This is a genomic window from Streptomyces sp. NPDC045021, assembly GCF_056432645.1.
Window position 1 is genome coordinate 56807 of record NZ_JBWKIQ010000004.1, and the last position, 55580, is coordinate 112386.

The 55580-nt window shown below is 69.7% G+C and carries 57 protein-coding genes (2 of these 57 running past the window's edge); 17 read left to right on the forward strand and 40 right to left on the reverse strand.

The genetic code is table 11. From position 1 onward, the window contains the following. On the reverse strand, positions 1–255 hold the 5' portion of the coding sequence (locus tag AC07DC_RS14380) for a response regulator (RefSeq protein WP_478914695.1). Its footprint begins 135 nt before the window's first position; 255 of the gene's 390 nt are visible here — the first part of the coding sequence; the start codon lies at positions 253–255; its stop codon lies off the left edge, out of view. Positions 256–398: 143 nt separating this feature from the next. Beyond that, complete coding sequence (gene lpdA / locus AC07DC_RS14385) at positions 399–1805, reverse strand: dihydrolipoyl dehydrogenase (RefSeq protein WP_478914696.1); 1407 nt, start codon at positions 1803–1805, stop codon at positions 399–401. 337 nt (positions 1806–2142) lie between these two features. On the opposite strand from lpdA, the gene AC07DC_RS14390 reads away from it, so the two are divergent. Next, positions 2143–3636, forward strand: coding sequence for a hypothetical protein (locus AC07DC_RS14390; protein ID WP_478914697.1), 1494 nt, complete (start codon positions 2143–2145; stop codon positions 3634–3636). A gap of 29 nt (positions 3637–3665) precedes the next feature. On the opposite strand, the gene AC07DC_RS14395 is transcribed toward AC07DC_RS14390, so the two are convergent. Genes AC07DC_RS14395 through AC07DC_RS14405 form a run of 3 tightly spaced genes read right to left on the reverse strand, consistent with a single transcriptional unit; the run spans position 3666 to position 6337 of the window. Next, positions 3666–4679 (reverse strand): NAD(P)/FAD-dependent oxidoreductase, encoded by a 1014-nt coding sequence (locus AC07DC_RS14395; RefSeq protein WP_478914698.1) that lies wholly within the window; start codon positions 4677–4679, stop codon positions 3666–3668. Beyond that, on the reverse strand, positions 4676–5245 hold the full coding sequence (locus AC07DC_RS14400; RefSeq protein ID WP_478914699.1) for an isoprenylcysteine carboxyl methyltransferase family protein: 570 nt from the start codon (positions 5243–5245) through the stop codon (positions 4676–4678). Before AC07DC_RS14400 ends, AC07DC_RS14395 begins: the two co-directional genes overlap by 4 nt. A 12-nt stretch (positions 5246–5257) precedes the next feature. Next, positions 5258–6337 carry a type III polyketide synthase gene (locus AC07DC_RS14405; protein WP_478914700.1) on the reverse strand — a complete coding sequence of 360 codons (1080 nt, stop codon included), beginning with the start codon at positions 6335–6337 and terminating at the stop codon, positions 5258–5260. Positions 6338–6453: 116 nt separating this feature from the next. Here AC07DC_RS14405 and AC07DC_RS14410 point away from each other — a divergent pair, with 116 nt between their 5' ends. Beyond that, positions 6454–7347, forward strand: coding sequence for a UbiA family prenyltransferase (locus AC07DC_RS14410; protein WP_478914701.1), 894 nt, complete (start codon positions 6454–6456; stop codon positions 7345–7347). 7 nt (positions 7348–7354) lie between these two features. On the opposite strand, the gene AC07DC_RS14415 is transcribed toward AC07DC_RS14410, so the two are convergent. Then, the gene (locus AC07DC_RS14415) at positions 7355–8872 is read right to left on the reverse strand and encodes an MFS transporter (protein ID WP_478914702.1); all 1518 of its coding nucleotides are present in this window, start codon (positions 8870–8872) and stop codon (positions 7355–7357) included. A gap of 39 nt (positions 8873–8911) precedes the next feature. Continuing rightward, entirely contained in the window at positions 8912–9826 is a 915-nt protein-coding gene (locus AC07DC_RS14420) for a class I SAM-dependent methyltransferase (RefSeq protein ID WP_478914703.1), read from the reverse strand. A gap of 78 nt (positions 9827–9904) precedes the next feature. Between AC07DC_RS14420 and AC07DC_RS14425 the strand changes: the two genes are divergently transcribed. Both AC07DC_RS14425 and AC07DC_RS14430 read left to right on the forward strand, forming a co-directional pair. Then, a complete protein-coding gene (locus AC07DC_RS14425) occupies positions 9905–10489 on the forward strand; it encodes a helix-turn-helix domain-containing protein (protein WP_478914704.1) in 585 nt (194 codons plus the stop codon). A 161-nt stretch (positions 10490–10650) separates the two neighbouring features. Beyond that, positions 10651–11208, forward strand: coding sequence for a DoxX family protein (locus AC07DC_RS14430; RefSeq protein ID WP_478914705.1), 558 nt, complete (start codon positions 10651–10653; stop codon positions 11206–11208). A 9-nt stretch (positions 11209–11217) separates the two neighbouring features. Here the strand turns inward: AC07DC_RS14430 and AC07DC_RS14435 are convergent, their stop codons facing one another. Beyond that, complete coding sequence (locus AC07DC_RS14435; RefSeq protein ID WP_478914706.1) at positions 11218–12051, reverse strand: hypothetical protein; 834 nt, start codon at positions 12049–12051, stop codon at positions 11218–11220. Between AC07DC_RS14435 and AC07DC_RS14440 the strand changes: the two genes are divergently transcribed. After that, positions 12050–12520, forward strand: a complete 471-nt coding sequence (locus AC07DC_RS14440; protein ID WP_478914707.1) for a hypothetical protein — start codon at positions 12050–12052, stop codon at positions 12518–12520. The two genes, AC07DC_RS14435 and AC07DC_RS14440, sit on opposite strands and share 2 nt — an antisense overlap. 7 nt (positions 12521–12527) lie before the next feature. Here the strand turns inward: AC07DC_RS14440 and AC07DC_RS14445 are convergent, their stop codons facing one another. The 4 genes from AC07DC_RS14445 to AC07DC_RS14460 form a co-directional block, all read right to left on the reverse strand. Continuing rightward, on the reverse strand, positions 12528–12839 hold the full coding sequence (locus AC07DC_RS14445) for a DUF3817 domain-containing protein (RefSeq protein ID WP_478914708.1): 312 nt from the start codon (positions 12837–12839) through the stop codon (positions 12528–12530). A 2-nt stretch (positions 12840–12841) separates the two neighbouring features. Then, positions 12842–13309: a hypothetical protein gene (locus tag AC07DC_RS14450; protein WP_478914709.1), complete on the reverse strand. Its 468-nt coding sequence runs from the start codon at positions 13307–13309 to the stop codon at positions 12842–12844. Next, a complete protein-coding gene (locus AC07DC_RS14455) occupies positions 13306–13644 on the reverse strand; it encodes a hypothetical protein (protein WP_478914710.1) in 339 nt (112 codons plus the stop codon). Before AC07DC_RS14455 ends, AC07DC_RS14450 begins: the two co-directional genes overlap by 4 nt. A 138-nt stretch (positions 13645–13782) precedes the next feature. Beyond that, positions 13783–14454, reverse strand: a complete 672-nt coding sequence (locus tag AC07DC_RS14460) for a DJ-1/PfpI family protein (RefSeq protein ID WP_478914711.1) — start codon at positions 14452–14454, stop codon at positions 13783–13785. Between the two features lie 191 nt (positions 14455–14645). Here AC07DC_RS14460 and AC07DC_RS14465 point away from each other — a divergent pair, with 191 nt between their 5' ends. Next, positions 14646–15596 carry a GlxA family transcriptional regulator gene (locus tag AC07DC_RS14465; protein ID WP_478914712.1) on the forward strand — a complete coding sequence of 317 codons (951 nt, stop codon included), beginning with the start codon at positions 14646–14648 and terminating at the stop codon, positions 15594–15596. A gap of 14 nt (positions 15597–15610) precedes the next feature. Here AC07DC_RS14465 and AC07DC_RS14470 read toward each other — a convergent pair whose 3' ends face one another. Beyond that, complete coding sequence (locus tag AC07DC_RS14470; protein ID WP_478914713.1) at positions 15611–16090, reverse strand: ATP-binding protein; 480 nt, start codon at positions 16088–16090, stop codon at positions 15611–15613. 233 nt (positions 16091–16323) lie between these two features. Between AC07DC_RS14470 and AC07DC_RS14475 the strand changes: the two genes are divergently transcribed. Further along, the gene (locus AC07DC_RS14475; protein WP_478914714.1) at positions 16324–17262 is read left to right on the forward strand and encodes a helix-turn-helix domain-containing protein; all 939 of its coding nucleotides are present in this window, start codon (positions 16324–16326) and stop codon (positions 17260–17262) included. Between the two features lie 157 nt (positions 17263–17419). On the opposite strand, the gene AC07DC_RS14480 is transcribed toward AC07DC_RS14475, so the two are convergent. The 3 genes from AC07DC_RS14480 to AC07DC_RS14490 form a co-directional block, all read right to left on the reverse strand. Then, the gene (locus tag AC07DC_RS14480; protein WP_478914715.1) at positions 17420–19954 is read right to left on the reverse strand and encodes a discoidin domain-containing protein; all 2535 of its coding nucleotides are present in this window, start codon (positions 19952–19954) and stop codon (positions 17420–17422) included. 240 nt (positions 19955–20194) lie between these two features. Further along, the gene (locus AC07DC_RS14485) at positions 20195–21403 is read right to left on the reverse strand and encodes a cytochrome P450 (protein WP_478914716.1); all 1209 of its coding nucleotides are present in this window, start codon (positions 21401–21403) and stop codon (positions 20195–20197) included. Next, positions 21393–22142, reverse strand: coding sequence for a cyclodityrosine synthase (locus AC07DC_RS14490; RefSeq protein WP_478914717.1), 750 nt, complete (start codon positions 22140–22142; stop codon positions 21393–21395). The genes AC07DC_RS14485 and AC07DC_RS14490 overlap by 11 nt, the downstream gene beginning before the upstream one ends. Before the next feature lie 294 nt (positions 22143–22436). Between AC07DC_RS14490 and AC07DC_RS14495 the strand changes: the two genes are divergently transcribed. Next, a complete protein-coding gene (locus AC07DC_RS14495) occupies positions 22437–23012 on the forward strand; it encodes a TetR/AcrR family transcriptional regulator (protein ID WP_478915126.1) in 576 nt (191 codons plus the stop codon). 136 nt (positions 23013–23148) lie between these two features. On the opposite strand, the gene AC07DC_RS14500 is transcribed toward AC07DC_RS14495, so the two are convergent. Next, the gene (locus tag AC07DC_RS14500; RefSeq protein WP_478914718.1) at positions 23149–23568 is read right to left on the reverse strand and encodes a nuclear transport factor 2 family protein; all 420 of its coding nucleotides are present in this window, start codon (positions 23566–23568) and stop codon (positions 23149–23151) included. A gap of 219 nt (positions 23569–23787) precedes the next feature. Here AC07DC_RS14500 and AC07DC_RS14505 point away from each other — a divergent pair, with 219 nt between their 5' ends. Continuing rightward, the gene (locus tag AC07DC_RS14505) at positions 23788–23994 is read left to right on the forward strand and encodes a hypothetical protein (protein WP_478914719.1); all 207 of its coding nucleotides are present in this window, start codon (positions 23788–23790) and stop codon (positions 23992–23994) included. A 113-nt stretch (positions 23995–24107) separates the two neighbouring features. On the opposite strand, the gene AC07DC_RS14510 is transcribed toward AC07DC_RS14505, so the two are convergent. Next, the gene (locus tag AC07DC_RS14510) at positions 24108–24830 is read right to left on the reverse strand and encodes a polyamine aminopropyltransferase (protein WP_478914720.1); all 723 of its coding nucleotides are present in this window, start codon (positions 24828–24830) and stop codon (positions 24108–24110) included. A gap of 263 nt (positions 24831–25093) precedes the next feature. After that, positions 25094–25768, reverse strand: coding sequence for a class I SAM-dependent methyltransferase (locus AC07DC_RS14515; RefSeq protein WP_478914721.1), 675 nt, complete (start codon positions 25766–25768; stop codon positions 25094–25096). 279 nt (positions 25769–26047) lie between these two features. Between AC07DC_RS14515 and AC07DC_RS14520 the strand changes: the two genes are divergently transcribed. Continuing rightward, complete coding sequence (locus AC07DC_RS14520; RefSeq protein ID WP_478914722.1) at positions 26048–27127, forward strand: alpha/beta hydrolase; 1080 nt, start codon at positions 26048–26050, stop codon at positions 27125–27127. Between the two features lie 70 nt (positions 27128–27197). Here AC07DC_RS14520 and AC07DC_RS14525 read toward each other — a convergent pair whose 3' ends face one another. Then, a complete protein-coding gene (locus tag AC07DC_RS14525; protein WP_478914723.1) occupies positions 27198–28043 on the reverse strand; it encodes a class I SAM-dependent methyltransferase in 846 nt (281 codons plus the stop codon). 129 nt (positions 28044–28172) lie between these two features. Here AC07DC_RS14525 and AC07DC_RS14530 point away from each other — a divergent pair, with 129 nt between their 5' ends. Then, the gene (locus AC07DC_RS14530; RefSeq protein WP_478914724.1) at positions 28173–28775 is read left to right on the forward strand and encodes a TetR family transcriptional regulator; all 603 of its coding nucleotides are present in this window, start codon (positions 28173–28175) and stop codon (positions 28773–28775) included. Between the two features lie 6 nt (positions 28776–28781). Here AC07DC_RS14530 and AC07DC_RS14535 read toward each other — a convergent pair whose 3' ends face one another. The 4 genes from AC07DC_RS14535 to AC07DC_RS14550 form a co-directional block, all read right to left on the reverse strand. Continuing rightward, the gene (locus tag AC07DC_RS14535; protein WP_478914725.1) at positions 28782–29345 is read right to left on the reverse strand and encodes an N-acetyltransferase family protein; all 564 of its coding nucleotides are present in this window, start codon (positions 29343–29345) and stop codon (positions 28782–28784) included. A gap of 189 nt (positions 29346–29534) precedes the next feature. Then, a complete protein-coding gene (locus AC07DC_RS14540; protein WP_478914726.1) occupies positions 29535–30800 on the reverse strand; it encodes a PP2C family protein-serine/threonine phosphatase in 1266 nt (421 codons plus the stop codon). 240 nt (positions 30801–31040) lie between these two features. Next, positions 31041–32051 carry a pyridoxal-phosphate dependent enzyme gene (locus AC07DC_RS14545; protein WP_478914727.1) on the reverse strand — a complete coding sequence of 337 codons (1011 nt, stop codon included), beginning with the start codon at positions 32049–32051 and terminating at the stop codon, positions 31041–31043. Between the two features lie 175 nt (positions 32052–32226). Beyond that, entirely contained in the window at positions 32227–33231 is a 1005-nt protein-coding gene (locus AC07DC_RS14550; protein ID WP_478914728.1) for a trypsin-like serine peptidase, read from the reverse strand. Positions 33232–33465: 234 nt separating this feature from the next. Between AC07DC_RS14550 and AC07DC_RS14555 the strand changes: the two genes are divergently transcribed. Next, on the forward strand, positions 33466–34368 hold the full coding sequence (locus tag AC07DC_RS14555; RefSeq protein ID WP_478914729.1) for a helix-turn-helix domain-containing protein: 903 nt from the start codon (positions 33466–33468) through the stop codon (positions 34366–34368). A 242-nt stretch (positions 34369–34610) separates the two neighbouring features. Here the strand turns inward: AC07DC_RS14555 and AC07DC_RS14560 are convergent, their stop codons facing one another. Continuing rightward, positions 34611–35816, reverse strand: a complete 1206-nt coding sequence (locus tag AC07DC_RS14560) for an ice-binding family protein (protein WP_478914730.1) — start codon at positions 35814–35816, stop codon at positions 34611–34613. A gap of 474 nt (positions 35817–36290) precedes the next feature. On the opposite strand from AC07DC_RS14560, the gene AC07DC_RS14565 reads away from it, so the two are divergent. Continuing rightward, positions 36291–36965, forward strand: coding sequence for a formylglycine-generating enzyme family protein (locus tag AC07DC_RS14565; RefSeq protein ID WP_478914731.1), 675 nt, complete (start codon positions 36291–36293; stop codon positions 36963–36965). A gap of 21 nt (positions 36966–36986) precedes the next feature. Here AC07DC_RS14565 and AC07DC_RS14570 read toward each other — a convergent pair whose 3' ends face one another. Then, on the reverse strand, positions 36987–37229 hold the full coding sequence (locus tag AC07DC_RS14570; protein WP_478914732.1) for a hypothetical protein: 243 nt from the start codon (positions 37227–37229) through the stop codon (positions 36987–36989). Positions 37230–37319: 90 nt separating this feature from the next. Here AC07DC_RS14570 and AC07DC_RS14575 point away from each other — a divergent pair, with 90 nt between their 5' ends. Next, positions 37320–37940: an MBL fold metallo-hydrolase gene (locus tag AC07DC_RS14575; RefSeq protein ID WP_478914733.1), complete on the forward strand. Its 621-nt coding sequence runs from the start codon at positions 37320–37322 to the stop codon at positions 37938–37940. Between the two features lies 1 nt (position 37941). Here AC07DC_RS14575 and AC07DC_RS14580 read toward each other — a convergent pair whose 3' ends face one another. Continuing rightward, positions 37942–38733, reverse strand: a complete 792-nt coding sequence (locus AC07DC_RS14580; protein WP_478914734.1) for a GNAT family N-acetyltransferase — start codon at positions 38731–38733, stop codon at positions 37942–37944. A 139-nt stretch (positions 38734–38872) separates the two neighbouring features. On the opposite strand from AC07DC_RS14580, the gene AC07DC_RS14585 reads away from it, so the two are divergent. Beyond that, positions 38873–39466 (forward strand): TIGR03086 family metal-binding protein, encoded by a 594-nt coding sequence (locus tag AC07DC_RS14585; RefSeq protein WP_478914735.1) that lies wholly within the window; start codon positions 38873–38875, stop codon positions 39464–39466. A gap of 129 nt (positions 39467–39595) precedes the next feature. Then, on the forward strand, positions 39596–41920 hold the full coding sequence (locus AC07DC_RS14590) for a glycoside hydrolase family 3 N-terminal domain-containing protein (RefSeq protein ID WP_478914736.1): 2325 nt from the start codon (positions 39596–39598) through the stop codon (positions 41918–41920). Positions 41921–41959: 39 nt separating this feature from the next. Here AC07DC_RS14590 and AC07DC_RS14595 read toward each other — a convergent pair whose 3' ends face one another. Then, a complete protein-coding gene (locus AC07DC_RS14595; RefSeq protein ID WP_478915127.1) occupies positions 41960–42949 on the reverse strand; it encodes an ArsR/SmtB family transcription factor in 990 nt (329 codons plus the stop codon). Between the two features lie 69 nt (positions 42950–43018). Between AC07DC_RS14595 and AC07DC_RS14600 the strand changes: the two genes are divergently transcribed. Continuing rightward, positions 43019–43933, forward strand: coding sequence for an aldo/keto reductase (locus AC07DC_RS14600; RefSeq protein ID WP_478914737.1), 915 nt, complete (start codon positions 43019–43021; stop codon positions 43931–43933). Positions 43934–43949: 16 nt separating this feature from the next. Here the strand turns inward: AC07DC_RS14600 and AC07DC_RS14605 are convergent, their stop codons facing one another. The 12 genes from AC07DC_RS14605 to AC07DC_RS14660 form a co-directional block, all read right to left on the reverse strand. Further along, the gene (locus AC07DC_RS14605; protein WP_478914738.1) at positions 43950–45641 is read right to left on the reverse strand and encodes a hydrogenase maturation protein; all 1692 of its coding nucleotides are present in this window, start codon (positions 45639–45641) and stop codon (positions 43950–43952) included. Positions 45642–45781: 140 nt separating this feature from the next. Beyond that, a complete protein-coding gene (locus AC07DC_RS14610; RefSeq protein ID WP_478914739.1) occupies positions 45782–46498 on the reverse strand; it encodes a DUF6390 family protein in 717 nt (238 codons plus the stop codon). Beyond that, the gene (gene hypE / locus AC07DC_RS14615; RefSeq protein WP_478914740.1) at positions 46499–47563 is read right to left on the reverse strand and encodes a hydrogenase expression/formation protein HypE; all 1065 of its coding nucleotides are present in this window, start codon (positions 47561–47563) and stop codon (positions 46499–46501) included. A gap of 8 nt (positions 47564–47571) precedes the next feature. Next, on the reverse strand, positions 47572–48675 hold the full coding sequence (gene hypD, locus AC07DC_RS14620; protein ID WP_478914741.1) for a hydrogenase formation protein HypD: 1104 nt from the start codon (positions 48673–48675) through the stop codon (positions 47572–47574). Further along, positions 48672–48968 (reverse strand): HypC/HybG/HupF family hydrogenase formation chaperone, encoded by a 297-nt coding sequence (locus AC07DC_RS14625; RefSeq protein WP_478914742.1) that lies wholly within the window; start codon positions 48966–48968, stop codon positions 48672–48674. Before AC07DC_RS14625 ends, hypD begins: the two co-directional genes overlap by 4 nt. Positions 48969–49025: 57 nt before the next feature. Beyond that, complete coding sequence (gene hypF / locus AC07DC_RS14630) at positions 49026–51578, reverse strand: carbamoyltransferase HypF (RefSeq protein WP_478914743.1); 2553 nt, start codon at positions 51576–51578, stop codon at positions 49026–49028. Positions 51579–51580: 2 nt separating this feature from the next. Continuing rightward, positions 51581–52093: a hydrogenase maturation protease gene (locus AC07DC_RS14635; protein ID WP_478914744.1), complete on the reverse strand. Its 513-nt coding sequence runs from the start codon at positions 52091–52093 to the stop codon at positions 51581–51583. A gap of 87 nt (positions 52094–52180) precedes the next feature. Then, positions 52181–52300: a DUF6893 family small protein gene (locus AC07DC_RS14640; RefSeq protein WP_478914745.1), complete on the reverse strand. Its 120-nt coding sequence runs from the start codon at positions 52298–52300 to the stop codon at positions 52181–52183. Continuing rightward, positions 52297–53730 carry a hypothetical protein gene (locus AC07DC_RS14645; RefSeq protein WP_478914746.1) on the reverse strand — a complete coding sequence of 478 codons (1434 nt, stop codon included), beginning with the start codon at positions 53728–53730 and terminating at the stop codon, positions 52297–52299. The genes AC07DC_RS14640 and AC07DC_RS14645 overlap by 4 nt, the downstream gene beginning before the upstream one ends. Next, a complete protein-coding gene (locus AC07DC_RS14650) occupies positions 53727–54368 on the reverse strand; it encodes a DUF6084 family protein (protein WP_478914747.1) in 642 nt (213 codons plus the stop codon). The genes AC07DC_RS14645 and AC07DC_RS14650 overlap by 4 nt, the downstream gene beginning before the upstream one ends. Continuing rightward, positions 54365–55018 (reverse strand): DUF5947 family protein, encoded by a 654-nt coding sequence (locus AC07DC_RS14655; protein WP_478914748.1) that lies wholly within the window; start codon positions 55016–55018, stop codon positions 54365–54367. Before AC07DC_RS14655 ends, AC07DC_RS14650 begins: the two co-directional genes overlap by 4 nt. Beyond that, positions 55015–55580, reverse strand: the 3' portion of a protein-coding gene (locus AC07DC_RS14660; protein ID WP_478914749.1) for a NifU family protein. The gene runs 430 nt beyond the window's last position; 566 of the gene's 996 nt are visible here — the last part of the coding sequence; its start codon lies beyond the right edge, outside the window — the gene reads right to left on this strand; it ends in the stop codon at positions 55015–55017. The genes AC07DC_RS14655 and AC07DC_RS14660 overlap by 4 nt, the downstream gene beginning before the upstream one ends.

Genomic DNA, 55580 nt, shown 5'->3' on the forward strand with positions numbered 1-55580 from the left:
GACGAGGTCCGCGGCGATGATCACGACCGCCGGTGGCGGACTCAGAGCGCGCAGCTCCCGGCAGAGGGCGAGCGGGTTGATGGTGTCGAGACGGGCGTCGATGATCACAACGTCGGTCAGGAGGGTCCGTGCCAGCGCCACCACGGTAGCGGCGTCCGTCCCGTGCGCGATGACGCGGAAGTGCCGGTTGGCGTGGATCGCCGAGCGCAGGTCGCTCGATGTGTCGCTGTCGTGCTCCATGAGCAGTACCGTCATCACGATCTCATCGTGCGCCACCCGGCGTGGAAGCGCGCGGAGTGGACCGGCCGCCCGCTTCGGGGCCGCCCGGCCGCGAGCGCCGCGCAGGGGTCCGGTGCCGCATGTCCCGGACCCTTGCGCGACGAGTGCGACCAGCGCGATCAGAAGTTGATCATGTGTCCGGCCAGGCCGTGGATGGCCTCCTTGACCGCCTCGCCGAGCGTCGGATGGGCGTGCACGTTGCGCGCCACCTCGTGGACCGTCAGGTCCCACTGCTGGGCCAGGGTCAGCTCCGGCAGCAGTTCGGTGACCTCGGGACCGATCAGGTGCGCGCCGAGCAGCTCACCGTGGGTCCGGTCGCTGATCACCTTGACGAAGCCGACCGGGTCACCCAGGCCGTGGGCCTTGCCGTTCGCGGTGAAGGGGAACTTCACCACATTGACGTCGAAGCCCTTCTCCCGGGCCTGGGCCTCGGTCCAGCCGAAGCTGGCGATCTGCGGCTGGCAGTAGGTGGCCCGCGGAATCATGGTGAAGTCGAGTTCCATGGTCTCCGCGTCCGCCATGGTCTCGACCGCGATCACCGCCATCGACTCGGCCGCATGAGCCAGCATCAGCTTCGCGGTGACGTCGCCGATCGCGAAGATGTGCGGCACGTTCGTGCGGCCGCGAGCGTCCACGTCGATGGCGCCGCGCTCGGTCAGACGCACACCGGTGGCCTCCAGGCCGTAGCCGGTGACGCGCGGCGCGAAGCCGATCGCCTGCAGGACCTTGTCGGCCTCCAGGACCTGCTGCTGTCCGTCTCGCGAGACGGTGACCCGCACCTTGGCCGACGGGTCGCTGTCGTCGATGGACTCGACCCGGGTGGACGTCAGGATCTCGATGCCCAGACGCCGGTAGCGCTTGGCGAGCTCGGCCGAGATCTCGGCGTCCTCCAGCGGCACGACGCGGTCGAGGAACTCGACGATCGTGACCTTCACCCCGTAGTTGTGCAGCACATACGCGAACTCGACGCCGATCGCGCCGGCCCCGGCGATGATCATGCTCTCCGGAAGCGTGTCGGTGAGGATCTGCTCCTCGTAGGTGACGACCCGCTCGCTCAGCGAGGTGCCCGGCAGCAGCCGCGTCGTGGCCCCGGTCGCGACGATGCAGTGATCGAACGTCACCGTCTCGGTCCCGCCCGCCCGCAGCGCCACCTGCAGCGTGTGGTCGTCGACGAAGGTGCCCCGGCCGTCGTACTCGGTGATGCCGTTCTTCTTCATCAGGTAGTGCACGCCGGCGACGCGGCCGTCGGCGACCTTCCGGCTGCGCAGGTACGCCTCCCGGTAGTCGAAGCTGACCTTGCCCTCGACCCGGATTCCGAAGGTCTTCGCCTCGTGGGTGAAGATGTGCGCCAGTTCGGCATTGCGCAGCAGCGCCTTCGACGGGATACAACCGACGTTCAGGCACACCCCGCCCCAGTACTTCTCCTCGATGACCGCCGCGCGCAGTCCGAGCTGGGTCGCGCGGACCGCGGCGGTGTACCCGCCCGGGCCGGCGCCGAGGACCACGACGTCAAAGTGTGTACTCATGATCCACACCATAGACAGGGAGGGCGCCGTCCGAGCGGGCATCCGGGCAAGCGTGCCGTCTCTCACACGGGGCGCCCCCGCTGCTCCGGGTGCGCCTGCCGATCGAAGGCGGCAGACGGCGCGATGTCGCATCGACATGCGCTAACTCCGTATTGGCCATGGTTTTCCCGATTGGCGGTACATCATGCGGTGCTGAACCCTACGCTGACCGCAAGCCCTCCGGCCGGCCTCGCTGACCGCGGATCGCGCCAGGGGGCTCGGTGAGGGGGGCAGGAAATGCAGTGGGGGGCTTACGAGCTTCTGCCGTCGCCGGCACAGGACCGGTAGGGCCGAGGACGTGGGTATTTTCGCGGCTCGGGCCACCAAGCGCCTCATCGAGTCCGACATCGCACCGACAGGCAACTGGCTGGAACTGCCGGCCGACTGGCCCACTCTCGCCCGGGCCGACCTGCTCACCCTGGCGGCACTCCACACCCTGACCCAGGTCGACGTGGAGGACGCCACCTCCACCTGGGCGGCCGCGGGCGGCAAGGTCAACACGGGCGAGATCGCGGGCAAGAGCCTGCGCTCCCTGCTCCGCGTCGAGGGAGGAGTCGAGGGCGGCTGCCGGTTCGTGCTGGGTGCGGTCGACCCGGTCGGCGGGTTCGCCGGCGACTGGTCGCTCCAGGCCACTCCACAGGCAGCGGGTGTGCGGCTCGACGTGCCGTCCTGCCGCACCAGGGAGGACGCCCTGGTCAACGCCGACCTCTTCGCCGGGGTCCGCTCCACCCACGCGCAGACGCTGGCGGAGGGGCCGCCCCTGCGCCTCACGGACGGGCCGCCCCGGCTCGACGGGCTGGTCGAGACACAGGCCCTGCGCGCGCCGTCGGTCTTTCACGACGCCTCGCCTTTCGCCGACGACTACGTGATGCCCCTGCCGAGTGCGTTCAGGGACGGGGTGCGCATCCCCGTGCCGGCCACGGAGCGGGGGCCGCTCATCGGGTTGCTCCACGACTGCGGGCTGCCCGTCCGATCCGGGCAGGGCACGGACCAGGGCCTGTGCGCGGTGGACCTGGACGGTGGCCGTCCCGGACCGGCCGCCCGGCTGCGCCTGGTCGGGGGCATAGCGGGCGCGGGGAGCGACGAACTCGTCATCGAGCTCGCGCAGGAGTCGGAGCTGGGCCGCCAACGCACCTTCCGGGCGATGCTCTGTCTGCTGTGGCGCATCGCGGATCGCGGCCGCGGCGCGTGCCCGCAGACGGTGCAGGTGCTCGCCGGCTTTCTGGAGGAGTGCGGCGTCGACCGCTCCGACCCCGATCGCCAGGCCGTGTTCCGGCCCACCTGGAATCCGGAGCTGCCCCTCGGCGTGGTCCCGCTGCGCCCGGGGATCTCGCTCCCCGTCGCGCTCTGCGTCCGCACGCGGGGCGATTCGCTGATGGAGTGCCTGGTGGCGGCCCAGACCTGGCTGGTGGTCAGGGAACGCACCTGGACCCGTGGGCTGCGCGCGGCCTCCCGCCGGCACAACAGGATCTACTCGATGCGCCGACCGGCGTTCCTCGCCCAGAACGGCAACCGGCTGCCGTATCTGCGGTACGCCCACACCAGCGTCGCCGATGTGGAGACCGCCGTGCTGACCGGCGCGGACACGATGTGGTTCTGGGAGTGCGTCCTCAAGTCCTCCGTGGGTGCGGACGGCGTGCGCGAGAGCGTCCTGTTGGTGGACGGTCTCAGCCAGACCGACAGCCTGCTGGGGTACGGGGCCGAGCTGCTGCGGCTGCTGGGAGCCTTCGCCCGTCTGGTGCGTTCCGTGGAACCCGCGGCCGAGATCCGCACGATCACTCTCGATCTGTAGGCCGTCTCCCGTACCGCCCACCGGCCCGGCTACCGCAGAACGTGCACCGCGCCCGAGAAGACGGCGGGCAGACGGGCGGCGGCCGGGACGATGAGGCGGGCGGTGCGCGGGTGGCGGCCGGCCATCAGGAGCGCCTCGGTCAGGACACGGTGGCGCCGTGTCAGCCGCGCCCACGCCGCCTCGTAGGCTTCCGGGCGACCGCCGACCAGACACCGCACCGCCGCCTCGGCGCTCCGCAGCCCCAGCGCGATGCCCTCACCGGTGAGGGCATCGGTGTATCCCGCCGCGTCACCGACGAGCAGGATCCGGCCGGCGACGCGGCGGCGTACCCGCTGGCGCAGCGGCCCTGCGCCGCGTACGGACGTCGCGGCCGAGCCCCGCAACTGCGCGGACAGTGCCGGAAAGGCGGCGAGATGGTCGTCGTACCCGCGCCGGCTGCGGCTCAGTACGGCGACGCCCACCAGGTCATCGGCGACGGGTGTCACATAGGCCTCGCCGTGGTCGGACCAGTGCACCTCGACGAAATCCGTCCACGGCTCCACCCGGTAGTGCCGGCGCAGCCCGTAACGTCCTTCCGCGCGGTCCGGAAGTCCCAGCCCCAGGCTGCGGCGCACGGGGGAGTGCAGGCCGTCGGCTGCGATCAGCCACCGTGCCGTCATCCCCGCGGCGACCACATGGTCCGCCGACTGGCGCACCGAGGACACCTTGCCGGTCACGATCGACACCCCGAGATCCCGGGCGCGCCGGTGCAGCGCGCTGTGGAGGGTGGTGCGGCGGATTCCGAGCCCGGTGGTGCCACGGAAACCGGCCTCGGCCTGGCGGGTGGCGTCCAGATAGCGGATGCCGCGCAGTTCGCGACCGGCGACGTCGACGCCCAGCGCCCGCAGGGCGGCGACTCCGCCCGGCATGACACCTTCGCCGCACGCCTTGTCCACGGGAGCGGTCCTGGGCTCCATGACGACGGCCTGCATCCCGGCGAGGGCGGCGTGCATGGCGGCGGCCAGTCCCGCGGGACCCCCGCCGGCCACCAGGACATCGATCATGTCGTCGCGTCCAGACCGGCGCCGGGTCCCGGCACCCCTGCCGGTACGGACCGTGGTCCGGCGGCGGTGGCCAGGGTCGCGTTCTCGCAGCGGACGCGCACGGTGAGCAGGGCGGCGTTCAGAACGGTGAAGGAGACGGCGGTGACCCAGGCGGTGTGCACCAGGGGAAGCGCCACGCCTTCGGCGACGACGGCGACGTAGTTCGGATGGCTGAACCACCGGTAGGGGCCTCCGGTCACCAACGGCATCCCGGGAATGACGATCACGCGGGTGTTCCAGCGTGGGCCCAGGGTGCTGATGCACCACCACCGAAGTCCCTGGGCCGCCACCACCACGGCCAGCATCGGCCATCCCAGAGACGGTACGAAGGCGCGGTCGGCGAGCCCGGCTTCGATCACACACCCCGCGAGCAGCGCGGTATGCAGGACGACCATGGCGGGGTAGTGGCCCTGACCGGCCTCGACCGCTCCACGGGCCGTGCTCCAGCGCTCGTTGCGCCGGGCGACGACAAGTTCGGCGACCCGTTCGACGGCGACCGCCGCCACCAACAGTGCGTACCAGATCATGAGTCCTCCGACCTACCAGCGCAGCAGCACCAGTTCGCAGCAGAAACCGGGCCCCATCGCCAGCAGCAGACCCGGGGCGCCCGCCGGTGGGCGGCGTTCGGCCCACGTGTCCCGCAGCACATGGAGTACCGACGACGAGGAGAGGTTCCCGACCTCGGCCAGGTGGCGCCACGTCACGTCCAGCGCCCCGTCCCGCAGGTCGAGGCTTTCCGAGACGGCCTCCAGAACGCGGGGACCGCCCGGATGGCACACCCAGGCGGCCACGTCCTTGGGTTTCAGTCCGTGCTCGCTCAGGAACCCCTTCACGTCGTCGGCGAGATGGCGGCGCACCACATCGGGGACGGCGGGATCCAGGACGACCTTGAAACCGGAGTTCGTGATGCTCCAGCCCATGACCTGTTCGGTGTCGGGGTACAGCCGGCTGCGTGTGGCGACGATCGTCGGTCCGGCCGGTAGGGGCGCCCCGGCGGGCGACCCGCCGGTGCGTGCCGCCCCGCAGGCCACGACCGCGGCGGCGCCGTCGCCGAACAGGGCCGTCGCCACCATGTTGGCCATGGAGTCGTCGTTGCGCTGGAAGGTGAGCGAGCACAGTTCGACCGACAGCAGCACCGCGACATGGTCCGGCCGCCCGAGCAAGTAGTCGTGCACGCGGGCCAGTCCGGCGGCGCCCCCCACGCAGCCGAGGCCGAACAGCGGCATCCGTTTGACGTCCTCGCGCAGTCCGAGCCGGCCGACGAGCCGCGCGTCGATCGACGGGGTGGCGATCCCGGTGACCGAGGTGAACATCAGCAGATCGACGTCGGAAGGCAGCAACCCCGCGGCGCGCAGCGCCCCGCGGACCACTTGGGAGCCCAGGGCGGTGGCCCCCGTGATGAAGGCGTCGTTGGCGGCGCCGAAGCCGTCCAGTTCCGCGTACCGGTCGAGCGGCAGCGTCATATGGCGCGAACGGACCTGGGATCCCTGATGGAGCCGGTCCAACACCTTGCGGTCGGTGCTCGGGGGCAGACAGGTGCGCGCCACTATGTCCGTGATCTCGGCCTGCGCGTGACGGTGGGGCGCCAGTGCGCCGTGAACGGCTGCGATACGGGTCATGGGACTCCCGACGTGGGGGCGGGGCCTGCTCCGGAACTTCACCCGGGACAGGCATTCAACACCCGGTGATCACCGGCACACGCTGCGACACGACCAGAGGTGCCTAGGATCGGCCTGTGGCCCTTCCCGAGCAGCCGACCGCCGGTGCCCCGTCTGTTCCCCCGTCCGTCCGATCGAGTGGCCGGGCAGCCGGCCTGGCGGGATCCCTCGCGGGGTCCTGTCACCCCGGACCGACGGCGGCGGTCACGGTGCTGGTGACCGTTCTGGCCTGGGCCGCGAGCCGCAGTGCCGCGCTCACCACGCTGACCGCTGCGGCCGTACTGACCGGGCAGTTGTCGGTGGGCTGGTGCAATGACGCGTTCGACGCGCGCCGCGACATCGCCGCCGGCCGCCGCGACAAGCCGATCGCCGCCGGTGCGGTCGGGGCGAGAACCGTGTGGACGGCCGCGTGGTGCGCACTGGCGCTGTGCGTGCCGCTGTCGCTGGCCTGCGGTGCGCGGGCGGGGACCGTCCACCTGGCGGGGGTCGCCGCGGCGTGGGCGTACGACCTGCGCCTCAAGGCGACGGCGTGGTCCTGGTTGCCCTACGCGGCAGGCTTCGCGAGCCTGCCCGCCTTCGTGGCGCTGAGCCTGCCGGGGCACCCGTGGCCCGCCTGGTGGGTCGCCTGCGCGGGAGCGCTGCTGGGCATCGGCGCCCACCTGGGTGACGTACTGCCGGACATCCGCGCGGACCTGGCGGCCGGGGTCCGGGGATGGCCGCAGCGGCTGGGCACTCTCGGCACCCGCCGGTTGCTCCCGCTCCCTCTGGTGGCCGCGACCGCCGTCCTGGTCCTCGGTCCGCCGGGCCGACCCGGTGCGGGGAGCGTGGCAGCGCTCGTCGCGGCCGTGTTGGTCGCCGGGGCGGGGAGCGTGGTGGGCCGCCACCGGGAACGGGCGGCCTTCGCCTCCGCCGTTCTGGTGGCGGCGCTCGACGTGGCGCTGCTGGTGGGCCGCGGCGCGGCGATCACCTGACCCGGCCTCAGGAGCTGGTGCTCCGACGTGGCAGGTCAGGTCCGGCTGTCTGCTGTGCACGCGGCCCGGACCGACTCGCAAGGTGTCGCGAGTGTCGCGAGAGAGTCCGGCTTCCCACCGCGATGACGAGCGCGACGACGATCAGAATCGCCGCCACCGCGAATGTGATCCGCATGCCGGTGGCAACCGCCTCGGGACGCGCCGTCGTGACGTCGCTGGTCGCTGTCGCGAGCGCGAACACGGCGCCCATGACGGACGCGCCGGTGATGAGACCGAGATTGCGCGACAGGTTGAGCATGCCGGACATGACGCCTCGCTGATCCGGGCGGATGTCTGCCATGACAGCGGTGTTGTTGGCGGTCTGGAACACCGCATAGCCGGCGGTGACGACGACGAGCGGGACAATGTAGCCGATGATGCCGAGCGTCGCCGACGTCATGGACAGGATGAGGGAACCGGCCGCCATGGCGGTGAGCCCGATGACGGTCATGCGGGATGCGCCGAAGCGGTCCGCGATGCGACCGGCCGGCACCCCCGTCAGCGCGGCGACGAGCGGACCGACCGACAGGACGAGTCCGACCAGCGCCTCATCGAGCCCGAGCGTACGAGCGAGATAGAACGGCCCGACCACCAGCGTGGCCATCATCACCGTCGAGACGAGCGCGCTCATGGCGAGGCTCGCACTCAGCACCGGATCGCGGAACGTCGCCAGTCGGATCAACGGTGACGCCGCCCTCGCCTCGGTGCGTACGAAGAGCCCGACTCCGACCGCGGCAGCCACCAGCAGAGCGAGGTTGAGCGGACCGAGACGGCCGCGCCCCAGGGTCATGGCCAGCGCATAGGCCGCGAGCGTCAGGGCGAGCAGCAGCGTGCCCACATGGTCGAAGCGGGCCCGATCGGTCCTGGGCTCCCGCCGGTCAACGGGCAGGTAGCGGTGGGCGAGAAGGAACGTCAGCACGCCCAGCGGTGCGTTGACGAGGAAGATGGCCCGCCAGCCGAGTCCCGAGATGAGAGCGCCGCCCAGCGACGGACCGAGAGCGGTGCCTATCGCGGACATCGTTCCGAGCAGCCCCATGGCGCTACCCGTCCTTGCCTTCGGAACCGTCTCGCCGACGAACGCCATGGTGAGGGCCATCATGATGGCCGCTCCGAGGCCCTGCGCCGCACGGGCGGTGATCAGCAGCCACAGCGTGGGCGCGGCGCCGCACAGGACCGAGGCCGCCGTGAACAGGAGGATCCCGGCCAGGAGCAACCGCCGGCGGCCGATGATGTCACCGAGCCGCCCGACGCTGACGATCACCGTGGTGATGGCGAGGAGATACGCCAGGACGATCCACTGGACTTGTTGGAAAGAGGCGGCGAACGCGTGCGCCAACGTCGGCAGGGCGACATTGGCGACGCTGGTGCCGAGCGAGGACAGCAACATGGAGAGCGAGAGGCCGGCGAGCGCCCACCGGACCGAAGCCGCCCGATTCGCGCCTCCGGCCGCCGCCGCGTCCTGTCCCGCGCTGATTGTCCTCAACATGAACTCCGTTCTCTGGTGACTCGCAGGTGTCCGGCGGGGTCAACGAGCCGGGCGCACGCCCGTGAAGACCGTGGTGGCGGAGAGCAGGAAGGCGTCGGGCCGCCGCAGGATGCCCTCCGGGGCCCCGGGGTCCAGCAGCACGTCGAGCGTGGTGCGGTCGTCCGCGTCCAGGGAGTGGCTCATCGTCTCCCGCAGCCGGGTCAGATGGGTGTGCAGAAAGGTTCGGGCCGTCTCGCCCGCAGGTGCCGGCAGGTCGAGGAGGGAAGTGAAGCTGCCGGCGCGGGCGAGCCCGGCGCGGCCGAGCATCGCGGGCCAGTCCTCGACCACGGCGGTGCTGCCGGGCAGCTCGGCCCGCATGATCTCGAACCAGTCCTCCTGGGCGGCGTCGAGCCGCGCCTGGAGGCCCGGCCTGCCGATGCCGATGTCGCGCGGGAGAAAGCGCGTCGGCAGGCCGCCCTCCGCCACGGCGAGCACCCCGCCGGGCCTCAGCACTCCGGCGAGCGCGTTCAACGTCTCCTGCTGATCGCCGAGGTGGTGCACGGCCTTGCTGCTCCAGATCAGATCCGCCGTGCCGAGGCCGCCCTCCCCGTGCTCGTCACCGCCGTCCAGACCCTCGGGAAGCTCCGCGTGCCGGGCGGTGATCCGGCCGCCGAGGCCGAGCCGCTCGGCGCGAGCCAGTGCGCGCTCCAGCAGACCGGGGGTGCCGTCCACGGCGACCACCTCGGCTTCCCTGAAGGTCTCCGCGAGCACGCAGGTCATCACGCCGGGCCCACTGCCGATGTCGAGGACGCGCCGGACTTCCCGCTCCGGGCCGAGCAGCTCCTCCAGGCGGGCCGCCGTCCGGCGGAGGACGGGAAGCTGCAGCTCGCCGCTGTTCTCCAGTTGGGCGGCCATGACCTCCCAGTCGAGGTCGGTGTCGTGGTGTCCGTGTCCGGAGGCGCTGTGTGGGCTCATGCCGAGGAGCGTGTACCCCGTGGTTCTACGGTGGCAACTCTTGTTGCCATTTCCGGGACAGCGGGGTGGAATGCCCGCATGGACACATCACCGCCCTACCAAACGGTCCTCGACGAGGTCGCCCCCCGGCTCAGACGGCTGCGCGCCGAGCACGGCCTCACGCTGGCCGCGCTCGCCGAGGCGACCGGCATCTCGAAGAGCACCCTGTCCCGGTTGGAGTCCGGACAGCGCCGCCCCAGCTTGGAACTGCTGTTGCCGCTCGCCGGCGCCTACCACGTGGCCCTGGACGAGCTGGTCGGCGCGCCCGAAGTGGGGGATCCCCGGGTGCGGTTGACACCCCGCACCCTGCCGAACGGCGGCACGTCCGTGGCCCTGACCCGGAGTCCGGGCCGCCTCCAGGCGTACAAGATGGTCATCCCCGACCGGGGTGCCGAGCCGGAACTCCGTACGCACGAGGGCTACGAGTGGCTCTACGTTCTGGACGGCCGGCTGCGGCTCGTCCTCGCCGAGCACGATCTGGTCCTCGGCCCCGGGGAGGCCGCCGAGTGGGACACCCGGCTGCCCCACTGGTTCGGCAGCGCGGACGGACGGCCCGTCGAGATCCTCAGCCTCTTCGGGAGGCAGGGGGAGCGCATGCACGTCCGCGCGAAGCCCCACGCGTGACGGCATGACAACCGCGGTGGCGGGACCGGACGCCGCCCGCGCAGGGGAGCGGGGCTCGTTGCCCGTATGGCCCAGCGCCGGGGCGCGCATGCGGCTCGTGGCACGGAGAGTGGAGACATACGCCCGTAGCCCATCCCCGAAGCCACCTCCTGGAGACAGCGATGACGTGCATCAACCGACGGGACCTCGGTCTGCTCACCCTCCGGGTCGGCGCCGGGGCGGTGCTGATGGCCCACGGGACGCAGAAGCTGTTGGGGTGGTTCGGCGGCGGGGGCCTGACGGCGACTGCGGCCGGGATGGAGCAGATGGGGTTCACACCAGGTCGGCAGAGCGCGATCGCCGCCGGTCTCGGTGAGGCCGGGGGTGGAGCGCTGCTGGCACTGGGTCTGGCCACCCCCGCCGCCGGGGCGGCAGCGGCGGGCGCCATGGCGGGGGCCGTGGCGGTCCATGCGCCGGCCGGATTCTTCGCCCAGGGCGGCGGCTTCGAATATCCCGCCTTCCTCGGGTTCACCGCGGCCTCGGTCGGCCTGTGTGGGCCGGGCCGCTACTCCCTGGACCACGCCACCCGCCACCGGTTCGACCAGCCGTGGATGGTCGCGCTGGCCTTCGTGGGCAGCGCGCTGATGGCTGCCGCTGTCGTCACGAAGCGCGCGACGGTACTGGCGGCCGCCGAGGACGGGGACGACGTGTACGGGGATGAGGACGATGACGAACAGTAGGCCGCCGCGTCAGGACGAGAAGCCGATGTGCACATGGTCGTGGTGGGTGTCGTCGGAGAAGAACTGATTCGACGTCGCACCACCCGACAGCAGCACGGGGCCGCCGACGTTGTACGAGCCCGCGGCCGCGGCGGCCCGCATGAACGCGGTGATCAGCGAGCGTGAGGTCGCCGGATCGACCACCGGGTGGCCGTCGATGCGCCATACGTCGAAGGCTTTTCCGACCGGATGGTCGCTGGGACGGCTGGTGCCGAACACGTCCAGCGGATGGCCGGACCGCACCACGCTCACCGACATGCGGTAGGTATCGGCCAACTGCAACATCGCCCGGAGCACGCTCTCGTGCACCGCGCCGCTGCGGATGTCCGCGGCCGACGCGGGCGGCAGCTCGATGTTCGAGCGGGCCGGCACCGCCCGCGCCGAGGCGGTCGGCGACGGGGCGGCAGGCCCCGGGACCGCCGGATGCAGCGCGGTGACGCTCCAGCCGGAACCCGTCCGGCTCAGCCGCACGTCCACGGTGGTGCCACCTGCAATGACAGCTCCGGTGCCGCTCCTGCCCCATTGGCGGCACACCACGAGAACGCTCGCGGTGTCGGTCAGGAGACCGCCGTACTGCGCGTCGATCACCTGCACGGTCGCTTCGTCCCACGGCGGCAGCAGGGACCCGGCCTGGGAGGCGAGTTGGCCGGCGAGCGCGGTGGGAATGCCGAGCGCGGCGGCCCGCGCCGCGGCCTGACGCTGCCCGCTCTGCCCGTGCCGCCACGATCCGAGCGCCTCGATCAGCGTCACGGCACTCCGTTTCGCCGCGGGCTCGATCTCGCCGGGGCCCGGTTGCCACGGCATGGCTGCGGGCAGCGTCGCGCTGGGCCGTACGGAAGGCGCGGCGGATGACGTGGGCGCGGCGGTCGCGGTGGACGACGGGGACGGGGCGGCCGTGGTGGCCGTCGTGGGTGGTGTCGGGGTACGTGAGCTGCCGGTGGACGACGGCGCCGTCGTACCGTTCGAACAACCCGTCGCCCACATCAGCACGGACGATGCGCCCCACAGCACCGACCGTCGTCCGACCATGCCTGCGCGGACGGTGGCGCCGGTGGGGCGTGCGGGAGGCGTGGCCATTTCCAGTTCCTCGGACGAGGCGGCGTCAGGGCGCGACCAGTATCTGCCCGATGAGGCGCAACAGCGGGTTGCCACGGCGCGCGCCGGCGGATGCCGGGGAGAAGGTGACGGCCGGCTCGCGGCGGCGCTGAGCCGGCCGGTCCGCGCTGACGGCGCCGCGCTCTCGTGGCGCGGCGCCGTCCGGTTCCGGCAATGACGTACCGTCAGTCGCCCGCGAGGGCGGACGAGTGCTCGGCGCCGGTTGCCGTCCCGTTGTCCCTGGACGTCCGTTCCAACCGGCGCAGGGCGAGGATTCCTCCGATGCCGGGGATCAGCGTCAGGGCCGTGGTGCGCGGGGTTCTGCCCGGGTCCCGGGCGCCGGCGACGATGGTGAACAGATAGGCGCAGCCGTGGGCCGGTCCAGCCAGTGACGAGATCGCGGGCAGGTGCGCGGTGAACAGATTCCCCAGCAGGACCACGAGGGATGCCAGTTCGACGGCAGCGGAGATGCGCAGCGGTTGCCGTGTGCGGTTCATGGTCATGCTCCTGTGGTGGATCCGGGTCGGACGATCATCAGGACGGTCACCGCGGCCCACAGCAGGTTGAAGATGCCGGTGAGCATGGCCAGCTGTACCGTCGCGGCGCGCTCGACGGGTGGCGATCCCTGATCGAGTCGGATCAACAGGGCGTCCTGGCGCGGCAGAACCAGCAGCGCCAGGACTCCGGCCGCCACTGCGGTGAGCACGATCGAGACGATGAGCCAGGCATCGCCCAGGACACCGAGGCTGCTGGCCGTGGCGAACCCGAAGACCGGAACCGCCAGAGCGATCGCGGCGTACACCCGGCAGATGCGGTGCAGGAGTCGGACCATGGCGAGGGATGACGCGTCCGGGCCCGCCGACTGAGCGCGCCGGACCGCCGCGGGCACCATGCTGGCCGCGACGGTCACAGGACCGATCGCGACGATGGCGACGAGGACGTGGATGGCCAAGAGGAGTTTGGTCATGACTGAACGCCGGGCTCCCGTTCCGCTTCGACGGCTCGCTCACCGGTCACCGCGGCGGCGGGCAGACGTCCTGCCTTGGCTTTGCCGGTGAGCCGATCGCCGTCGAGGGCGAGGGTGTACAGGAGGTGGAGCCGCAGGGGTTTGGTGATGGAGAGCCTCCATGTCACCTGGCCGCCCTCGACGGAGATGTCGGTCAGCGGCATCTCCTCACCGGATCGCCGGTCGCGGGCTGTGCCGCACCAGGATCCGTCGGGCCGCAGGGTCAGTTCCGCTCTGGCGCGTTGCTTGCCCAGCGGGGTGTCCATCGTCAGATTCCAGATGCCTTCGGCAGTCACGTGGCAGATGCGCTTTCGGTAGTGGAGTGGATTGTCCGGTGGCCGAGGTGGGGCCGTGATCCGGGCGCCGGACAGCGGCCCGTGGTCGGCGGGCAATTGATGGGCGGGGGGCGCCGGTCGGTTCAGAGGACGAGGGCGTCAGAGGACGAGGGCGGGGGTCTGTCCACGGGTGGACCAGACGACGCCGCGTCGCTCGTGGGCGAAGAGCCGTTCCACACTGTGGGCGACGCGCGGGCCGACTTCGCGCTCGATGAGGTACAGGGCGAGATCGAGGCCGGATGTGACGCCGGCCCCGGTGACGAGGTCACCGTCGTCGACGACCCGGGCCTGTACGGGGCGGGCTCCGGTGGCCTCCAGCAGTTCGAGGCCCAAGTGGTGGGTGGTGGCGTGACGGCCTTCGATCAGGCCCGCCATGGCCAGGATCAGCGAACCGCCGCAGACCGTCGCGACGATGGTGTCCTCGCGGTGCAGTGCCTCCTCCGCCAGGCGGGGGAGGTCGGTCTGCAGAGTCCGGCCGAGGATGGCGGGGATGCCGCGCTGCAGCTCCTCCTCGCTGGTCGACGCTTCCGAGGGGAACTCGCCGACGGCGCCCGGCAGGATGATCACGTCGGCGCGCACCGGGTCCAGCGGGGCGGTGGAGCGCAGGGTGAGAGGGCCGGCGCCGCTGAGGACCTCACGGGGTCCTTCCGCGGTCACCAGCTCCACGCGCACCGCCCCTTCGGTGAACATGCCCGCGGCGTGCAGCACCTCGTACGGAGCGATGACATCCAGGGGATCGAATCCATCGAACAGGACGATCTGGGCAAGCATGGGGCAGTCCTTCTTTCGTCGCTCGCAGCGTTACCGCACCACACGCTAGGCGGATCGTCAGAGGCTTCCCATGGGCTGGAACGACAAAGGGCAACGGGTTCCCGCCAACTCCTTGACGTGCACACTTTGCGGTCCAGGGCTCTTGAACACCGCCGTACCTCTGTGGCGGGAACTCACCTATCGTGGACTCCGTGCATACGGTCGCAGTCCTTGTCCTGGATCATGTGGTGGCGTTCGACATGGCGACGCCCATCGAGGTGTTCGGGCGTACCCGCCTTCCCGACGGGCGCCGGCCCTACCGCGTACGGGTCTGCGGCGCTGCGCCGGAGGTGGCCGGCGAGGCCTTCACGCTGCGCGTTCCGTGGGGGCTCGAGGCGCTGGCGGACGCGGACACCATCATCGTGCCGGGCTGCTCGGAAGACGCCCCGCCGCCGGGACCGGACGTTCTCGACGCGCTGCGCGCCGCGGCCGCCTCGGGCACCCGCATCGCGTCGATCTGCAGTGGCGCGTTCATCCTCGCGGCGACGGGCCTGCTGGACGGGCTGCGCGCGACGACCCACTGGGTGGCGGCGGAGCAGCTCGCTGAACGGTTTCCCCTCGTCGAGGTGCAGCCCGATGTCCTGTACGTCGACAACGGCCGGCTCCTCACCTCCGCGGGCGCGGCGGCCGGCCTGGATCTGTGCCTGTACATGATCCGCCGCGACCTGGGTTCCGCCGTGGCGGCCGACGCCGCCCGGATGGCGGTCGTGCCGCTGGAACGGGAGGGCGGTCAGGCCCAGTTCATCGTCCACGCGCAGCCGCCCGTACCGCGCGGATCGCTCCTGGAGCCGGTGCTGTCCTGGATCGAGGACCATCTAGGGCAGGACGTCACTCTGGAGGCCATGGCCGCGCGCAGCGGGATGAGTGAGCGGACCTTCAGCCGGCGCTTCCGGGAGCAGACCGGAACCACACCACTGCAGTGGTTGCTGCGTGCGCGCGTGCGCCGGGCCCAGTTCCTGCTGGAGACGACCGAGTACGCGGTCGAGCGGATCGCGACGCAGGCCGGCTTCGGGTCACCGACCGCGTTTCGCGAGCGCTTCAAACGTGTCGTCGGGGTGACCCCGTACGCCTACCGGTCCTCGTTCCGCCGCACTGCCGCCTGAGCCGTGCCCAGCTCCTACGGGGAGTACGGAAAGCTGTCGCGGGTGCACGGCAGCAGCCGGTCGGGGCGGGGCAGGCGGACCAGGATCGTCTTTCCCTGCTCGTCGGCGTCGGTGTGCGCGTGGGTGCTGCCGTTGGCCTCGGCGGCGAGATCAGCCACCAGGCGCAGGCCCCAGCCGCCGCTTCCGTCGGCGTGCGGGGCATGCGTCGGTCGGGGGCAGTGGGGGTGACGGTCGTGCACGGCGACGATGAGGCTGCGCGGGCCGAGCGCCAGGATGATGTCGGCGGTCGGTGAACGGTGCGCGGTGTGCTGGACGCTGTTGGTGAGGAGTTCGGTCAGGATGAACAGGGCCGACTCCACCACGGGGTGCTCCACATCCAGATCCCACTCCGCGAAGTGCGCCCGTGCCCGCCGTCGGGCGGTGGGAACCGACACCGCGACGGTGGGCACGGTGAAGATGCGTTGGCGGAGCTGGGACTGGATGGAGACCGGCACAGCGCGGATCCTTCCGGTGCGGCGGCATCGACCCCGGGTGAAAAGTGTCCGAAGGCCGAGCGGGGCCGTTGCGGAGTGTTGCCGCTGGGGAGGCCGATCCAGTGATTCGAACGGATTGGCTGAAACCCACCGTAAACCGACCCCCTCTTTTGGGGAATGCCGGATAGTAGACATTGACCATAAGTAGACGCGCCCATTTTGGGGGTCCTGTGTCCGACGGTTTCCTGGCCCCGGTGGGGCTCGGCGAGATCGAAAGCGCCCTCTACCTGCATCTTCTCTCCGCTCCGCGCAGCACCGCCGCGCAGCTGGCCGCACTGGACGGCTCCACCGCGGCACGCATCCGTCCGGCCCTGGGTCGCCTGGTGGACGCCGGCCTCATCACGCGGCTGACGGGGGCACCCGTGCGCTACGTCGCGTCCCCTCCCGAAGCAGCCGTCGGCTCCCTCGCCGCCCGCCGGCAGCAGGAACTGGAGGAGCTCCGCGCCCACGTCCGCTCGCTGGCCCTGCGTTTCCAGGGGGCCGGTGCGGGACACCCGAGCGAGCTCGTCGAGCTGGTGGAAGGGCGCGAGGCACAGCTGAACCGCGTCGAGCGGATGCAGCTCGGCTCGGAGGAGGAGATGCAGGTCATCGACTGTCCGCCGTACTTCAGCAGCCCGACGTTCAACCCGATCGAATTCCAGCTGCTGGGCCGCGGGATCAGTTGCCGGGTGATCTACGACGCGGTGTCGCTCGAAGGGCGCATGCCGTTCGTCCAGGACTGTATCGACGCGGGTGAGCAGGCCCGAAGCCTGCCGAAGGTGCGGATGAAGATGCTCATCGCGGATCGGCGCGCCGCGATGATCCCGTTGAACTTCGAGGCGACCGAGTCGATGGCGGCCCTGTTCGTCCATCCCTCTCCGCTTCTGACGGCTCTGGTCACCTGCTTCGATCTGCTGTGGGAACGGGCGACGCCGCTGGCCGTCAGCAAGAAGGGCGCGGCGGGTTCCCTGGCGACGGCCGACCGTGAGCTGCTGTCCATGCTGGCGGCCGGGATGAAGGACGCCACGATTACCCGCGCGCTCGGCATCACGCAGCGGACGATGACCCGGCGCGTGGCCCACCTGATGGCTTCACTGGATGCGAAAACCCGCTTCCAGGCCGGCCTGCAGGCCGCCAAACGCGGCTGGCTGTAGACGTCGCCCCTCCCCGCTCATCGACAGCCCCCAACCGCCCGATCCGGTCCCGCCGGCATGGCATTCCCAGCGCCTCAGAACGACGGTCCCGGACGGATCCACCGTTCAACCAGGCGCGTGGCAAGCCACGGTCACCCTCCGGGACCGGATTCGCCGGTCAGCCGATGGTGATGGTCTTCGCGATGCTGGGTACTCCAACGGCGTTCAGAGCGAACAGCAGATAGGTGCCGGGCAGTGCCACACCCGGGTCGGTCGGGACGGTCAGTTCGTAGACGCCGGTGGATACCTGGTGGGGCGCGAGCGGTACGCGCCGTTGGTCGTTGTCCACGGAGTGGGTGGCCGCTCCGGTGCGGACGAGGGAGAAGGCGGTGACCGGCGTGCTGGTGGTGACGGTCAGCGTGGCGCCGTACGCGGCGGTCGCGGGCGGGGTGTTGGTGATGGCGGGCCGCGGCCGCTGCGTGCCGTCGGGATTGAGCAGGTAGGGCGGGGTGAAGATCGCCCCGTCGAAGTGGTTGGTGGCGCAGTCGCCGCACAACCCGCCGCCACCGGAGAAGATCCGGCCGTCGGGGAGCAGGTTCGCGACGCTGTGGTAGTTGCGGGGCACGGCCATGGTGGCCATGCGGGTGAAAGCGCCGGTGGCCGGGTTCCAGATCTCCGGTGTCATGACCGAGGTGGCGTCGGAGAACGGGACGGGCAGGGACTGGCCGCCGAAGACGGCGACCTTGCCGTCCGGCATGACGACGCTGTTGCTGAAGGCGCGGGCGAAGGCCATGTCGCCGGTGCGGGCGCTGGCGGGCTGCGGGCCGGCGGTGAGGTCGACGGTGTAGGCGCGGTTGGTGGCGTTGACGTTCTGGTACGCGGTGGCGCCGCCGAGCGTGAGGAGCTTGCCGATGTCGTAGGCGACGGCGTTGCCGTTCATCGCGTCCTGGCTGTCGGCGCGCACGCCGGCCGGGGTGATGGTGCCGTTGCCGGTGGTGTCGATCCAGTTGAGCTGCTTGCTGGGCCCGAACTGGAGCACTCGGCCGTTAGACGCGCCGTAGAGCCACTGGTGGTTGTCGGCCCGGTAGGGCCCGGCGGGATCCGCGGTCATGGTCGTGGTGACCGGCACGCCCGACAGCTTGCGCCAGGTACCGGACGCGGCGGACCACACCTCGCCGTCCTTGCCGCCCTGGCCGCCGCCCCAGGATCCGCCGATGACGAACGCGTCGCCGTTGGAGAGCAGCGTCATGGCCTGGTAGCCGCGGGGGATGTTCATGTCCGCGGCCGCGATCCAGGAATCGGTCCGGGGGTCGTAGACGCTGGCGCGGGCGGCGTTGCTGCCGCCGGTGACCATCACCCGGCCGTCGGCGAGCATCGCTATGCCGGGGCAGAACATGTCGTGACCGGTGTTGTCGACGCGGCGCTGGGTGACCTGGCCGGTGGTGAGATCCATGATGGCCGTCTGGGTGTACCCGTTGCTGCCGCCGAAGCGGTCGGTGGCGTACGCCGACCAGGCGAGCAGTTTGTTGTTCGGCAGCAGCGCGGTGGCCACCGGTACGAGCGGGAAGCCGGTGACCGGGCTCCACAGGCCCGCGACGGCCGGGTCGGCGGGCCCGCTGAGGCGGATCTCGGCCGCGGAGGACCACGGTCCGCGGCCGCCCGCCTCGCTGGTGGCGGTCAGCCGCACGAAGCGGGCCGTGGTCGGGGCCGTGAAGGTGGCGTTCTTGACCGTGTCGTCGTCCTTCCACGTCCCGGCGGCCAGTGGCGCTCCGAAGGTGACGCCGTTCAGGCTGGTGGTGACGGTGTAGGCGCCGATCCGGCCGTTGGCCCCGGAGGTCCGCGGCGTGTAACTGAGCGCGGACACCAGCTGGTTGGCGTGCATGTCCAGGGTGATGGAGTGCGGCAGTGCGGTGGGAGTGCCGGACCACTTGCTGTGCCACAAGGTGGTGGCGTCGCCGTCCAGGACGTTGGCGGCGCGGTTGTTCTGCGCGGCGGTCTCCTCGTCGCTGGCCACGGCTGTCCAGCCCGTGACGGGAAGTTCGACGACGGAGGCGGGCAGACCGGGGTCGCCCAGCAGGTTGATCTCGGAGGCCGAGGTCCACGGGCCACGGTTGCCGGCCTCGGTCGAGGCGGTCAGCCGGACGAACCTCGTTCCCTGGGCCGCGAAGTTCAACGTCTTGGTGGTGCTGTCGTCGGGCAGCGTGCCGGTGGCCACCGGCGGCGTCCACGTCAGCCCGTCCGCGCTGAGCGTGATGGCGTAGACCCCGACCCGGCCGTTGGGACCGTTGGTGCGCGGCCGGTAGACGAGCGCGGACACCACCGCGGTGCGGTGCATGTCGATGGTGAGGCTGTGGGGCAGCGCGGTGGCGGGCGCCGTCCACTTGCTGTGCCACAGGGTGGCGGCATCGCCGTCCAGGACGTTGGCCGCCCGCCCGTTCTCCCCGACCGTCTCCTCGTCGCTGGCGGCCGCCGTCCAGCCGGCCCGGGACAGGACCGGAGCGATCGGTTCCATGGCGGACGCCGGTGCGACACCGTGGTGCGGAGCGGGTGGCGGAGCCGTACCGCCCACCACGGGGACGGCCGGTCGGCCGTCCGCGACGGCAGGCCCGCCCGCCGCCAGGAACGGCACGAACGCGGCCACAACCGCGACGAGCGACGTCAGGACGAGCCACCGCGATCGCCGGCGGAGCAGCCACAACGAACGCGAAGACAAGGACAGCACAACGGTCCCCCCAGACACGTCAGCTATCGCCGTGCCCCCCAATTGAACCCGGCGATGGGCCGACCGTGTCAGCAAGGAGCTGAACTGTAAAGAGGGTCCTCACGCCATCCGGGGGCCGCGCGGTGGTCCGCCAGTTCGGTTGGGGCGCCGGCCGGAGGCTGTCGTCCACCCGGAGGGTCCTCGCCCGTTCCGCGCTGTCACGGAATGGGCGAGGACCCACTTGGCGGGCGGTTACCACATGACGGGGAGCCTCTCGGGCATCCGCTTCATGAACCCGGTCCGCCATACGAGCTGTTCGACGGGGACCGCGAGCTGCAGATCCGGCATCCGCTCCAGCAGGACCTCCAGGGCGATCTCGGTGTGCTTCTTGCCGAGCGCGGTGGCGGGGCAGTAGTGCTGGCCGCCGCCGAACGACAGATGCGCCGCGGTGTTCTCACGGCCGAGGTCCATCCGGTGCGGATCGGCGAACACCTCGGGGTCGAAGTTGGCCCCCTCGACGAGAACCAGGACCAGTTCGCCCTTCCTGACCAGCACGTCCCCGAGCATGACGTCGTCGAGGGCCAGCCGCGGCAGGCCGTCGCCGATCGACAGGTTGATCCGCAGCAGTTCGTCGACGGCTGCGGGGATCTTGCTGGGGTCCTCGCGCAGTTCGGCCCACATCTCGGGATGCTGGATGAGGGAGAAGACGGCCATGGTCAGGAATGCCGAGGTCGAGATCACTCCCGCGCCGAACATGGTCACACCGACCGTGGCGAGCATCTCGTCCGTGAGATGGGCGTACTGCGGGTCCTGGCGCAGAGCCGCGATGTCGGCCATCAGCCCGGTGGTGGACGGGTCGTCCAGACGCTCCACCATGTACGCCATGTCGCGGTCCCAGTTCAGCTTCGCACCGCTGACCGGGCAGGCCGAGTTCATGAACGCGATGTCCAGACTCGCGGCCAGGCGGGGAGCGTCGCCCTGCGGGATGCCGAGGATGCGGCAGTGCATCGCCTCCGAGTACGGGTTGGAGAACTGCGCCCGCAGATCCGCCGGCGCCCCCTGCGCGGTCAGACCGTCGACGAGGCCGGCGGCGTGCGCACGCATCCACTCCATCAGGCCGTCGGCCTTCGGGTTGATGGCCTTGAGCACCGCTTTGCGAAGCCCCGCCCCGGTGATGTTGCCCATGTTGTTGACGACCTCCGGAGGGATCGTCAACGCGTACTGCCTCGGCGCACCCGGCATCGAGGTGTCCTTCAGGCTGAACCGGGTGTCCTCCAGCACCTGCTTGCACAGGGCATGGGAGGAGACCAGCCACGCCTCGTCACCGGCGATCGTCCGGACCCGCTTGACGGGTTCCTTGCGCAAGGCCTCGATCTCGTGCGGCAGTTGGTCGCCGCGCCAGGAGAACGGGAAGTCGAGCAGCGTCCCGGCCTGCGGGTCGAGCAGCGTCTCAACGGACATCGGAGGCTCCTTGTGCGGGTGTGACGATGGCGTGTCCCTGGTTGCGCGAGGCTCGCAGTCCGAACCCGCGCGAGTAGAGGAGTTCGGCCATCGGCAGAAGTTGGTGATAGCAGTTCAGGGAGGACGGGACTTCCAGGATGGCGGGAGTGTCCAGGAACAAAGGGGCCTCCGCGCAGACGTACTTGAGGCACACTTCGCGCTGCCGCTCCGTACTGGCCCTGCCGTCCAGGACTTTGGAGGTGAGGAAGGAGTCCACGAGCGTGTCGCAGGTCCTGCGGAACTCCGCATCGGTGTCCAGAAGGGACCAGAGGTGGTCGTGGATTCTGCGGTAGGCCGGGTTGTCCACGAAATCCGACATGGCGTGGGCCCTGAGCCTGCCCCCGAAGGAGGCGGCTTCCACCGCGTTGGTCACCTTGGCCCGCACGCCGCGCAGATTCTTGACGGCTTTGCGCCGGGCGTCATCCGGCGTATAGCCGAATGCCTCGTACATCTCGGCGACATGGAGGTCGGTATAGACGAAGTCGACCTGCTTGAAGTGGTCGGTGCCCCAGCGGGCGAGATCGCTGATGCGCTGTGCGGAGAAGTAGCTGTTCCCTGGCGACACGCCGATCACGGCATGATCGCCCTCAGCACAGATCACCTCGCAGTGGGAAGTGTAGGGCTGGACTTCGAAGGCTTCGGTCGCATTCGCAACCGGTGTGCAGGACTGAATCTCGAGGATTTCGGTCGCTGTCGTCAATTGGAGAGCGTCCTTCGGCGTCGCTAGTCCCGGGGAGCCTTGTGCTCCTGGTGTGGCGACAATGCGAGAAGTTAGTGCCCGGCCACGGAGAGTGTCAACGGGTGAACCAGCTCGCGAGATGAACATGAATGCGACGTGACGTCTCCTTGTGTCAACACACCACGCTCGATGGGGAATTGGTGATGATTCTCCAATTGATGGAGGCCGGTGCGCGGGGTGTGGAGCGTGGCTCTCCCCGGGTTGTTGCTAACATGGGAGAACGATGGTTCTCGATGTGAGGGGAGATGGGTGGCGGTGCTGAGTCCCGAGCTGGCCGAGGCGCGTGTCCTGGACGCGGCCGAGGTGCTGTTCTACGACCGCGGGATCCAGATGGTCGGGATGGACGAGATCCGTTCCACGTCCGGCGTCTCCCTGAAACGCCTCTACCAGCTGTATCCCTCCAAGGGGGACCTCGTCGAGGCGTACCTGCGGCGGCGCGACGCCGGATGGCGCCGCCGGCTGGCCGAGTACGCCGATGCCCGCCCCTCGCCGCGCGAGAGCATTCTTGCGGTCTTCGACTGGCTCTACGACTGGTTCGACGAACCGGACTTCCGCGGCTGCGCCTTCATCAACTCGTTCGGGGAACTCGGCGCGACCTCGCCGGAAGTGGCCGCCATCGCCCGCGCCCACAAGGACGCCTTCCGGCGGTATCTCGCCGACCTCGTGGCCGCCGCCGGCGAACCGGCGTGGGTGGCCGACCATGTCGCCCTGCTGGCCGAGGGCGCCATCACCACGGCCGCGATCTCCGGAACGCCCCAGCCCGCACGCCAGGCGAAGGACGCCGTCCGCATCATTCTCGACTCCACCGCCGGCGGCACCCGGCGCGCCTGACAGGTGTCCTTCCCGGCGGCAGGGACGAGGGAGCGGCCGCCGCCGGGGGAGGACGGGGCCGCCCCCTCGCCGGACGGGGGGCCGAACCGCGGTCGTCAACGGACGCGATGCGGGTTCGACGGACGCGGGGACCGCGTCAGAGCGAGATGCGACGTTCGTCGGCGGAGATGGCGAGGTCGTTGATGCTCGCGTAGCGGCGCCGCATCAGGCCGTTCTCGTCGAAGTCCCAGTTCTCGTTTCCGTAACTGCGGTACCACTGGCCCTGATCGGTGTGCCATTCGTACTCGAAGCGCACCGCGATGCGGTGGTCGGTGTAGGCCCACAGTTCCTTGCGCAGACGGTAGTCCAGCTCCCGCTCCCACTTGCCGCGCAGGAACTCCACGATCTCGGCGCGGCCGGTGACGAACACGTCGCGATTGCGCCACTCGGAATCCTCGGTGTACGCGAGGGAGACCCGCTCCGGATCGCGGCTGTTCCAGGCGTCCTCGGCGGCCCTGACCTTCCGCAAGGCGCTCTCGGCGGTGAACGGCGGCAGCGGCGGCCTCTGCTCGGGCATGATGTGTCCTTCCTGCGGGAGAACGCACGTTCTCATCTGGGTTCAGCTTAGGAGAACGCTGGTTCTCGCGCAAGGTTGGACGGGTGGCGGGGGCGCGATCGGAAGTTCTCGGGCTTGATGTAGGTGTCGGAGCGCGTGCCGACGCCCGGAAGCGGGTGCGCGCGGTCACGGTGTCGCGGTCGGTCCGCGGCCCAGATGCACGCCCCGGGGGCGGGCAGCGTGGATCTGCTGTCGAACAACCCGGACAAGGCACGGCAGTTGCGCGCGCACGGCGTGTCCATCCGCGACCGCGTACCCACCGGGGTCTTCGCGACCGACAGCAACCTCCGCTACCTGCGGACCAAGGTCGAGCGAACGGGTCACAGCATCGACCTCGCGGCCCAAGCGGGACCGGCCGACCCGGCGCCCGCCGGTCTGGTGGGCTGACTGCGGCACTACGGCCCCTTGGGCGGCCGGAGTGCGGACTGCCGGCCGATATCGCCGCCGCGCACCCTTCGCCGCACCGTCATGGCGCCGATGCGACCTCTGGTTCCGCCGTTCTACGGCTGAGCATTCCTCGCCACGTAGACGGTGTTGGTCGCGGTTCCGCCCTGCAGGGGGTTGTCGAAGTCCACGACGTGGGCCTGAGATTCCGCGAAGACCTCCGCGAGGACGGAGGTGAACTCTTCGTCCGGCGGGTCGTTCGACCACAGGGCGAAGACACCGTCGGGGTGGAGGCGATCGGCAAGTGCGCGCAGTCCCGCCGGCTGGTATAGCGCGGCGTGGCGTGGATGCAGCACATGGCGGGGAGAGTGGTCGACGTCCAGCAGGATCGCGTGGAAGCGGCGGTCCGGCGTTTGGGGATCCAGTCCGGTGGGGTCACCGACCATCGCGAAGAAGTCGCCCTGGACCAGGCGGCAGCGGGCGTCGGACGCCAGCCCGGCACCGAGTGGTACCAGACCGCGTTTGTGCCACTCGATCACCTCGCCGAGCGCGTCGATCACGATGAGCGAGCGCACCCGCGGGTCCTCCAACGCCGCCTGCGCGGTGTATCCCAGCCCCAGCCCGCCCACGACGACATCCAGTTCAGCGCCCGGCAGGTGCGCGAGGCCGAGCCGGGTGAGCGCGATCTCGCCCGCGGTGAAGAGGCTGGACATGAGGAACTCGTCACCGAGTTTCACCTCGTACACCTCGTTGCCCGACACGGGGTCGCGTCGGCGCCGCAGACTGATGTCGCCCATCGGCGTAGGGCGCCAGTCGATCTCCTCGAAACGCGCGCTCATCTGCTCACCCTTCATGTCCCACCGGTGTCGGCGAGGTGTGGTGCCCGGTCGCCGTTCGCCGTGGGTTCGGGCGCGAAGCCATCCCTGCCGCGGGCGAGGAGGGGACCGGGCCCGTCATCCGCCGGTGATGCCGGGGGCAGGAGATTCGCCCCGGCAGGTCCGAAACGCCCACTATCTCATGGAGTGGGCGTGGAGTTGGCCGGGCCGTCGCCAGTACGAATGGTCTCCACGGTCATCAGCGCAACAGGAGTGAAGGTGTGCACCTACCGGCCGGCCGCCGAGGGTTGGGCCGACTCGGGCTTGCGGGCCAGGAGGCAGGCGTACTGCCTCCTCACGCGAGCTGTGGGCTCCTGCTCCAACCGGGCGGTGACGACGAGTCCGGCCCGGCCCAGAAGTTCGGCGATGCGGTTCAGCGGCAGGAAGTAGGACTCGTAGGACACCGGATGGCCGTACGCCTGCGTCGGACGCACGTGCTCGTCACCCACGTAGTCGCCCAGCAGCAGGTATCCGCCGGGTGCGAGGGTGCGGTGGAACTCGGCGAACACCACCGGAAGCAGCTCAGGTGGTGTGTGGTGGGTGGAGTACCAGGCCAGAATGCCGCCCAGCTCGTCGTTCCCGAGATCCAGCGCGGTCATCGAGCCCTCCGCGAACCGCAGACCCGGGTTCGCGTGCCGGGCCAACTCGATCATCTTCGATGACAGATCGATGCCGAACGCGGACAACCCCAACGTGGTCAGATGCGCCGTCACCTGGCCCGGCCCGCATCCGAGGTCCGCGACCGGTCCGCGGTCGGCGGCGAGCACGAGTTCGGCGAATGCGGCCATCATCGCGCGTGTCAGCGGATCCAGTTCGGTCGGGGCTCTGACGAGTCTGGCGTAGTCGGCGGCAGCGCCGTCGTACGACTCCCGAACGGCGGTCAGGTAGGAGGGCTCAGCCATGCAGGCGACCTTAACCGCAGGCGAGGCGGACGCCGATCGATACATAGAGATCGACACGTAGTAGGGACCGTGAAGCGTTGGCGGGCGGCGGTGGCGCCGAATGGGCCGGGATTCCGGGGCGGTCCATGAGGGTTCGGGCATGCCGCACATCCGTCGGCCGCATGGTATGAGACGTTGACAACGAGCACCGGATCCCGACCCGGTGCTCGGCAAGCGCCGTGCCCTTCGTAGGGGACGGACCAGCTGCCGTACGGCTGCACCAGGGCAGGAGGCTGCTGCGTGAGTCTGACCGGAACATCGTTCTCCGTCCTGCTGATCACCGTGACGTTGCTGATGGTCATCGGCACGATGCTCCTGTGGGCGAAGATTCCCGGACCGCGCCTGGTGCGAGCGCTGACCCGGTTGGTCATGATTGTGCTGTGTCAGCTCACCGCGATCTCCGTGGTGGCCGTATGGATGAACAACAGTTACGGCCTCTACTCCTCCTGGGCCGACCTGTTCGGCACGCCGGACAACAGCAACACCATCGCGATGCCCGGCCCGCCCGTGGCCCGGGCCCAGTTCAACCGCAGCGACAACGGGATCCTCGACACCTACTTTCACGGAACGCACTCCAAGCTCTCCGGACAGGTCATCGTCTGGACGCCGCCGGAGTACGACGACCCCCGGTTCCGATCCACCCGCTTTCCCGTGCTGATGCTGCTGCACGGAGTGCCCGGGTCGCCCCAGTCCTGGTTGGAGCACGGCGGCATGCCGGAGGCCTTCCAGAAGCTGGTCACCGCCCACCAGGCGCACCCGTTCATCCTGGCCATGCCGGTGATCAACCCGGGCAGTGTCGACACCGACTGCAGCGATGTTCCGGACCGCAAGGTCGCCACCTGGCTGTCGGCGGATGTCCCTGAACTGCTGCGGCAGAAGTTCCGGACGATGCCCGATCCCAAGGGCTGGGGGGTGATGGGGTTCTCCACCGGCGGTTACTGCGCGGCCAAGCTTCCGCTGCAGTACCCACGCGTGTTCGGCGCCGGCGCCGCGCTCGATCCCGACCCGCTGACCGGCGACCCGTCGGTACTGCCCGAGCCGGCCGTGCGGCAGCGCAACAGCCCGACGCACCTGGTCGAAGGTTCCCGAGCCGATGTGGGTATCTTCCTCGCGACCTCGGCCCAGGACCGCGACAGCCCGCCGGCTTCCATCGAGCAGTTCGTCCGGGCGGCTGAGGGCAGCAAGGTGCGGGTGAAGACCATGCTGCTCGCGACGGGTGGCCACAACTACAACACCTGGATCGCCGAGTACCCGGCAGCCATCGGCTGGCTCAGCCAACAACTCGCCGGCCCGCAGCCGGCTTCGCCCCCGAGGAAGTAGCCGGTAGAGGTCGGCGGCGCCCGCGGGAGCCGGGAGCCGCACCCGGCCGGGACGGCGCCCGTTGTCCTCCCTACAGCGGGCGATCGGCGGTGATCAGCCAGCCGGTGCTGCGCAGTCGTACCGCGCCGTGTTCCTCGTGAGCGCGCAGGTTGTCCGTGAGCGCCCGGCGGGCCCGGTCCCGCGTTTCGGCTTCCACCTGGTTCATCAGATGCCGTCCGGGACCGGAATTCAGCAGGAAGGCGGCCGCATCGCCGGCGTCCTCGCCCCAGATCCCGTACGCCTCCACGCGCGTTGTGGCGATGTGCGTGAATCCGGCGGCGGACAGCATCGCACCGGTGCTGTCCGGGTCGGCCAGGGAGAACATTCCCGGACTTTCCGGCGCGCCGAACTCCCCGGTGGGCAGGAACTTGCGCAGTTCCGCGATGGCCTGGAGCCACTCGTTGCGCTCGGCGTCCGAGGCGCAGACGAGCGCCATGCGGCCGCCGGGGCGCAACGCACTGCCGATGTTCGTGAACGCGGCGAGGGGATCGGCGAAGAACATCACTCCGAAGCGGCTGATCACGACGTCGAACGAGCCCGGTTCGAAGGCGTGGACCTGAGCGTCTCCTTGTTCGAAGGCTGCGTTGGTAAGGTCCTCGCGCTGTGCCGACTCCCGGGCGCGCTCCAGCATCGGCGCCGACAGGTCCAGGCCCACGGCCCGGCCGTTCGCCGCACGGCGCGCTGCCAACCGCGTCGTGCGCCCGGCGCCGCAGCCGATGTCCAACACCTGGTCCTGCTCGCCGATCGCGGCCGCGGCGAGCAGAGGTTCGTTGAAGCCCTCGTTCACGGCGTCCCAACGATCCTGGTTCCGGGCCCAATGCGTGCCCTCGTATCCGTTCCATGCCTGTGCCTGGGCGGTGTTGACGACGTGCTGCATTCCGAACCTCCGACTGGCTGCGCGGCTTGCCAGGGCTAGTATGGGCGAGTGCCCAAACAGTATGGGCGCATGCCCATACTGGCAACCTCGCGCTCGGCGGGTCTGCCGCGACCTTGCAGGAGAGGCCTGATGTCACCGCGTGGAGTGGCCATCCCGGACATTCGCGAGCGGCTGTTCGCCGCCGCCGAACGGGTTCTGGCGCGAGAGGGGCCGGCCGCCCTGACCAGCCGGGGCATCACCGGTGAGGCGAACTGCGCCAAGGGGATGCTGCACGCCCACTTCGCCGGGCTCGACGAATTCGTCGCCGAACTGGTTCTGGACCGGTTCGCGCGCACCGCACGACAGGCGGGCGAACTGCCCGGACTCGCGGGCCGGGCCACTGTGGCCGGGAACCTGGTCACCGTCGCCCTCGCGCTGCTGACCTCCGCGGGCCCCACCGTTGCCGGTCTCGCCGTCACCCGGCCCGACGCGTCCCTGCGGATCCGGCAGGCGCTGGAGGCCGGTGCACCGGGCTTCGCGACCATCCAGGGTGCGATCACCGACTACCTGGACGCCGAAAGGAGCCTTGGACGCGTTGCGGACGGTACCGACACGCCCGCGGTCGCGCTCGCCCTCGTCGGAACCGTCCACCACCTGCTGATGACCGGCCCTGCCGACGCGACGGACCCACGCGAGCAGGCAGAGCGCCTGGTGGCCCTGCTCCTGGGCACGCCCCGACCGCCGGCCGGCTGACCGTGGTCAGCTCGGACCGCGGAGGTCCAGCATGCAGAAGACCTTGTCGTAGCGGCGTTCGTCGACGGCGACGAAGTCGGGCAGACGGCCGTACTCGGTGAATCCCAGCGACCGGTAGAGGTGCAGGGCGTTGCTGTTGTCGCCGCGGGCGTCCAGGGTGAGGACCTCGATTCCCGCCAGCCGGGCGTCGGCGATCAGGGCCTCGGTCACGGTCCGCCCGATGCCTCGGCCGTGGACGGCGGCATCCACCGCGATCTTCTCCAGGTCGGCGTGCGGCCGATGAGTCGGTCGCGCGTAGCGCAGCCAGTACCCGAACCCGACAAGCCGACGGCCGAGATATGCCGCACGCAGTGCCCCGTCCCCGGCATGCACCGCGGCGACCACATGGCCGAGGAGCTCCGCAACCTCAGCGCGCGTCGGTGGTTCGACCCAACCGAGCGCGGCGCCTTCACGGACCAGGTCCGCCAGGATCCGGTGGGCCGACTCCGCGAACCGGGCCTCCCGCTCCGGATCGGCCGCCAGCTCCATCACGTTGAGAACCACGGGCCCGGGGGCCCCGTTGCCGGTCATGGCCGTATCCATACCGGCAGCCTAGCCATCCCGGCATGCGGCCAGGATCCAGGGAATCAGGCGGCAGCCCACTGCCGAGAAGACTGGCGCCTCCGCACCAAGTGCCACGGCATGTTCTTCTGGGGCAACCCGTCGCTGCGCCGGGCCGGACGGAAGGTCGCCGGTCAGGCTGCGGGGCCAGATTGCTGGTCAGGTCGCCGGTCCGGCCGGCAGGCAGTCCGCGGAGTTGTCGGCAGGCGAGGCTTCCGTGAGGTCGGCGCCGTGATCCGCGTCGCGCAGTGTGTCGTCGACGCCGTACCAGTCCAGGCACATCACCGTCGCGTCGTCCTCCAGATGGCTGTCATGCGCGTTGATGACGTGTTCGATCAGAATGCGGGCGGCCTCGCGGGGGTGGAGGTCCTGGGTGCGTTCGATGATGGCTGACAGGTCGATGTCGGTGGAGCTGCGCTCCAGCACGCCATCGGTGAGCATCACCAGCCGGTCGCCCGGACGAAGGTCCAAGGATTGGACCTTGTAGTTGTGCGGGTTCAGGAAACCGAAGGGCATGTCCACGAGGGGGACGATCTGTTCGACCTTCCCGCTCCGCATGCGCAGCGGCCAGGGGTGGCCGGCGTTGATGAACTCGGTACGGCCACTGAGCAGACTGATGCGCAGCAGTTGGCCGGTGACGTACCGGCCACCGCTGTGCTCGGCCACGGCGTGGTCGGCCTGTCTCGCCTGCTCGGCCAGGTCTGCGCCCTGCCTGCGCGCGCGGCGCAGCGCGCCGACCAGGAGGGTGGCCAGCAGTGCGGCGTCCACGTCGTGGCCCATGGCATCGGTGACGGACAACTGGACGTGGTCGCGGTCCATGACGTAGTCGAAGGTGTCTCCGCCGACGAATTCGGCGGGCTCCAGCGCGCCGGCCACCGCGAACTGCGCTGCCTCGCACGCCAGGGACGTGGGAAGGAGCCGGTGCTGGATCTCGGCGGCCAGACTCAGCGGGGTGGTGCGCCGACCCCATTGGTACAGGTCGGTGAACGGCCGGTTCGCGATGATGATGTAGGCCAGAGCGTGCGCGCTCTGGCTGATCTCCCGCATCGTGTCGGGGCTCGGGCGGTGCGGCAGGTGAAGCTCCAGCAGCCCGATGGCGTCTCCCCGGTTGGTCACCGGCGCGATCACCCGGGTCCACGTGCTGTCGCCGACGATCTCCACACAGGGGCGTTGGGTCCGGATCACCTCGTCGTACACGGTGCCCGGCACGGTGATCGGATCAGCGGGACGGTCGACGTCGACACTCTCCGTGGTCCCCATGCGCACCACGGAACTGCCGGTGAAGTCGGTGATCAGGAACGAGACCGAACGGGCACCGAGCTGTCGTCGCAGCGCGGTGGCGATGACATCGACGGATTCCACCGGTGGCGCGGTCTCCGCCGCGGCCAGTGCCTCACCCAGGCCCTCGGATCCGCCGACCGACATGGGAACTCTCTTTCCGCGGTGCAGCCGCGCTCAGGGCTCCCGGGCGCTTCCAGCGCGTCCGCCACCGTGTCGGCGGCTCGGGTCGCCCGGACGGAGCTGGGGGATGGAGCCGACGGCAACATCACTCTCCCACTGTGGCACCGGAAACGGCTCTTTTCCATCGCGCCACCGCGTCCGGCGGCCCGGCCTGCGGCGATGGCAGGACATCAGTCCCAGCGGCCGCCGAGGAAGGTCGCCGAATCAGGCGTGATCGAGTCCCGGCGAGGTTGCGACGGTCAATGCGGCCTCGGCTCCCGCGACGGTCGGCGGATGGCCGAAGAAGCCGGGCAGGCCGCCCGAATGCAGGAAGACCGTGCGTTGCCCGGGCACGACGGCGCCCTCGTGAACCGCCGCGACCAGGCCGGCCATCGCGCGTCCGGTGTAGATGGGGTCGAGCACGACCCCTTCGGTGCGGGCGGCGAGGAGAAGGGCGGCCATGACCTGATCGGTCAAGGAGGCGTAACCGTCACCGACCTGGTCGAGCCGGATCCTCAGGCTTTCCGGCGCGCACCGTTCCCCGCACAGCCCCGAGACGAGCTCGGACACGGTCCGTGACGGATCGGCGACGGCGCCGCAGTGGACGCCGAGCACCCGCGAGGAACCCAGGGCGCCGACCAGGCCGGCCATGGTTCCGCCGGATCCGACCGTGACGATGACAGTCGACAGGTCGGGGGCCTGAGTGAGGAGCTCCCGCCCGCACTCGACGTAGCCGCGCGCACCGACCACACTCGAACCGCCGAACGGGATGAGCACCGGAACGGCGCCCTGCCCACGCAACCCGTCGACGACCTGCTCGGCGGTGGCGTTGAGAGCCTCTCGATCGACGTCACCGGCCCAGACGACCGTCGCGCCGAACAGCCCGTCGAGTGCGAGGTTGCCGGACCTCGACGATCCGGGTGTGCCGACGAGCACGAGGACGGCGTCGAGTCCCAACCGGGCGGCGGCAGCCGCCGTCAGACGTGCGTGGTTGCTCTGTGGCGCACCGGTGGTCACCAGAACCGTCGCGCCGCCGTCGAGTGCCGCGCCGCAGAGCCACTCCAGCTTGCGCACCTTGTTCCCGCCGCCGCCCAGGCCGGTGAGGTCGTCCCGCTTCACCCACAGGTCGTCCGGACCCAGGCCAAGCGCGCGGGCCAACCGCGGCATGGGTTCGAGCGGCGTCGGCCAGGTCCCCAGCATGGCCCGTGACGAGGTACCGCTGCCCGAGGTCGTCATCTCATCCTTCGTTCGCGCCGCCGTCCTACCTGTTGCGCTGAACATCCTGGCACGGCCGACACTTCGCGCAGGGTGGCGGCGGTATCGGCGTGGTCGGGACCAACCGGTCGCCGGCGCAGGCATTCTGCGGGCGACCCCGGCTTTCCCCGCGGCCCGGCTCCAGGATCCGACGGCCTCAGGAGGTGGGCCCCGCCGGTGTGGCGCCGGAGATCGCGGCGCGGTAGAGGGCCTGGGTGGCGGCGCCGAAGTAGGCGCTGTACGACACCTTGGGGGTGTTCCCGCCGGTGTGGTAGCCGCCGATGACCCCGATCACCGCCCAGCCGCCCGGCCACGGAACCAGCATCGGCCCGCCGCTGGTCCCGCCCACGAAGGCATCGCACGCGATACGCGGGAAGGTGCCCGGGTCGGCCGGGTCGTCGCTGACCCATTTGGTGGTCCAGCTCCAGCACTCCAGCGGCTTCGCCGCGCCGCCCGGGTATCCGATCATCCGTACCGGCGCGTGGTAGAACCCCGTTCCGGTGAGCAACCGCACCCCGCCGACCGCGTCCTCCAGTCGCGTCCCGTCCTGGTTGGGCTCGGTGACCGCGAAGGCGAAGTCGTACTCGGCCCCCGCGTGCTCGCCCAGGTCGTAGTACTGCTGGGAGACGTAAACGCCGTTGTTCGCGACGGGGAAGATGCCGAACGGCTTCAACCCGTCGTGGTACTGCGGCACGAAGGCCAGGTTGCGCTTGGGGGAGGTGCCGGAGTAGCCCTTCAGGCAGTGCCCGGCGCTGAGCACCAGGTCGTGGCCGGGACTGCGCACCACGGATCCGCTGCACGTGCGGCCGGTGCCGGTGGCGTCGGTCCAGAAGAAGGTGCCGGCCTGGGGAATGCCGTCGAAGCTCCTGCTGGGCGGGATGTACTCACCCGGCCGAGGACCGTCCACGGCGGGGGAAAGGGTGGGGGCCGACGGTCCGGCCTGGGCGCCGGTGACCGTGTCTCCGAGCAGGGTGGCCGCCATCCGGGCCGGGCTCCAGTAGGCGTCGAGCCGGACAGCCACCGGGTTGGGCTTCGCCGGGACGCCATGGGCGGAGGCCGTCGGGGTGAACCCGGCGGAGAGCAACAGCGCCACCGCGAACGCGGCGGCGCATCGGATGACCTTGGCCCTACGCACCATCAGTTCCCCTCTGGTCGGACGCATGTGACGGCTCACCATAAGCACAGCCATGGGTCCGCGCGCCAGACGCCGCCCGGCGAGGGAGAGCCCCGGCCCGGAGGGCACGACGCAATGTCAACCACCCGTTAGAAGGAAACACGCCGGAGGTTGATCGTTTCTGCAGCCCCGACCGCCTAATCTGCAAGCGGATCGCTGAGCGGTCGTCGGTACGGCTGCCCAGCGGCTGTCCTCAGGTTCTGTAGCGGAGGTAGCTGTCCTGTGTCGCCCCACGTCAATCCCACTGTCGGAAGACGCCGACTGGGATCGGAGTTTCGCGCGCTTCGAAAGAGCAGGGGTCTGACAGCCCAACAAGTGGCACAGCAATTGCTGGTCTCGCAAGCAAAGATCAGCCTTCTGGAGAATGGCCGCCGCAGGGTCAACTCACGCGATGTCCGCGATCTCTGTGAGGTGTACGGGGTCCAGGATCCGCAGATTGTCGACGCGCTGATGCGGATGGCCGAGGAATCGGGTCGATCGGGCTGGTGGAAGGAGTACGGCGATATCCCGCACACCGTCTACATCGACCTCGAAACCGACGCCGCGGGCATCCGCTGCTACGAATCCATGGTGATCCCCGAACTGCTGCAGACTCCCGCTTATGCCCGAGCGGTCATTGCAGGAACGATCCCGCACGCCACGGCAGAACAGATCGACACTTGGGTTCACGTACGGTTGCGCCGTCAGTGGCGGATCGAGGACCTGGACCGCCCGCTGCGGCTGTGGGTCGTGCTGGACGAGTCGGCCTTGCGGCGCATTGTGGGCGATGCCGAGGTCATGAGGGAGCAGTTGGAGCGACTGCTCGACCTGAGCGGCCGACCGCACGTCACCGTGCAGGTCCTTCCGCACCACGCGGGAGCGCATCCTGGCATGGCGGGGCAGTTCTCGATCGTCGAGTTCGCGGACGCCTCGGATCGAAGCGTTGTGTACCTGGAGGGGGGTACCAGCGATCTCTACCTGGAGAAACCTTTCGACGTGCAGCGCTGCGGCGTCATCTACGAGATTTTGCAGGCGAGGGCGCTGAACCCGGTCGCCTCCGGGCAGCTCATCACCGATGCCATCAAGTCGTACATCGGGGCGGAGTTCCAAGACTCCACACATCACGATTTCCCGCCGCCGCTCTGAGGCCTACCGGCGAAGACGGTTGTTCACGGGGTAGTGCGCCGCCAGGGCGGCCGGGGGCACCTGCTCGCGCCGGCAGCGCGCGGCGGAGTCGATGACGATCCGCCGCGCGCTTCAGACCGGTCGCCCGTGCGGGCGACCGGTCCGAGCACCCAACGTGTCGCGAGGTGCAGGCTCAGCTGCGACTTCGCGCACCTGCGGGGCGAGTGGGCATCACATGGCCTGCCCCGGCCCCGGCCTTGGTGCTACGCGTAGTCGTTGTGATGATCTCCCTGATCGGATCCGTAGCCGCCGTGCACATCGTGCGGCTGGCCCTGGTTGTCGTGACCCTGAGGCTGGTCACCGTAGCCGTGGCCACCGTGCTTTCCACCCTTGTCACCGCCGGGGTAGCCACCGTTTTCCCCGCCGTTGTCACCGCCGGGGTAACCACCGTTCTCTCCGCCGTTGTTCCCGCCGTTGTCACCGCCGGGGTAGCCACCGTTTTCTCCGCCGTTGTTCCCGCCGTTGTCACCGCCCGGGTAGCCCCCGGTGGTGGTACCCGCGGTGGGACTGCCGGTGGTGCCCGCTGCCGCGCTGCCCGTGGTTCCGGCGATGAGGCCGCCAGGAGTGCCACCGATGACACCACCGGTCAGAACACCACCGAGCAGACCGCCGTTGGTGCCACCGGTTGTCACGCCGGCGATCAGGCCGCCGCCGCCCGTGGCGGTTCCGCCGGTTGCGGTGCCACCGGTTGCGGTGCCACCGGTGGTAGTGCCGGCGATCAGGCCGGTGCCACCCGTGATCACGCCACCCGCGGTGCCGGCCGCACACGTCGCCCGGGTGATCCTGTTGGTGTCCAGCGTCACCGAGCCGTTACGCGCCAGCGCCCGGCCGTCGATGCTGGCCCCCGTGGTGGCACTGATCGACGTCAGCGCCAGGATGTTGCCCACGAAAGTGGAGTTGGTGCCGAGGACGGCCGAACTTCCGACCTGCCAGAACACGTTGCACGGTGCGGCACCGTTGATGAGGAGCACGCGGCTGGCGGACGCCGTCGTCAGACCGGAGCCGACCTGGAAGACCCAGACGGCATTCGGGTCGCCCTGGGCGTCCAGGGTCAGGGTGCCGGTGAGCCCGAGAGTGGAGGAGGCGGTGTAGACGCCCGGAACCAGCGTCAGGCCGCCGGCGTCCGGGGGAAGAGCACCGCCCGTGCTTGTCGCCTGCCCGGCGGCGTTGTTGTACGCCGTGACCAGGTCGCTCTTGGCTTGGAGCGCAACCCCGTCGGCGGAGTGCTGGGCTCCGAGCACCAGGCCGGGCGGGAAACCGGAAATCGCCGTACCCGGACTGACTCCGAGGTCTCCGGTGATCACCGAAGGACCGGTGTTGGTGACCGACTGACCGGCCAACACCGCGAAACTGTCCGCCGTCGCCAGCGGTACGGGTGTTGCGAGGGCCTGTGCCGGGCTTGACGTCATGGCAACCATCAGAGCGGCCATGATCGCTGCGATCAGCGCTGCGATCCAGGCCGAGATGGTGCGTGCATTGGGAACTGCAGGGGCATTCAGGGTCATCGAGGGGCCAACTCCTGTGTGGGGTAATGGCGCAATCGGTGCTTCTTCGCCAAACAGAGGCGCCGACTTCTGTCATCGGCATATTACGGAGTCACGCAATCCGGAATGAGGCGCATTCGAGTGATAGGGAAATGTCACCCATTTGCGACTGCGATGCGATAAGCGTACGAACAATTTCAACGAATGAGTCACTCGCGTATGCGGATATTCGGATACGCGGAAAGGCTCTCCTTCCCGTATTCCGCCCACCGGCTTGTGCGCACGCGCGCGATGCCCGATTCCGACGTGGTCGACGGCGGTGCGCGACGATGCCCCGGTCCTCTTGCCGACCCGGCCGTGCGGTCGTCCGGGACGGGGTGACCGTAGGATCATCTCCCCATGGATCTGAGCGCAGAAAACGAGTTGGTCGTCATCCCGCCGGGGCAGGTGACGCTGTCCGACCGGCGGACGCAGCGCAGTTGGTCGGTCGAGGTCGCGCCGTACCAGCTGGCGACCTTCCCGGTCACCCAGGCGCTGTACGCGGAGATCACTGGCCGGCGGCCGAGTGCCGCCCAGGGTGACCGGTTGCCCGTCGAGGGCGTTTCCTGGTGGGACGCGGTCCGATTCTGCAACGCCCTGTCCCTGCGTGACGGGTTCGCGCCCTCCTATCAACTCCACGCCGACGGCGAGGGCATCGAGTGGGACGCATCCGCCGACGGGTACCGGCTGCCGACCGAAGCCGAGTGGGAGCACGCTTGCCGCGCGGGCACGGCCGGCCCGCGATATGGCCCGTTCGACGAGATCGCCTGGTACCGCGGCAACTCGGACGAGCGGATCCACGAAGTGGGCGGTAAGCAGCCCAACCCGTGGGGCCTGTACGACATGCTCGGCAACGTCTGGGACTGGTGCTGGGATGTCTATGACGCCGAGGTCTACGGTACGTACCGGGTGCTCCGTGGCGGTGGCTGGTTCGACGAGCACTGGAGCTGCCGCGCCTCCGCGCGTCGCCGCAGCCACCCGAGCTTCCAGGTCGACGACGTGGGATTCCGCCTCGCCCGTTCCCTCACCCGCTGATCCGCGTCGTGCGACGACGGTCTACTGGACGGTGGGCCGGGAGCCCCATTCCTTCGAGTCGCCCCCGCGCCAACTCACCTGCGTCTCGTCCTCGGTGTCCAGGTTCTCGAAGCCCGAGAGCCGGGCGAACTCGACGACGTCCGCGACGGAGTACGCCTTGCCGACGTTCACCTTGTTGATCCAGACACGGCGGAACGGCCTGTCGCCGTGGTGGACGTCCCACACGATGATCGACGGCGTCACGAGCCGTTCTCCCGAGTCCATGTATCCAGGCTGCGCTCCCGGCGGACGAACCGCACCTCGGGCGCCGCGGAACCCTGGATCCCGCTCCACACCTGCCGGTAAGTTGATCAGATGCGTATGACGAAATTTGGCCACGCCTGTGTGCGCCTCGAAATCGGCGACCGAGTACTCGTGATCGACCCGGGCACGTTGTCCGAGAGCGAATCACTGACCGGCGCCACCGCGATCCTCATCACCCACGAGCATGACGACCACATCGATGTCGAGAAGCTCAAGGCGGCTCGTGACAGCAACCCCGAGCTGACCGTCCACACCCATGCCGCGCTCGCCGCGACCCTCGGCCCGGATGTGACCGCGGTCGCCGTGGGGGACACCTTCACGGCGGCCGGATTCAGCGTGCGCGTCGTCGGCGGTGAGCACGCGGAGATCGTCGACGGCCTGCCCGGGTGCACCAACATCGGGTTCATCGTCGACGGCCTCTACCACCCCGGGGACTCTCTGTTCGTTCCCGCCGAAGCGGTCGACACCCTTCTGGTCCCGACGTCCGGGCCGTGGCTGAAGCTCGGCGAGGCTGTCGAGTTCGTCCGAGCGGTCGGGCCGGCCCGCGCGTTCCCCATCCATGAGGCCCATCTGAGTGAGGTCGGCATGGCGAGCTTCGACTGGTGGATGGGGACGAAGGGCGGGACCGACTATGCCCGGATCCCGCCGGGGGAGTCGGTCGAGCTCCCGTAGTTCAGCCGAGCAGCTGCGGCTGGTACACGTACGGTGTGGTGGTGGTCAGGGCGGTGAACCCGAGTTTCTGCAGGATCGGGCGGCTCTGGCTGGAGGCATCGACCTGCAGATAGCGGTAGCCGAGTTCTGCGGCGATGCGGGCTCGGTGGGCGACCAGCGCCCGGTAGATGCCCCGTCCTCGCCAAGCGGCCACCGTGCCGCCACCCCAAAGGCCGGCGAAGTCGGTACCGGGGTGCAGTTCCATCCGTGCGGAGCACACTGGCAGGTCACCGGCCATCGCGACGACCATACTGAACGTCTCCGGCCGCCCTGCCAGCTGGGAGAGCATGCGGTGCCGAAGCCGGTCGGCGCTCGTGTCGAACGCCTGCTCGTGGACGTCGGCGACGAGGTCGACGCCGGACGGATCGGTGACCGGCTGCAGACGGATGCCCTCCGGCAGTTCGACGTCGGTGGCAAGGTCGCTGATCCGGGCGACCATCACGGTCTCCTCGGCCTCGGGGGAGAACCCCGCGGTCTGCAGCCGGCCGGCGAGGTCACCGGGCAGGTCATGGGCGTAGAGCTTCCACTCGAACTCGCGGCCCAGGGAAGCGAAATACCGGACCTGTGCCGCGATCGCCGAGTCCGCGCCGGCCTCGTTGAGATCGGACCAGACGATGCCGTTCCAGTCGTCGCTGCCGGCGCCGACCAGCCGCACCACGTCGCCGATCCGCTCGACCCGCGCACCGGGATCGTCGGCCGGTGCGTTCCGGCGCATCTGCTGGTCGAACACTGCGAGTACCGCTTCTTGATCCATCCGTCCAGTCCATCACCGAACGGAGAAGCGTGCCAACCGCAATTCCCGCACCGACCGTGCGGGCGGCCGAAGCCTCCTGACACGCCGGTTCGGCACGGCTATCCTGCGATCCCAGTGTTGACCAGACGGGGGCGCCGATATGACTTCTGTGGACGGGTTCAAGCTGCTTGCCGACGCGCACAGTTACCTGCGTACGGCCGTGCTCGGCGTACCGAAGGACGCGTGGGGGAATGCGACTCCCTGTGCCGAGTGGACGGCGCGTCAGGTTCTCAACCATGCGCGGCTCGACCAGCAGGCGCTCGTCATGCAGATCGTCGAAGTCGGCCCGCCGGCGGACCCGTTCGAGCCCCAGGACGTGCTCGACGCCGACCCGGTCGGACAGCTCGACGAGGTCCTGGCCGCGGCGACCGCCGCCTGGGTGTCCGTCGGTCCGGACGCCGAGAACGTACCGACGCCGTTCGGCCCCATCCCCGCGTGGCAGGGCACCGGGACAGCGGCACTGGACGCCGCCGTTCACGCCTGGGACATCGCGAAGGCCTCCGGCCAGGAGCTACCGCTGTCGGACGATCTGGCAGAGGGGCTGCAGGTGATCGCAGACTTGATCGTCGACTTCGTGCGGGACAACTTCCACAAGTTCGCACCCGCCGTCGCGGCCCCGGAGGGGGCGACCGCCGCGCAGAAGCTGCTCGCGTTCACCGGCCGTGATCCCCAGTGGAGCCCAGTGGCGGCGTAGTACCCGGGTATGGTCTGAACCATTGACCGCGTTCCTGCTAGGCGCAATCCTGTTCCGGGCATCTGAACTGAGAACAGTCCTGTGAACGCCGCGCCGACCGACAGGTCCCTCCCCAACGAGGTGAGCACAGTGGTTGCTTCCCAAAGAGCTGTTCTCGGCGCGGCACTCGGTGGTGTCGCGACCGCCGGGATCCGCAGATCCGGGATGATGGCGGCGTTACGTCACCGGGTTGCCGTCGCGGTCATGTTCGCGCTGATGGCCGCCGTCCTCGCCGTTCCGCAACAGGCCTCAGCACATGAGCCCTATCCGGATCCCTCCCTGCCCGTCGCGACGCGCGTCAGCCAGCTGATGGCGACGATGACGCTGGACGAGAAGATCGGCCAGATGACCCAGGCCGAGCGGGCGAGCGTCAGCAACGCCGACATCACCAACTACGCGCTCGGCTCGCTGTTGTCCGGCGGCGGCTCGGCCCCGTCACCGAACAACGCGACGAGCTGGGCCAACATGTACGACGGATTCCAGAACGCGTCGCTCGGCAGCCGCCTCGGCATTCCGTTGATCTACGGCGTGGACGCGGTGCACGGCCACAACAACGTCGCCGGCGCGACGATCTTCCCGCACAACATCGGGTTGGGTGCGACACGCGATCCGGCGCTGGTGCAGCAGATCGGCCGGGCGACGGCCGAGGAGGTCTCGGGCACCGGTATCGACTGGGACTTCTCACCCTGCCTCTGCGTGGCGCGCAACGATCGGTGGGGCCGCACCTACGAATCGTTCGGCGAGAAGCCGGAGATCGCCACGTCCATGAGCACGTACATCACCGGCCTGCAGGGCAGCACTCTCGGCGGCGCGGCCTCGGTGCTCGCGACCGCGAAGCACTTCATCGGTGACGGCGGGACGACCAACGGCACCGACCAGGGCAACACCCAGATCACCGAGGCCGAGCTGCGGGCGATCCACCTGCCACCGTTCCAGGCCGCGGTGCAGAAGGGCGTCGGCTCCGTCATGATCTCGTACAACAGCTGGAACGGGGTCAAGGACCACGGCAACCAGTACCTGATCACGACGTTGCTCAAGGGCGAACTGGGCTTCTCCGGGTTCGTCGTGTCGGACTGGAACGGCATCGATCAGATCGACGGCCAGTCGGGGTTCACCGCCGCCGAGGTCACCCAGGCGATCAATGCCGGGATCGACATGGTCATGGTGCCCACCGCGTGGAAGTCGTTCATCAGCATGCTGCGCGGCGAGGTGCAGGCCGGACGCGTTCCGATGTCGCGCATCGACGACGCGAACCGGCGGATCCTGACCAAGAAGTTCGAGCTGGGACTGTTCGAGCACCCGCTGACCGATCGCAGCTACACCTCGACCGTCGGCAGTTCGGTGCACCGGAGCACCGCCCGCCAGGCTGTGCGCGAGTCCCAGGTGCTCCTGAAGAACTCCGGCAACGTCCTGCCCCTGGCGAAGACCAACAACAAGATCTTCGTGGCGGGCTCGAACGCGGACAACATCGGTAACCAGAGCGGCGGCTGGACGATCTCATGGCAGGGCGGAAGCGGCGCGACGACCACCGGCACGACGATCCTGCAGGGCATTCGTGCCCAGGCAGGCACCGGCAGCACCGTCACCTACAACCAGGCAGGGACGGGGATCGACAGTTCCTACAAGGTCGCGATCGCTGTCGTCGGCGAGACCCCGTACGCCGAGGGTGCCGGTGACCGCCTGAGCGGCATGGGCCTGAGCACCGCGGACCTGAACACGATCAGCACACTGCGGGCGGCGGGTGTCCCCGTCGTCGTGGTGATCGTCTCCGGACGCCCCATGGACATCGCCGGCCAGTTGCCGAACTGGAACGCGCTGGTCGAGGCATGGCTGCCGGGAACCGAGGGCAACGGCGTCTCCGATGTGCTCTTCGGCGACTACGCGCCCACCGGAAAGCTGCCCGACACCTGGATGCAGTCCGCGACCCAGCAGCCGATCAACGACGGTGACGGCAAACCCGCGCTGTTCCCGTACGGCTTCGGTCTCACCTACGGTGCCGTTTCGACGCCGAGTGCGTACCAGTTGACGCAGGCGGAGGCTTTCGCATCCCAGTCCGGTACACAGAACGAGGCCTGCACCGACACCGGTGGTGGCACGGACGTCGGATACATCGCGGCCGGCGACTGGATCAACTACGGCAATCTCGACTTCGGCTCGACGGAGGCGGCCTCGGTCACCACGCGGTTCGCCTCGGGCGCGGGCGTTACGGGCACGGTGCAGTACCGGCTCGACAGCACGACGGGTCCGGTCATTGCGAGCGTTCCGGTCAGCAGCACGGGCGGGTGGCAGAACTGGACGAGCAGGACGACCGGCCTGACAGCGTCGGCGACCGGAGTCCACCCGGTGTACGTCACCTTCACCACCAGTGGCTCCGGTGACCTGGTCAACCTGAACTGGTTCCAGTTCACGTCCTGACGATTCGCCGCCCAGGAGCGGCATGGGTGGCGCCCGGAATCAGGGGGAGGCGGCGGCGAGGATGGATTCGGCGACGGAGGTGCGGGCGTAGAGCACCGAGCGGCCGGCCCGGTGTGCGCTGACCAGGCCCGCATCGCGCAGCGCGGTGAGGTACTGGGACACTCCGGCCGGGGAGAGCCCCGTGCGGTGGGCCAGTTCGGTGGTGGAGGCCGGAGTCTCCAGTTCGGTCAGCAGTCGGGTCCGCGAGCGGCCGAGCACGGCGGCGATGGCGTCGGTCCTGGGGACGGGCCGGGACTCCCACAACGAGCCGATGCCGCGTGCCGGGTAGGCGAGTTGGGGCGGCTCCGGCAGCGTCACCCGGGTGAGCGGGCCCGGTCCGGTGAAGGCCGAGGGAATCAGCAGCAGTCCCGCGCCCGCCGTCTTCCGGGACAGGGCCTGTTGCCTGCGGCTCAGCCGTAGCGCGTTCTCGTCCCAACTGACCGAGGCGTGCAGATCGTTGAAGAGGCGCCCCACGCCGTGCTCGGCGACCTGCCGGGCCCGGTGGAAGACATCGGCGTCGAGCACGGCGCGGATCCGCGCCCAGTAGGGGGCGAGCGCCAGCTCCCAGTAGGTCTCGATCTCCTCCGTGACCCGGACGAGGCGGGCCGGTGGATCGGCGTACAAAGCTCGCAGCCGGGGGCCGGCAGATCCCTGATCCTGCTTCAGGCGGTCGAGCTCCTGACGTACGCGGTCGGCGGGAGCGGACCGGATGCCGGTCAACTCCTCAGCCAGCGTGGGAGCCGGTCCGGTGGGTGCCGGGTTGAGGAAGTCGGGAACGTAACCCGAGGGCGGGATCACCGCGGCGAGCCACCCCCGGTCGAGGCCGGCGGCCGTCACTCGCGGCCGCACCTGCTCGATCCAGGGCCGGTGCACGGGATGTGCGGAGCCTGAGCTCAGCAGCCGGAAGCTCGTTCCGACCTCCCACATCGGCGAGACGGCGAACCGCATCTGCGCCAGATCGCTCGCCGAGAACGCCAGCTCCGCCAGCACAGCCACCCCAAGGATTCGGATATTCCTTAATCAATAGCCGTCAGCCTACTTCGTGGAGATCATTCCGGCATGACCTCGCAGACGACAACGACAACGACAGCGGCCGCGGGCACCTGGGAGCTCGGCGACCTGACCGTCAACCGGATCGGCTTCGGCGCGATGCGCCTGACGCAGGAGGGTGCCGCGTTCCGAGCCGGCGCGACGGCGAGCGATCGCGGCCGCGCGATCAGCGTGCTGCGCCGCGCGGTCGAACTCGGCGTGAACCACATCGACACCGCCGCGTTCTACTTCTCACCGCTGCGCTCCGCCAACGAGCTGATCAATCACGCCCTGGCCCCGTACCCGGATGATCTGGTCATCACCACCAAGGTCGGACCGGGCCGGGACGCGTCGGGCGAGTGGCAGTCCCATGCCACTCCTGAGCAGTTGCGCGGCCAGGTCGAGGAGAACCTGCGCCAACTCGGTCGTGACCACCTCGACGTGGTGAACCTGCGCATCGTCGGAACGGATTCGATCGCCGAACGCTTCGGCGCGCTGGCCGAACTGCGCGACGCCGGACTCATCCGCCACCTCGGCCTGTCCAACGTGCAACCCGAACACCTCGCCGAGGCCCAGGACATCGCACCGGTGGTGTGCGTGCAGAACCTGTACGGCCTCGGCGTACGCCCCGACCAGGACGCGTTCGTGCGCACCTGCGGTGAGCAGGGCGTCGCGTTCGTGCCGTTCTACTCGATCGCCGGCGCCGGACGTGAGGCGGGTGCGAGTGGCACCGAGCATGACGAGGTGATCGCCGTCGCGCGCGCCCATGGGGCGAGCACGGCTCAGGTGCGCCTCACCTGGACGCTGCAGCGCGGTGCGCACGTGCTGGCCATCCCGGGCACCGGCAATCCGGACCACGTCGAGGAGAACGTGGCGGCCGGCGCACTGCGCCTGTCCGAGGACGAACTGGCCGTGCTGGAGGCCCTCCACCGGGGCGGAGTGTGAGAAGCGCTCCGCTGCATCAAGTGGCCTGAGCGGACGCACCGCCGCCGGGTTCCTTGTGCACGAACGCCCGGCGAAGGGCGTGGTAGGGCCGGCCGGGGTCGTCGAAGATCTGGCGCATCCGGCTGAGCTCCTCCTCGCGATAGGCGGCCAGCGGCTTGGCGGCCTCCGCTTCGTCACGCTCCGCCTTCTTCTGCGCGATGCGGGTCCGGACAGCGGGCATGGAGGCCAGCCGGACGGCGAATTCGGCGACCTGACCGGCGAAATCCTGCGGACTGCTGTCGAACAGCCGGTCCACCAGCCCGAGGCGTTGCCCGGTCGCGGCGCTCACCGGCAACGCCCGCTCGGTGAGCTGCTCGGCGACGGCGGCACCGACCCGGCGCGGAAGGGAGTACGTCCAGTACTCCGAGCCGTACAGCCCCATTCGGCGGTAGTGCGGGTTGAGTACCACCCCGGTCCTGCACCAGACCTCGTCCGCGGCCAAGGCCAGCATGACTCCGCCTGCCGCGGCATTGCCGCCCAGCGCGGAGATCACGTACCGGTCGGTCGTGGTCAGGATGGCCTGCACCAGATCGTCGATCGCATTGATGTTGGCCCAGGACTCCGCTGCCGGATCGTTCGCGGCTTCGATGACGTTCAGATGGATGCCGTTGGAGAAGAAGTCCCTGCCGCCACCCAGCACCAGCACCGACGTCGGCCGGGTGCAGGCGTAGCGATAGGCGGCCAGCAGACGGTCGCAGTGGATGGTGCTCATCGCGCCGCCAGGGAAGGAGAATGCGAGGAACCCGGCGTCCCCGTGCTCGCGGTAGCGGATGTCGGTCCAGGTGCGGCGGTCGTCGTGCCCGCCGTCGAGGGGGAACGGCAGGTCCGGCACCCGGGGCAGCCGTTCGCCCAGAGCGAGGGTCGCGGGCAGCGAGAACGTGGTTGGTTGCCCTGGAACGCGGCGCGGTCGCAGCCGTGGGATCCACACGGCGCCATCGCGGGTCGCCCGGCAGATCGCGCCCGCGCGGGTGGCCAGCACCTCTCCGGGGGAGCCGGTCAGCGTGTCCTCGGGGTGGCCGCCGTGCAGGAACCATTGGGCATCGAGGAGATCGTCCAGTACCCCGGGTTGTGAGTCGGCCGAGCGCAGCTTGCGGGCCACCGTCTCGGTACTGTCCGCGCCCCAGTCGATGCGCCGGGCCTCCTGGCGCAGGTAGGGCCGGGTGGTGACGGTGATCCCCTCGTCCGCGCTGTTCTGGGGGCGGGGGACGAACGTGCCGGAGGCGAAGCGTGCCACGGCCAGCAGTACCGCTTCGAGTGCCGCGTCGGAGACCTCATTGCGATACAGGTCGCTCTTGCCCACCTGCGGGAGTGGACAGGCCACCGAGGCCCACACATCCCCGGCGTCCATTTCGGCGTTCGCCCGCAGGACGGTCACGCCCCACCGGTCGACGCCTTGCTGCACGGCCCAGTCCAATGAGGACGGCCCGCGGTCGCCCAACGGACCCGGGTGCACGATCAGGCAGGTGTGCGCGGACCACACCTGCTCCGGGATCGCTTCCTTGAGCATCGGCGCCACGATCAGCTCTGGTTGGTGCCGTTGCAGCGCGTCCCGAAGCGCCTCCTCCTCGCAGGAGAGTTCCACCGCCACGGTGTGGCCCCGGTCCGACAGTTCGACGTACACACGCTGCGTCAAGCTGTTGAACGCGCTGGCGAGCAGCAGGATGTTCATGGTGACCTCCAGCGGATCCCGCGGGGAGGGACCCTGACCGGAAATCCTTGCGCGCCGGCCCGCACTCACGACCGACGCGCGTCCGTAAGGTCACCCGAACGACGGCGGCATATGGCCCCGCCGCACTCCCGGTTCCGCCCTCACCGCGCCATGCTGCTGTGCACGCCGCGTTGCCGGGCCTCCAGCGACTCGACGCGCTCGACCTGGTCCTGGGTGAGCACGTCGCACACCCAGTCCCAGTGCAGGGCAACGCGGTCGCCGGGGGAGAGGCCGTCGAGCAGTGTCCTGCCGCCGGTCGACCAGCGCACCACTTCCCGCCGTTGAGGCGCGGTCTCCATCGTCGTCCCGTTCCAGGTCAGCGGGCTGGAGATGACGGTCGCCGACTCACCGTCGACGTCGAGGACGACACCGGTGCGGATGCGGCATTGATCGAGGACGGTCAGAGCGGTCGGGTTGTCAGTGGTGCGGAGCAGGTGCGCCCACGGGTAGACGTCGAAGACCTGGAAGCTGTGGTGGGCGAGGGCGCGGTGTGCCGCCTGACGCCAGGTGCCGCCGATCTGACCGCGGAACCGGTCCACCATGCGGTCGACCAGCGCTGCCGAATCGACCTGTTCCAGCAGGTCGTTGCCGATCCAGTAGGCCTCGACCACTCGTTCGTCGAGCGGATCGGGCAGTTCGGCCACCTCCGCGAGGAATTCGAGGTAGCACCAGGCACCCTCGAACTGCCGCGCCCGCCGCTCGATACCGGCGGTAGCGCCGGCATCGAGCAAGGCGGAGGCGTCGGCCGGACCGCAGTAGCCGAGCTCATTGGGCGGGTAGGCGTATCGTGCGAACAGGAGCGCACCGCGTGCGCTCATTCAGCAGATCCTCGGTAGTTGTTCGCCGATGGGAAGGCCGATCACCCGGGTTCCTCCCAGTGCTGTTCTGGCGACCACCATCCCGGGGTGATCCGATACGCAGGTTCCGATCCGGCGCGCCGCCCGGCCCAGCGGGTGAGCCTGGAGGGCTGCCAGCACCTGATCCGCCGATTCCGCGGGCACGATGGCGAGCAGCTTGCCTTCGTTCGCCACCTGCAAGGGATCGAGCCCGAGGAGACTGCAAGCGTCCCGCACCGTCTGCGGGACGGGCAGATCCCTTTCCACCAGATCGATGCCGACCGTCGACGCCCGGGCGATCTCGTTCAGGGAGGCCGAGACACCACCTCGGGTCGGGTCGCGCAGGACGTGCAGATCCGCCCCGGTGGCGATCATGCCGGCGACCAGGCCGTGCAGGGCGGCGGTGTCGCTCTCGACGGTGGTCCCGAACTCCAGACCCTCGCGGCAACTCATCACCGCCACGCCGTGCACACCGATGTCGCCGCTGATGAGCACGGCGTCGCCGGGCCGCGCCCGGCGAGGGTCGATGTCGACCCCGTCGGCGATGACACCGATGCCGGAGGTGTTGATGAAGACGCCGTCACCGCTGGCACTGTCGACGACCTTGGTGTCCCCGGTGACCAGGCGGACGCCCGCGGTCTGCGCGGCTGTGCCCATCGCCTGGGCGATCCTGCCGAGCTCGCTCAGCTCGGTGCCCTCCTGGAGGATGAAGGCGGTGGAGAGGAACAAGGGCGTAGCACCCGACATCGCCAGGTCGTTGACGGTTCCGTTCACCGCCAGATCACCGATCGACCCGCCGGGGAAGAACATCGGCTTCACCACGAACGAGTCGGTGGAGAAGGCCAGCCGGGTGCCGCCGACGGACAGGACGGCCGAGTCACCCAGTTCCACCGAAGCCGCCGCGCCGTAGGCGGGCAGGAACAGATGCTCGATCAGTTCCCCGGACATCGCCCCGCCGCCCCCGTGTCCCATCACGATGGAAGGGGTTTCCCGCAGCGGGACCGGGCAGACCCAACTCTCGAAGTCGAGGTCGCCCACGCGTTGCATCGCATCAGTCACTTGGCATCGACCAGTTCCAGTCGGCGGTAGGTGTGGTAAGCGGCACAGGCACCCTCGGACGACACCATCGTCGCGCCCAGCGGGTTGCGCGGAGTGCACTGCTTGCCGAACGCCGCGCATTCGTGCGGCTTGATCAGGCCCTGAAGTACCTCTCCGGCCCTGCACAGTGACGACTCGGCCGTACGGATGCCGGTCACGTCGAAGCGGAGTTCGGCATCGAACTCACGGTACTTCCGTGACAGTTGCCAGCCGCTCCGCGGGATCTCTCCAATGCCCCGCCAGGTCCTGTCGGTCACTTCGAAGACATCGCGCAGCATCTCCATGGCGGGCATGTTGCCCTCGTCGCGTACCGCGCGGGGGTAGGCGTTCTCCACTTCGTGGCGGCCCTCTTCGAGCTGAAGGATCGTCCGGCGGATGCCCTCGAGGATGTCCAGCGGCTCGAATCCGGTGACGACGATGGGGACCTTGTACTTCTCCGCCAGCGGCGGGTACTCGGAGGTGCCCATCACACTGCACACATGACCTGCGGCGAGGAACGCCTGCACCCGGCAGGTGGAGGACTCCATGATGGCCGCGATGGCGGGCGGCACCAGGACATGGGAGACCAGCAGGGAGAAGTTCCGCACTCCCAGGCGCTTGGCCTGGTACACGGTCATCGCGTTGGCGGGTGCGGTCGTCTCGAACCCGATCCCGAAGAAGACGACCTCCCGGTCCGGGTTCTCCCGGGCCAGTTTCAGCGCGTCCAGCGGTGAGTACACCACGCGGACGTCCCCGCCCGCGCTCTTGACGGAGAAGAGGTCCTGGCTGCTGCCCGGCACCCGCAACATGTCGCCGAAGGAGCAGAAGATGACTCCCGGGCGGGCGGCGATGGCCAGTGCCCGGTCGATGATCTCCAGCGGTGTCACACAGACGGGGCAACCCGGGCCGTGGATCATTTCGACGCCCTGGGGCAGCAGTTGGTCGATGCCATGGCGGATGATCGAATGGGTCTGGCCCCCGCAGACCTCCATCATCGCCCACTGCCGGGTGGTGGCGGCATGGATCTCGTCCAGGAGCTTCTTCGCCAGGTCGGGGTCGCTGAACTCGTCGAGGTACTTCATCTGCCTGCTCCTTCTGGGGCTTCCTTGTGCTTGGCCGCGATGTCGAACCCGTCACCGAATTCCTCCGCCAGGATTCCGAGCCTTTCGAAGTTGGCCAGCGTGTCCTGGGCCGACCGCTCGTCGAGGCGCTGGATGGCGAACCCGACATGTACGACGACGTATTCACCGATCGTCACGTCGGGGATGTACTGCAGGCACACCTCTTTGCGCACCCCGCCGAAGTCGACCTGGGCCATCAAGGTGCCATCGACTTCGGCGGTGCTGAGGACACGCCCCGGAACTGCCAGACACATGGTCTCTCTTCTCTGTGAATCCGTAGGGAGCCCGGTGGATCCGCCGGAACCCCGGGGTCAGCCCGACGCGGCGATCAGCAATTGGCCGAGGGCGATGCCGCCGTCGTTCGGGGGGAGCAGCCGGGGTCGCAGGACGGTGAACCCCCGGCCGGTCAGCATGTGCTGCGCCATCTCCAGCAGCACGGCGTTCTGGAAGACACCGCCGCCGAGCGCGACCACCTCCAGGCCGGTCTGCGCGCGGCAGATCTCCGCGAGGTCGACGATGAGCACGGCGACAGACGTGTGGAAGCGGGCGGCGATGCGGTCGGGGGAAATTCCGGCGCGTACGTCATCCACCACCGCGCGGATCACCGGCCCTGGATCCGCGACGGCGGGATGCGTGGCGTTGGCAGACCGGATGGAGAAGGCGTAGCGGCCGGCCGATTCGTCGCGGTCCGCTGTCGCGGCGCGGGCCAGGCCCTCCAACTCGATGGCCGCTTCCGCTTCGTACTCCACCTGATGCCGGATGTCGGCCAGCGAAGCGACGGCGTCGAAGAGCCGGCCCATGCTCGATGTCGGTGTGCAGCCGAATCCGGTCTCCAACTGGTGTGCCAGCACAGCCCGTTCCCTGGCGGGGCAGGCGCGTACAGCCGGCAGGTCGTCGTCCCAGGCGACTCCGGCGGCGCGGAGGTGGCTGAGCGCCATCCGGTAGGGGCGCAGCACACTGGCGTCGCCGCCCGCCAGGGGCACATATCCGAGGTGCGCCGCCCTGCGGAATGCCTTGTAGCCGGCGATCAGTACCTCGCCGCCCCAAACAGCCCCGTCGGTTCCGTAGCCGGTGCCGTCGAAGGCGATGCCGATCACGCTCTCACCGGATCCGAGCCCGTGCTCGCCCATCACGGACGCGATGTGCGCGTGATGGTGCTGCACCGTCCGCACCGGCCTGCCCTTCGCGTGGTGGCGAGCCCAGTTTCCGGACCGGTAGCCGGGATGGCGGTCGGCCACCAGTTGCCCGGGGTCGACTCCGGTGAGGCGCTCGAGGTGGTCCTCGGTCCGGGTCAGTGCGTCGACGGTGGAGAGGTCGTCCATGTCGCCGATGTGCTGACTGATCCAGGCGTAGCGGCCTTCCCCCAGAGCGCAGGTGTTCTTCAGGTCCGCGCCGACCGCGAGCGTCGGCGGTACGTCGAACGGCAGGGCGAGAGGCAGCGGCGCGTAACCGCGGGATCTGCGGATCGGGAGCTCCGCACCGGCGACGAACCGGCTGACCGAGTCGTCGCAGGGGACGTGGATCGTCCGGTCGTGCCGCAGCCAGGCGTCGACCAGCGGGGCCAGGCCGGTCCGTGCTTCGGCGTCGTCGGTGACGATGGGCTCACCGGACAGATTGGCGGAGGTCATCACCAGCGCGTCGGGGCCCGGTCGGTCGTCCCCGATCCCGAAGAGCAGGACGTGCAGTGGCGTGTAGGGGAGGAGCAACCCGAGGTCCGGGTTTCCCGGCGCCACGGCGCTGGACACCCCGGCCCCCGGCTCCGCCCGGAGCCGGGGCAGGAGGACGATCGGCTTGCGGATGCCCGAGAGCAGCTCCTTCTCGTCCCCGGTCATGGTCACCAGCCGTTCGGCGACGTCGAGACCGGACACCATGACCGCGAATGGCTTGCCTCCGCGTCTCTTGCGGCGGCGCAGTTCGGCCACGGCCGCGTCGTTGCGGGCGTCGCACGCCAGGTGGTAGCCGCCGAGGCCCTTGATGGCGAGGATCCGGCCTTCGGTGAGCAGTTCGCGTGCCGCCCGCAGGGCGTCCTCGCCGTGCTCCGGTTGCCCGGTGTCCTTACGGATCAGTTCGAGCCGGGGTCCGCAGGCGTGACAGGCGATCGGCTGGGCGTGGAACCGGCGGTCGGCCGGATCGTCGTACTCCGCCCGGCAGTCGTCACACATGTCGAACGCCGCCATGGTCGTGGCGGCCCGGTCGTAGGGAGTGCCGGTGACGATCGTGAACCGGGGGCCGCAGTGGGTGCAGGTGATGAAGGGATGGCGGAACCGGCGATTCGCCGGGTCACGCAACTCGGTCAGGCACTCCTGGCAGGTGGCGACATCGGGGGAGACGAGCGTGCGGGCCCGGCCGCCGTCGCTGGAGTCCTCGATGGTGAACTCCGTACCGCCCCGAACCGGCTGCTCGGAATCCTGAACTCTCTCCACGATCGCGAGCGGAGGGGCGTCCGTGCGCAACCGCCGCCCGAACTCCTCCACCGCTTCCGCGTCACCTTCGACCTCGACGACCACGCCGGCGCTGGTGTTCGCCACAGAGCCGGCGAGCGCCAGCTCCGAGGCGGTGACGTAGACGAAGGGCCTGAACCCCACCCCCTGGACAACACCGTGCACCTCGAACCTGCGCCGGACCCGGTGGGCTCGGGCACGGCCCATCATCTCCAGCCCCGAGAGGGCCTCGCCGGCCTTGTCCTGGTCGATGATCTCCATCGCGAAGCCCATGTGAAGAAGGACCCAGTCACCGGGATCCGGGGGCTCTTCGAGCATCCCGATGTTGACGCGCCGCTGGGCGCCCTCCACGTCGACCAGTGCGAGCTGCCCGGCATACCCGTCCACGATCTCCACGACTTGACCGGGAATGCCAAGGCACATGATCAGGACCTCCGGGGAACGGCGGACGGGACGGTCTCGGTGGGGTCGGGCGGCAGCAGGCGGCGGATCAGGATGTGTACCGCGTCGATCGCTTCGGGCACCGCGGCACAGACAGCCTCACTGAGCCCGATTCCCTCTTCGATCCCGGCGGGAGTGCAGCCCACGAGGTAGGTGACGGGAAGAGTACCGCCCAATTGCTCCAGATTTGCCAGAACTGACACCGGATTCATGCCGTGTGCGTCGAATTCACCCGTACCGAGGTGCTCGGCGGTGATTTCGAGCACTGTCACCTCACCGGGAGGCCCGCCGCCTGGGTAGGCGTCGACCAGTACCAACGCGTCATACCCGTTGAGCAGGTCATAGGCGAGATGCATACCGCGAATGCCGTAGTCGACCACCTGGACCTGCGGCGGGAGGCTGTTGGGCGCGGTCAGCCCGCGCACCACCTCGGGGCCGAAGCCGTCATCTCCGAGAAAGAGATTGCCGACGCCCGCGACGAGTACTCCTCCGGGCATGTCAGGACTGACTCTCGGGGGATGGGGCGGTGGACCTGGCCGCTGCGTCCGCGCGTGCGGCACCCACCGTCGTGGCCGCTCCCTCGTTCACATCGAGCGCATTCTCAGATACCGGCGGATGTCAGGGATCGACTGCACTCCCACAGCCACGGCGATCAGCGCCGCGGCCGCTGCCACGCCTGTGGTGATCATGCCCAGGGTTCTCATGATGGGTTCTCCTCTCGGTGGTGCGTGGGGCTCCCGACGGGCAACGGCTCCAACTCGTCGGGAGCGAAATAGAAGTAGCGGCCGTACCAGTCGTGCAGGTCCGCCGCCGGATCGTCGACGAGGACCAGGGCGACGTGCACCTCTCCGTCGACGTCCGAGAGCACCGCGGTCACCCGTGCCACCTGGTCGGCGAAGAACAGGTCCTGCGCGTCGGCACGGCGGGACGGGTGCACTCGCACGAGGCTGCCCTTGGACACACGGACCCCGTTGATGACGACCGCGTCGGACTCCGGCCGTACAGCGGCGTCGGTCGCCGGATCCCACCAGGGCGCGCCACCCGTGTCGAAGGTGGCCCCGCCGGCGTCCGGCGGACCGGCGGCCGCTCGTGGGCCGGGATCCGCCGGCGGCAGGTGCGGATCGCGCAGGAGACCGTGCAGTTGTTGCAGATCCGCGGCCGACATGCCGTCGCAACGATCGATGATCTCCCGCGCGCGGGGGTCGGTGGCCCGGGCCTCAGCCTTCTCCGCGTCCGTCATGGTCATCACGCGCAGCGTCAGGATCTCGTCGATCTCGGTGGAGTCGAACAGGGCGCCCGCACTCTGTTCTGCCACCTCCGGGTAGTCGTACAGAATGATGGGCGCGCCCAGCACGGTGTCCGTTGTTCCGCTCGCGCCGGCCAGCACGGGCCAGCACCGGCGTTGTCGACAGCGCCCGGCCGCAGCGGCTGCTTCGTCGGAGGGTTCGAGCAGCGAGACGAACTCCGCGCCGTGCGCCTGGAGGAGCAGGTGCGAGCCGATCAGCGAGGCGCGGATCGCGGAGTCCTTGTCGGTGGCCGTGTCGGGATGCTCGTTGTCCACCGACACGGACAGCCGAACGAACCCGTCGTCGACCGCCCAGCGGGTACGGATCCGGGCCGTCAGCGGGTGGCGGCGCCGCACGATACGGCCCGCCTCGATGCCGCACATGTCCGTGAGGGGTTCGATCTCCGACCCGCCGGGGATCCGGAGGAGTTCATCGGTCCCCTCGTTCCAGGCGAGTGCGGGCAGGGTGATCTCCCGCTCCACCGCCTCGTCCCAACTCAGCACCGACACGCCGTCGACGGTGAGCTGCTCGACCGGGGTGTAGCCGCCGTCCTCGTCGCGCCGTTGCACCTCGCGAAGCTGCAGTTGGAGGAATCGCAGATGGACCGTGACGCCGGGCTGCGGCTCGTGCGGGGCCGTGAGCAGGCACTGCATCTCCATGCCCGGGTCCTCGCTGAAGCTCGACGCGGACGCGGACGGCGGCCCGAGGACTCCGAACTGCCAGCGTGACTGATTCTTGTGCGAGCTCGCCCGGTACGGGTAGAGCAGGTATCCCTCGTAGAGCACCGCGTCGGCGATCGTGCGGACGTGGTCGAGGCTCATGGAGCGGGCCGGACTCAGCGCGTTCACGGGACCACCTCACCGATGTCGGCCAGCAGGGTGTGAACCGTCTCGTCCCAGCTGATCAGACCGCGCCGTGCGCGGAAATCGGCGATGCGGTCGAGCACGTCCTGGTCCAATCTGATCCAGCCGGAGTTCGGGAAGTAGGACGCGATCATCTGCCGCCACACGGCTACCGGCATCTGATGGCGGGCCTCGCACTCCCAGGGCACCTGCCGCACGCCGAAGCCGGCGCTCCCCTTGGTGAACACCGTGCCGGAGAAGAGCAGGGTCAGTGGCACCGCGCCCTCGCCGAGAGCGTGCAGATAGCGGGAGCCGATCACGTCGAAGTCGTAGGTGCAGGGCAGTGCGAGGTCGACCTCGGTGGCGCCGGTGAACCCCTGCACCGTCGTGTTGCACTGCATCCAGAGGAACGGTTTGAGGGTGTCGGACCATCGGTCACGCTCGCCGAACAGGCCACGCAACCCGTTCTGTTCGACAGCGTCGTAGTGCCGTCGCTGCGGCTCGATACGGACCTGGCAGCGCAGCACGATCGCGTGGATCCGCTCGCCGCTGTCCTCCTCGATCCGCAGCCGCGCGGTCAGTTGCGGCACGACGGTGTACGGCTCGGCGAAGACGTCGAGCACGGAGAAGCCGAGGCCGCTCACGACTGATCGTCCAGGGTGGCGGGCCGGCTGCGCTCCGACACGTGCGCGAAGAACGCGTCCATCGCATCGTGCGCCTCGCGACCGCCGTCGAAGCCGCGCCACAGGGTCCGCAGCCGCCCGACCAGTTCGTAACAGGCGTCGATGGGCACCAGATGACAGGAGCCGCCGCTGCCGTCCTGGCGGCGTACCAGCAGTGCCTCCACGTCGGCGCGCAGCACGGCCAGTTCGGGGTTGGCCTCGACGATGGTGTCCCAGGCGTCCAGGGGCAGTTCGGACTCGGTGGCGCCCGCGGGACCCGGATAGAACGCGATCGTGCGGCCCTGGACGGAATTGCGGAACAGGAATGCCAGACCGACCGGGATCTGCAGGGTGTCCCAGGTCCGTTCGTCAACGGTCGGACCGTCGAAGGACAGATATCGCTCGGGGACCGCGCGATAGCGCAGATGTGCGTTCTGATCGCTGAACAGCAGATAGCAGGCCCGGCAACTGCACATCAGGGCCCGGCTCTCCAGATTCACCACGTGCGAGTGACTCTGCCCGATCGACTCCGCGCACATCTCGCAGCGCTCGCCGGCGATCGGCTGCGGACGATTGCGCGTCACCCGGAGCAGCGAGGCCACCGGGGACATCGTGCGGCCGCCGCTGCTCATGTCGCCGCCGCGGTGGGTACGGCGACCGAGACGGTCGGGCCGTCCGCGAGCAGGGGCAGCGGATCCAGGTGCAGGTCCTCCGCGTCGAGACAGGCACCCGCCCGTCGTACGTCGTAGTGCGCAAGGCAGGCGGGACACCGCAGCACCCCGTCGTCGGAGGCGCCACCCAGCCGCCGGGCCAGCACGGCGCCCTCCAGCGGTTGGTCGCACCGGGCACAGCGGTCCCGGAAGGCGAACAGGGCCGAACCGATGCGGCAGGCCAGCACCGGGACGAGCCCGGCGGTGAACCGCGTGACGGCACCGGAGTCGAGGGCGGCCAGTTCTGGGACGAGCTCCCAGGACGAGCCGGAGTCGTCAGGAGGCGGAGCGGTCTCGTGGAGCCGGGAGAACAGCGCCTCGATCGGGACCATCGGCCCGGAGGCTCCGGACTCCTCGTCGGCGGTCTCGACCTCGATCGTGGTGACCTCCGGAGCGGCCGCCTCGACGGCACCCCGCACGGCGAGCTTGAGGGTGGCCGAAGAGGACGGGCAGCCGTCGCAGCTGCCGAGCAGCCGCAGCCCGA

Excerpts from the sequence above, each read along its gene's own strand:
- lpdA (WP_478914696.1), bottom strand. The coding sequence starts at position 1,805 with ATGAGTACACACTTTGACGTCGTGGTCCTCGGCGCCGGCCCGGGCGGG.
- AC07DC_RS14395 (WP_478914698.1), bottom strand. The coding sequence starts at position 4,679 with ATGATCGATGTCCTGGTGGCCGGCGGGGGTCCCGCGGGACTGGCCGCC.
- AC07DC_RS14400 (WP_478914699.1), bottom strand. The coding sequence starts at position 5,245 with ATGATCTGGTACGCACTGTTGGTGGCGGCGGTCGCCGTCGAACGGGTC.
- AC07DC_RS14405 (WP_478914700.1), bottom strand. The coding sequence starts at position 6,337 with ATGACCCGTATCGCAGCCGTTCACGGCGCACTGGCGCCCCACCGTCAC.
- AC07DC_RS14415 (WP_478914702.1), bottom strand. The coding sequence starts at position 8,872 with ATGTTGAGGACAATCAGCGCGGGACAGGACGCGGCGGCGGCCGGAGGC.
- AC07DC_RS14420 (WP_478914703.1), bottom strand. The coding sequence starts at position 9,826 with ATGAGCCCACACAGCGCCTCCGGACACGGACACCACGACACCGACCTC.
- AC07DC_RS14425 (WP_478914704.1), top strand. The coding sequence starts at position 9,905 with ATGGACACATCACCGCCCTACCAAACGGTCCTCGACGAGGTCGCCCCC.
- AC07DC_RS14430 (WP_478914705.1), top strand. The coding sequence starts at position 10,651 with ATGACGTGCATCAACCGACGGGACCTCGGTCTGCTCACCCTCCGGGTC.
- AC07DC_RS14440 (WP_478914707.1), top strand. The coding sequence starts at position 12,050 with ATGGCTGCGGGCAGCGTCGCGCTGGGCCGTACGGAAGGCGCGGCGGAT.
- AC07DC_RS14435 (WP_478914706.1), bottom strand. The coding sequence starts at position 12,051 with ATGCCGTGGCAACCGGGCCCCGGCGAGATCGAGCCCGCGGCGAAACGG.
- AC07DC_RS14445 (WP_478914708.1), bottom strand. The coding sequence starts at position 12,839 with ATGAACCGCACACGGCAACCGCTGCGCATCTCCGCTGCCGTCGAACTG.
- AC07DC_RS14450 (WP_478914709.1), bottom strand. The coding sequence starts at position 13,309 with ATGACCAAACTCCTCTTGGCCATCCACGTCCTCGTCGCCATCGTCGCG.
- AC07DC_RS14460 (WP_478914711.1), bottom strand. The coding sequence starts at position 14,454 with ATGCTTGCCCAGATCGTCCTGTTCGATGGATTCGATCCCCTGGATGTC.
- AC07DC_RS14485 (WP_478914716.1), bottom strand. The coding sequence starts at position 21,403 with ATGTCCGTTGAGACGCTGCTCGACCCGCAGGCCGGGACGCTGCTCGAC.
- AC07DC_RS14500 (WP_478914718.1), bottom strand. The coding sequence starts at position 23,568 with ATGCCCGAGCAGAGGCCGCCGCTGCCGCCGTTCACCGCCGAGAGCGCC.
- AC07DC_RS14510 (WP_478914720.1), bottom strand. The coding sequence starts at position 24,830 with ATGAGCGCGCGTTTCGAGGAGATCGACTGGCGCCCTACGCCGATGGGC.
- AC07DC_RS14515 (WP_478914721.1), bottom strand. The coding sequence starts at position 25,768 with ATGGCTGAGCCCTCCTACCTGACCGCCGTTCGGGAGTCGTACGACGGC.
- AC07DC_RS14525 (WP_478914723.1), bottom strand. The coding sequence starts at position 28,043 with ATGCAGCACGTCGTCAACACCGCCCAGGCACAGGCATGGAACGGATAC.
- AC07DC_RS14530 (WP_478914724.1), top strand. The coding sequence starts at position 28,173 with ATGTCACCGCGTGGAGTGGCCATCCCGGACATTCGCGAGCGGCTGTTC.
- AC07DC_RS14535 (WP_478914725.1), bottom strand. The coding sequence starts at position 29,345 with ATGACCGGCAACGGGGCCCCCGGGCCCGTGGTTCTCAACGTGATGGAG.
- AC07DC_RS14540 (WP_478914726.1), bottom strand. The coding sequence starts at position 30,800 with ATGTCGGTCGGCGGATCCGAGGGCCTGGGTGAGGCACTGGCCGCGGCG.
- AC07DC_RS14545 (WP_478914727.1), bottom strand. The coding sequence starts at position 32,051 with ATGACGACCTCGGGCAGCGGTACCTCGTCACGGGCCATGCTGGGGACC.
- AC07DC_RS14550 (WP_478914728.1), bottom strand. The coding sequence starts at position 33,231 with ATGCGTCCGACCAGAGGGGAACTGATGGTGCGTAGGGCCAAGGTCATC.
- AC07DC_RS14560 (WP_478914730.1), bottom strand. The coding sequence starts at position 35,816 with ATGACGTCAAGCCCGGCACAGGCCCTCGCAACACCCGTACCGCTGGCG.
- AC07DC_RS14565 (WP_478914731.1), top strand. The coding sequence starts at position 36,291 with ATGGATCTGAGCGCAGAAAACGAGTTGGTCGTCATCCCGCCGGGGCAG.
- AC07DC_RS14570 (WP_478914732.1), bottom strand. The coding sequence starts at position 37,229 with ATGGACTCGGGAGAACGGCTCGTGACGCCGTCGATCATCGTGTGGGAC.
- AC07DC_RS14575 (WP_478914733.1), top strand. The coding sequence starts at position 37,320 with ATGCGTATGACGAAATTTGGCCACGCCTGTGTGCGCCTCGAAATCGGC.
- AC07DC_RS14580 (WP_478914734.1), bottom strand. The coding sequence starts at position 38,733 with ATGGATCAAGAAGCGGTACTCGCAGTGTTCGACCAGCAGATGCGCCGG.
- AC07DC_RS14585 (WP_478914735.1), top strand. The coding sequence starts at position 38,873 with ATGACTTCTGTGGACGGGTTCAAGCTGCTTGCCGACGCGCACAGTTAC.
- AC07DC_RS14600 (WP_478914737.1), top strand. The coding sequence starts at position 43,019 with ATGACCTCGCAGACGACAACGACAACGACAGCGGCCGCGGGCACCTGG.
- AC07DC_RS14605 (WP_478914738.1), bottom strand. The coding sequence starts at position 45,641 with ATGAACATCCTGCTGCTCGCCAGCGCGTTCAACAGCTTGACGCAGCGT.
- AC07DC_RS14610 (WP_478914739.1), bottom strand. The coding sequence starts at position 46,498 with ATGAGCGCACGCGGTGCGCTCCTGTTCGCACGATACGCCTACCCGCCC.
- hypE (WP_478914740.1), bottom strand. The coding sequence starts at position 47,563 with ATGCAACGCGTGGGCGACCTCGACTTCGAGAGTTGGGTCTGCCCGGTC.
- hypD (WP_478914741.1), bottom strand. The coding sequence starts at position 48,675 with ATGAAGTACCTCGACGAGTTCAGCGACCCCGACCTGGCGAAGAAGCTC.
- AC07DC_RS14625 (WP_478914742.1), bottom strand. The coding sequence starts at position 48,968 with ATGTGTCTGGCAGTTCCGGGGCGTGTCCTCAGCACCGCCGAAGTCGAT.
- hypF (WP_478914743.1), bottom strand. The coding sequence starts at position 51,578 with ATGTGCCTTGGCATTCCCGGTCAAGTCGTGGAGATCGTGGACGGGTAT.
- AC07DC_RS14635 (WP_478914744.1), bottom strand. The coding sequence starts at position 52,093 with ATGCCCGGAGGAGTACTCGTCGCGGGCGTCGGCAATCTCTTTCTCGGA.
- AC07DC_RS14640 (WP_478914745.1), bottom strand. The coding sequence starts at position 52,300 with ATGAGAACCCTGGGCATGATCACCACAGGCGTGGCAGCGGCCGCGGCG.
- AC07DC_RS14655 (WP_478914748.1), bottom strand. The coding sequence starts at position 55,018 with ATGAGCAGCGGCGGCCGCACGATGTCCCCGGTGGCCTCGCTGCTCCGG.